Consider the following 55,900-nt stretch of genomic DNA (forward strand, 5'->3'; position numbering starts at 1 on the left):
AAAGGAATCCCAACCAGCCAGACATAAAGCCCGACCAGTCCGGGGTATAAATCATAATTGGCACTGGCTTATCAAGCACCCTGTTGAGTTCTCAAAGAACAACCACACACCGATCAAAAGCCCCACCAGTGGGACCCCATCTCGGGGCTTTCCGTTCGCGTCCCCGACGCTTTCCGGCGTCAGGCACTTTTACTACGTTACCCGCCGGTTTTCGCCGTGTCAAACCGCTGTTTTCGCGGCCCGTCGTGCGTCTTTCCGTGCTGCGGGCACCATGTCTCGACCGGCTTGCGCCGCTCTCGTCATGGATTCGACAGGCCGGCCGCCGCGGTTTCCCGCGAACTCGCCCGGTGCCCTGCCGGTCGTCAACCTTACCCGGTCGGTTCCGCCTCACCAAATCCGCCTCGCGGCGAGTCTGGGGCCCCTCCCGGTACCGGGACTGAAGGTGTAACCCCTCCGGCCCGGCGGTCATTCCCGCGCTCCGGCCGCTGCAGGCTTTCGCCTGTTTCGTCCGTTCCGCGCTGGCAGAGAGAAAGTTACGCGTCCGGCGGGATGATCGTCAAATCCGCCGGACGCGTCCCCCGTCACACCGTCGACAGGCGACTATCCGGCCAGCTCAACGCCCGCGAAGGAGCGCTTGCCGCGGCGCAGCACCAGGTACCGGCCGTGCAGCAGGTCCTCCGGTGACACCGAAGCGTCCACTTCGGTCACCCGGTTGTTGTTGACGTAGGCGCCGCCCTCGGCGATCACCCGACGGGCCTCCTTGAGGCTGGGCACCAGCCCGGAGTCGCGCAGCAGGCCCGCCACGTCCGGCAGCTCGCCGGCGAGCTGCACCAGGCCGGCCTCGGTCAGCGCCGCACGCAGCGTCTCCGGGGACAGGTCGTCCAGTGAGCCCCGACCGAACAACGCCTGGCTGGCGGCGATGGCCTGCCCGGTCTCCTCCGGGCCGTGCACCAGGGTGGTCAGCTCCTCGGCGAGCGCCCGCTGCGCCAGTCGGGCCGCCGGTCGTTCGGCGGTGGCCTTCGCCAGCTCCTCCAGCTCGTCCCGGGACCGGAAGCTGAAGTACCGCAGGTAGCGGTCGACCTCCCGGTCGTCGACGTTCAGCCAGAACTGGTAGAACGCGTACGGGCTGGTCATCATGGGGTCGAGCCAGACGGCGCCGCCCTCGGTCTTGCCGAACTTCGTGCCGTCGGCCTTGGTCACCAGAGGCGTGGTGAACGCCTGCACCGGCCCCGCGCCGCGCCGCCGTACGTAGTCGACGCCGGCGGTGATGTTGCCCCACTGGTCGGAACCGCCGAACTGGAGCTGACAGCCGTGCCGGCGGTGCAGCTCGAAGAAGTCGTTGGCCTGCAGCAGCTGGTAGCTGAACTCGGTGAAGCTGATCCCCGTCTCCAACCGGGCCCGCACCACCTCGCGCGCCAGCATCTTGTTCACCGGGAAGTGCTTGCCCACGTCGCGCAGGAACTCGACCACCGACATCTCGCCGGTCCAGTCCAGGTTGTTGACCAGTCGCGCCGCGTGGTCGCCGGTGTACGACACGAACGGCGCCAGCTGCTCACGGATCCGCTCAACCCAGCGGACGATCACCTCGGGCGGGTTGAGGGTGCGCTCGGCGCTCTCCTTCGGGTCACCGATCTGCCCGGTCGCCCCGCCGACCAGCAGCAGCGGGCGGTGGCCGGCGAGCTGCAGCCGGCGGGCCATGGTGACCTGCATGAGGTGGCCGACGTGCAGGCTCGGCGCGGTGGGGTCGAAGCCCACGTAGTAGGTGGCGGCGGCCCCGCCGTCGAGCAGCTCGCGCAGCTCGTCGAGGCCGGTCGAGTCCTGGATCAGGCCACGCCAGAGCAGGTCGTCGGTCAGGGAGTCCCGCCCGGGCGGCGGGGGGCTGCTGTCGGTCACGGTCGCTAATTCTCCCCCATCGGCGGTACCGACCCGTACCGGGTTTGGCGCGAGCCGCCCCGGCTAGGCTTGCGGCTTGTTGATCGAGGAGGGTTTTGTCGTGGAGATGCCGGACCTGACGGGTGGTTTCGTCGCCCTGCTCGGCCTGAAGTTCGAGGAGGCCACCGCCGACCGGGTCGTTCTCAGCTGGCGCGTCCGACCCGAGTTGCACCAGCCGTTCGGCATCCAGCACGGCGGGGTGTACTGCTCGGTGGTGGAGACCGCCGCCAGCGTGGGAGGCTCGCTGTGGCTGGGCGACCGGGGCACCGTGGTCGGCGTCAGCAATCAGACCGACTTCCTGCGGGCGGTCCGCGACGGCGAGCTGACGGCGGTCGGCACGCCGGTGCACCGGGGCCGCAGCCAGCAGCTCTGGCAGGTAGAGATCACCGACGCCGACCGGCGGTTGGTCGCCCGCGGTCAGGTCCGGTTGCAAAACCTTTCCCCCGCCTGACCCGGCACGCCCCCGCGCGGCGGCGGGCCCCGGCACGCACGGTCAGCTGCGGGCCTCGTCCAGCAGCACCGGCTCGGTCTCCTGGTCGGTGTCCTGCTCGGCGTCCGCCTCGTCGGGGACCCGGCTCAGCCGTACCTCGGTGATCGCCCGGTGGTCGATGCCCGCGACCACCAGCGTCCAGCCGTCCAGGGTGACGTCCTCCCCCGCGACGGTCGGGATGTGGCCGAGGCGGGCCAGCACCAGCCCGGCGACGGTGGTGTAGTCGCCGTCGGGCCGCGACGGCAGCTCGACGCCGATGTCCGGCAGGTCGTGCACCGGGAAGGTGCCGGGCAGCAGCAGCGCGCCGTCGGGGTCGCGGCGCACCGAGTAGCCGTCCCGGTCGGTCTCGTCGTAGATCTCCCCGACGATCTCCTCCAGGATGTCCTCCAGCGTGACGATGCCGTCGACGGCGCCGCGCTCGTCCACCACCAGAGCGATGTGCTGGCGTTCGGCCTTGAACTGGCGCAGGGCGTCCACCACCGGCAGCGAGTCGGGCAGCAGCATCGGAGGGCGGGCGATCTCGTCGACCGGCCGGTCGTCCGGCACGCCCACCAGGTCGCGCAGGTGGATCACGCCAAGCGTGTCGTCCAGGCCGCCGTGGCGCACCACCGGCGCCCGGGAGTGCCCGGTGGCGGCCAGCACCAGCCGCGCGGACTCCGCGGTGGTCCCGCTGTCGAGCGTGAAGACCCGCAACCGGGGTACGAGGACCGCCCGCAACCGCCGGTCGGCGATCTCCACGGCGCCGGCGATTATGGTGCGCTGCTCCTTGGTGAAGCCGTGGTTGCCGGCGACGATGTCGCGCAGCTCGTCCGGGCCGATCTCCTCCGGCTCGTGCTTCGGGTTGAGCCCGACCAGCCGGACCACGAGGTCGCTGGTGGCGCCGAGCGCCCAGACGGCCGGTCGGGTTACGGAAGCGAGCAGGTCGAGCGGGCGGGCCACCAGCAGCGCCCACCGTTCGGCGGACTGCATGGCGATCCGCTTGGGGGCCAGCTCGCCGAAGACCAGGGTGACGAAGGTCAGCGCGAGGGTGACCGCCACGATCGCCACCGTCTCGGCGGCGCCTCCGAACACCCCGAGCAGCGGCACGAGGGGCTTGGCGAGCGAGACCGCCGCGGCGGCGGAGGCCAGGAAGCCGGCCAGGGTGATGCCGATCTGAATGGTGGCCAGGAATCGGTTCGGATCCTTGGCCAGTCGAGCCAGCACCCGACCGGCCCGGCTGGTGCGCTCCAACCGCTGGATCTGGCTGTCCCGCAGCGACACCAACGCCATCTCACTGCCCGCGAAGATCGCGTTGATGACGACCAGGACCCCGACCAGAGCCAGTTGGCTCCCGTAGCTCTGCACGCCTGGATCGCTCCCTCGTCGTGGTGGCGCCGGCCGGTGCGCGGCGCCCACCGGTCGGCGGCCCCGCCCGGCGTACGCGTGTCTGTGCCCCGTGCGTCGGCTGCCGAATCCTGCCCCGGCGACGCTAGGCCGATTCGGCCCCCGATGGCGCGGGCAGGTCCAGGACGTACGAGTCGCCCTCGGCGCGGAAACCGAGGCGGTGGTAGTAGGGGGCGACCATCCCGGGAGGGCTGACCACCCGGTGGAAACCGCGTTCGGTGAAGAGGCGGCTGCGCCGGTAGACGAACTCGCCGGGCGTGAAGTCGCGGAACTTCGGGGTCACGTAGTCCAGGTCGATCTGGGCGACCCCGGGCGCCTCGGCGTGCGAGAGCACCACCCCGACCACCTCGTCGGCCTTGACCACCAGGAACGCGGAGCGTTCCGCGTCGGCAGGGTCCCAGTGGAAGCCGGGATTGAAGCGGGTGATGTCGGCCGCGTGCACCCGCAGCGTGTGCGCCAGGAACTGGTCGCCGACGCCGACCTCGACCACCTGGTAGGTCTGCTCGTCGTGCCGGGTGGCGAGCATGCCGCGCAGGTACCAGATGTTGATCACGGCGAGCACGATGTTGAGCCCGACCATGGGCCAGACCTCGATTGCGGCGTTGTAGCCGATCAGCACGAGGCAGCCGATGAGGTTGAGCGCGCGCAGCCGCAGGATGCGCGACTGCAGCAGCGACCAGACCAGTACCGCGGAGCCGGCCCAGCCGACCAGATCCAACCAGTTCACCCCGCGAGACTAGTGCTCACCCTGGTCAGAGCCGTCGGCGGGCAGCTCCAGCAGCCACTCCTCGACCTCGGTGCCGCGGCCGTTGGCGTACCCCGAGTCCTCGCCGACCACCACGAAGCCGCACTTGGCGAGCACCGCGAGGGACGCGGCGTTGTCCTTGGCGGCGCGGGCGTGCACCGGCCGGGGCAGCTCGCGCAGGAGAGCGGCCAGAGCGGCGGTGGCGTGACCGCGCCCCCAGCGGGCCGGATCGATCCAGTAGCTGACCTCGGTGCGGTCGCCGACCGGGAAGGCGGTGACGTGGCCGACCACCTCGCCGTCGACCTCGACGGTGCGGACCAGGTTCGCCGGGTCGGTGAGCACCCGAGCCCAGTGCCGGGCGAACTCGCGGTGGTCGGACGGGTCGGCGGGGCCGAACGCGGCCATCCGGTTGGCCTCCGGATCCTGCTGGTGCAGGAAGAACTCGACGAGGTCGTCCTCGCGGACCGGGCGCAGCTGCACGTCGGGGGTCATTCGACGAGGGTACGCAGCGGCCGAGGACGGTACGCAACCTCAGGCGGCGACCGCCGCGACCGCCACCGCGGCCGCGGCCAGGGAGCTCGCGACCGACAGCATCCGACGCCACGGCACCGCCGCGTCGACCGCGGGCAGGGTGGGCCAGCGGATCACCGCCAGAGCCACCCCCGCCGCCGACAGGCCCGCGCCGACGGGCCAGAGCCAGGCCGGGACCATCGACCAGTCGCCCAGGCGGTGCCCGAGCCCCAGGTAGGCGAACGCCCACACCGCCGCGGACACCAGGGTCACCCGGTCCAGGTTGGGGCGGCGGACGGTGCCGAGCAGGGCGAGCCCACCGAGGAAGGTGAACGCCACCGCGAGACCGGCGCCGATCCACCACGGCGTCACCGGCGCGGCCTCGCCGGCCTTCTCCTTCGGCACTCCGAGCAGCCGCAGCCCGATGGGCTCGACGCCCTTGTCGGTGTTGCCGAGCACCACCACCGCCCTGCCGGTGGCCGGCTCGAAGCCGACGTAGGACCGGAACCCGCCGGCCGCGCCGTTGTGCCAGACGATCTCGCGGTCGCCGTGGCGGGTGGTGAACCAGCCGTACCCGATGCGGGTGTCCGCGTTCTCGCGGTAGCGGGCGGTGGCGGCGTCGGCGCCGGGCGCGGTGCCGCCGGCGGTAGCTGCCACCAGCCGGGCCAGGTCCTCGGCGGTGGACCAGACGCCGATGCCGGCCGGGGCGTAGCCGGGTCCCAGCCAGGGGTCGAGGGCGCGCCCGCTGGCGCGACTGCCCTGCGCGCGGTCGGCGGGTAGGTCGCCGGACCCGGTGGCGACGACGGTCGCGGTCATGCCGAGCGGCCGGAGCAGCCGCGCCTGCAGCAGATCGGGGTACGCGACGCCGGCCTTCGCGGCCAGCGCCTGGCCGAGCACGGACGGCCCGAGGTTGGAGTAGTGCACCGAACCGCGTCCGTCGCCGGGGGTGACCCGGTCGGCGGCGGTCCGGACGCTGTCGACGTCCTGCCCGGCGTAGGGGTCGCCGCCGGAGACGTTGGACCAGAGGATGCGCGCCCAGCCCAGCGGCGAGCCGGGGGCCAGCCTCGGCAGGCCGGCGCGGTGACTGGCCAGCTCCGCGAGGGTGACATCGCGGGCGGGGCCGGTGACGGCGGGCCAGGTGGCGCCGAGCCGGTCGTCGGGGCCGACGACACCGGCGGCGACCTGGTCGGCCAGGAGCATGCCGGTGAACGTCTTGGGGACCGAGCCGATCTCGAAGGGGGTGCCGGGCTCGACGGGCCGCCCGGCGCCGTCCCGGTCGCCCAGGCCGGCGACGCGGGTCCGGCCGTTCTCGACCAGGGCGACGGCGAGCCCGCGGTGTCCCTTCGGGTCGGGCACCGCCGCCCGGACGGTGCCGGCCAGGTCGGGGTCCCCGGTGACCTGCGGGCCGAGGCGGGGTACGCGGGGCATCAGCACGATCCCGACGAGGCCGGCGAGGAGCGCGACGAGGAGTGCGATCGCGGTCGTTCTACGCATGGTCTTCCTTTCGTCGGGCGAGGGGTGTCCGCCGTGGGGGTGGCTGGGCGGACGGCTTCGACGATGGCGGGGCCGGTGGTCAGCGACCGGCGGCGGCGAGGATGGCCAGCAGTGGCACCACGCGTTCGGCGGGGACGGCGTACCGGCCCCGGCCGGCGCTGCGCAGCCAGCCGGCGGCGGCGATCTGGCGCAGGTGGTGGTGGAGCTGACCGGTGGTGCCCAGCTCTTCGATGTCGGCCAGCGCGGCGGTCGTCTGCCGGCCGCCGAGGACCTCGCGCAGCAGCCGCAGGCGCACCGGGTGGGCCAGCGCGGACAGGGTGGCGGCCAGCTCGGCCCAGTCGTCGGCGAGCAGTTCGTCGACGCCGCGCCCGTACTGCCAGTCGTAGTGCTGGTCGGCGACCCGGACGGTGCCGGTGTAGAGCACGGCGCCCGCTCCGTCGGACGGCAGTCGCTGCTTGAGGCCGTCCAGGGCCCAGAACGTGCCGGCGAGCGCGGGCGGTGTGTCCGCCGTCGGCGGCGACGCCGCCAGGCGCTCGGTCAACGCGGCGACCTGTGTTTCCAGCGCGGCCAGCCGCTCCTCGACAGTTCCCATGAGGTCGATACTACGAACATACGTACTTTCGTGCAACCGGAGGTGCGGGCGAGCCGCCGCCAGCGCGTCCGGGCCGGGGCAAATACCGGCGTTGCCCGCCGGGTACGTCGACAATGACCTGACCGACCGAGGGAGATCCGATGAACCGACCCGTCGTGGTGGGTGTGGACGGATCGCCGTCCAGCCTCGTCGCCGCGGAGCACGCGGCCCGCGCCGCCCTGCTCCGGACCCGGCCGCTGCTCCTGGTGCACGGCTACCTGCACCCGCTCGGCTACGGCGTGCCGCTCAACCCGTACGACCTCGGGGTGCCGGCGCCCACCGAGGAGGCGCAGAAGATGTTGGAGCGCACGGCGGCCGACCTGGTCGACCGCTGGCCCGGCCTCACCGTCGAGGTGCGCCAGATCGCCGGCGGCCCCGGCGCGACGATGGTCGAGGAGTCCCGCCACGCCGAACTCGTCGTGGTGGGCAGTCGAGGACTGGGCGGCTTCGCCGGCCTGCTCCTCGGATCGGTCGGCACGCAGGTGGCCGCGCACGCGCACTGCCCGGTGCTGCTGGTACGCCCGGACGAGCAGCCGATCCCGGTGGACGCGCCGGTGCTGGTCGGCGTGGACGGCTCGGAGTCGTCCCGGCTCGCCGTCACGTACGGCGCCGACGAGGCGGCGCGCCGCGACGTCCCGCTGGTGCTCGTGCATGTCGGCCCGGTGGACGGCGACCGGCCGGTGCCGGAGGAGGTGGAGGAGGCACAGGCCGCGTACCAGGCCGAGGCGGTACGACTGCTGGCCGACGCCTCCACCGCCGTCCGGGAGGAGCATCCCGGCCTGCTGGTGCGGGAACATCCGGTCCGTGCGGACGGCCCGGCCCGGGGGCTCATCGAGGCGAGCGGCACCGCGTCGCTGCTGGTCGTGGGCACCCGGGGCCGGCACGGATTCACCGGACTGCTGCTCGGCTCGGTCAGCCAGGCGGTGATCCAGCACGCGCACTGCCCGGTGCTGGTGGCGCACCCGTACGACCGGGGGTGACCGGGACGTCGTCCCGGCCGAGCATCTGCAGGAAGTCGGTGGTGAGAGCGAACGGGTCGGCCGGGCCGGTGGCCGGCAGCCGACGGTCGATCTGGTCGGCCAACTCCCCGGCCGCGCGCCTGATCCGGCCCCGCAGCGCGCCGTCGGCGGTGCCACCGGACCAGTCCTCCGGAGCGGCGAAGACCGCGGTGGGGACCACGACCGCGCGCAGGTAGCTGAACATCGGGCGGACGGCGTGCTCCAGCGCCAACGAGTGCCGGGCGGTGCCGCCGGTGGCCGCGATCAACACCGGCCGGTCGATCAGCGACTCGGCGTCCAGCACGTCGAAGAAGGACTTGAACAGCCCGTTGTAGGAGGCGCTGAAGATCGGGGTGACGGCGATGATCCCGTCCGCCCCGGTCACCGAGTCCAGCACCTCACGCAGCGCGGCCGGCGCGAACCCGGTGAGCAGGTTGTTCACCACGTCGTGGGCGTACTCACGCAGGTCGACGACGCGCAGTTCCACCTCGGCGCCCCGCCGGACCAGCTCGTCGCGGGTCGCCTCGGCGAGCTGGTCGGCGAGCAGCCGGGTGGACGACGGCTGACTGAGGCCGGCCGAGATCACCGCGAGGGTACGGCGGGTCATCGGGCCACCTCCGGCGCCTTACCCGTCACGTCGTCGACGGCGTGCACGGTGCTGTCCTTGGCGCCACCCGCCGCGGCGAGCAGCGAGGCGTGCGTCGGCGCCTCCGGCACGTGCGCCGGGCGCAGCGCGGCGAACTCCTTGCGCAGCACCGGCACGACCTCCTCGCCGAGCAGGTCGAGCTGCTCCAGCACCGTCTTCAGCGGCAGCCCGGCGTGGTCCATCAGGAACAGCTGCCGCTGGTAGTCACCGACGTAGTCGCGGAAGCTCAGGGTGCGGTCGATGACCTGCTGCGGACTGCCCACGGTCAGCGGGGTCTCCCGGGTGAACTCCTCCAGCGACGGCCCGTGCCCGTAGACCGGGGCGTTGTCGAAGTACGGCCGGAACTCTCGGACCGCGTCCTGCGAGTTGCGCCGCATGAACACCTGCCCGCCGAGGCCGACGATGGCCTGGTCGGCCGAGCCGTGGCCGTAGTGCGCGTACCGCTGGCGGTAGAGCTCGATCATCCGCTGGGTGTGCTCCTTGGGCCAGAAGATGTGGTTGGCGAAGAAGCCGTCGCCGTAGTACGCGGCCTGCTCGGCGATCTCCGGGCTGCGGATGGAGCCGTGCCAGACGAACGGGGGTACGCCGTCGAGCGGGCGCGGCGTCGAGGTGAACGACTGCAACGGGGTGCGGTACTTGCCCTTCCAGTCGACGACGTCCTCGCGCCACAACCGGCGCAGCAGGTCGTAGTTCTCGATCGCCAGGGGGATGCCGGCGCGGATGTCCTTGCCGAACCACGGGTAGACCGGGCCGGTGTTGCCGCGGCCCATCATCAGGTCCACCCGGCCGTCGGCGAGGTGCTGGAGCATCGCGTAGTCCTCGGCGATCTTCACCGGGTCGTTGGTGGTGATCAGCGTGGTCGCGGTGGACAGCAGCAGCCGCTCGGTACGCGCCGCGATGTGACCGAGCATGGTGGTCGGCGACGAGGGCACGAACGGCGGGTTGTGGTGCTCGCCCGTGGCGAAGACGTCCAGACCGACCTCTTCGGCCTTCAACGCGATGGCGACCATCGCCTTGATCCGCTCATGCTCGGACGGCTCCCGACCGGTGGTCGGGTCGACCGTGACGTCGCCGACGGTGAAGACTCCGAACTGCATGACCAGCTCCTCGCGTGTCTGCCGGATCCGTCGTGGTACCCGGACGCACCGCTCAACCTATTTGACGCGTCAAATATTTCATCGGCAGATACCCTGCCGATGGCGTGGATCACGCATTGCCGGACTCGCCCGGCGAACCTGACGGAAGATGTCAGTTCCGCTGGGACAGGATGACGGACATGACCCATCGCGCCGAAGGCACCTTCACGCTGGACACCTGGGACCAGGAGCCGTACGACGAGGCTGAGGGCACCACGCTGGCCGAGGCCCGGATCAGCAAGACGTTCTCCGGCGACCTGGCCGGCACCAGCCTCACGCGCATCCTGATGTGCCGCACGCCCGTGGAGACGTCGGCGGCGTACGTGGGCTTCGAGCGGTTCACCGGCTCGCTCGCCGGACGGGTCGGCAGCTTCGTGCTGCACCACACCGCGGGCAGCGACGGCGACGGCTCGGCCCTGGCCTGGACGGTGGTGCCGGATTCGGGCACCGGCGAGCTGCGCGGCCTACGCGGCGGCGGGCAGATCATCGGTGGCCCGGACGGCGGCCACGCCTACCTGCTGGACTACGACCTGCCCTGACCGCCGCCCGGACGGCTCAGCCGCCCGCGACCGAGGGCAGCACCTGCACCTCGGCGTCGTCGCCGACCGGCGTGGCCAGCCCGCCGGAGTGCCGGCAATCCTCCCCGTCGACGTAGACGTTGACGTAGCGGCGCAGCTCACCACGCTCGTCGCGAATCCGCCGAGCCAGCCGCGGATGGCCGGCGGCCAGCTCGTCGAGGACCGCCCGCAGCGTCCCGGCGGCGGCCACGCTCAACCGGCTGGCGCCGCCGGCCTCGCCGCGCAGCGGGCCGGGCAGCAGCACAGTGACCATGTCACACCGCCGCGGCCCGGACGCAGAGCACGTCGGGCAGGTGCGCCGCCACCAGCGACCAGGAGTCGCCCTCGTCGCGGCTGGCGTAGACCTCGCCCGAGCGGGTGCCGAAGTAGACCCCGCCCGGGGAGGAGTCGTCGGCGCACATCGCGTCGCGCAGCACCGCCGGGTAGAACGGGCCCTCGGGCAGCCCCACCGACAGCGGCTCCCACTTGCCGCCGGCGTCCCCGGAGCGGAAGACCCGGCAACGGTGGTCGGTGGGGAAGCGCTCGCTGTCGGCCACCAGCGGGAACGTCCACACCGTCCCGCCACGCCCGGGGTGGGACACCATCGCGAAGCCGAAGTCGCTGGGCAGCCCGTCGGCGATCGAGGACCAGGTGCGGCCGTCGTCGTCGGAGCGGTAGACGCCGTGGTGGTTCTGCGCGTACAGCCGCTCGGGGTTGCCGGCGTCCCGGGCGACCTTGTGGACGCACTGGCCGAACTCCGGCCACTCGTTGGGCATGAAGTAGGCGCGGATGCCGGTGTTGCCCGGCGCCCAGCTCGCCCCGGCGTCCTCCGAGCGGTAGACCCCGCCGGTGGACATGGCGACCAGCAGCCGGGCCGGGTCACGCGGGTGGGGCAGCACGGTGTGCACGGCCTGGCCGCCGAACCCGGCGCCCCACTCGGGGCGGTGCGGGTGGTCCCAGAGTGAACGGACCAGCTCGAAGCTGCGGCCGCCGTCGGTGGACCGGAACAGCGCCGAGGGCTCGGTGCCGGCCCAGACCACGTCCGGCTCGTCGGGGCCGGCCGGCATCAGCTGCCAGACCCGCCCGAGGGTCGCGTCGGTGTCGGCCGGGAAGGCGACCGGGGCCACGTCGGGCTCGTCCCAGGTGGCGCCGAGGTCGTCGCTGGTGGCGACGCTGGGCCCGAAGTGTGAGCTGGTCACCCCGGCCAGCAGCCGCGGGGTGGGGCGGCGGGTGTCGACCGCGACCGCGTAGACGCCGGTCATCGGGAAGTGCGGGCCGGTGATCTCCCACGTGCGCCGGTCATCGGCGCTGGTGGCGAGAAACAACCCCTTGGCCGTGCCGATCGCGAGCAGCGTTGCCATGACGTCCTCCGGTCCGTCGGCGAGCAGGTGCGGTGATTATGGCCACACCCCCCGACACATTCGCCAGGCCACACGCCGCGCCGGCGCTCAGCGCCGGGCGCGGGGCACGTGCCGGCGGTACGCGCTGACCGTCGGATCGCCGTCGAGCCAGAACCGCCACGGCAGGTCGTGGGCTCCGGTCACGCCGACCCGTGGACCGGCGACCACCGCCTGTGGGGGCACCGGCGACGCCGCGGGGCGCAACCGGACCGGCCCGTCGCCGAGCAGGTATCCGCCGTACGCGGCGCGGTCGATGCCGAGCGTGGCGCAGAGCCGAGCCGGCCCCCGGGCCAGATCGACGTCCCGGCGTACGGCAGGTCGGCGGGCGCGTGCCGTGGCCAGCCCGTCGACCACCGCACCGGCGCGTAGCAGCACCGCGGCGGCCTCCCCCTCGACTCCGGTGACCACGTTCATGCACCAGTGCATGCCGTAGGTGAAGTAGACGTAGGTGTGCCCGGCCGGCCCGAACATCACGGCGTTGCGCGGGGTGCGCCCCCGGTGCGCGTGCGAGGCGGGATCTCCGGCCGTGCCGGCGTACGCCTCGACCTCGGTGATCCGGACGGTCACCCCGCCGGCGTGCAGCAGGCAGCCGAGCAGCCCACGCGCGGCCGGCAGCAGCGGGCCGGCGAGCAGGTCCGCCAGCGTCGCCAGGCCGGCGTCGGCGTCGGCGTGGTGGTCACCGGGCAGCAGATCCATGACCCGACGGTACCCAGCCCGTCCCGCCGACCATCGCCGCAACCCTCGGCGTTTCAACATTCTGTTGACAACAGGAAGTTGATGGGTTGTGATCGGAGCATGACGACCGACGACCAGTTCACCGCGCCGAGCCCGGCCCGGGCGCGCGCCCACCGCACGCACGACGCGCTGCAACGGATCAGCGAGCGGCACGCCGGCACCGAGGCCCGGCGGGGACGCTGGGCCCACCCGTACGTGCTGGACCCATGGGAAGCGGTGGCCCTGGTCACCGCGCTGGCCGCGGGCGGGGCCGAACGGGAGCCCACCGAGGAGCCGGTCGACGGCGCCGACCTCACCGCCGCGCTGACCCTGCTCCCGCACGTCCGCGCCGAGCTGGACGCCCTGGAGGCGGGGCTGTTGACGCTGGCCCGCGACCGGGGGCTGACCTGGCAGGCCATCGCGTACGGGCTGGGCCTGGGCAGCGCGCAGGCCGCCCGGCAGCGCTACGAGCGGGTCGCCGCCCGCTCCGCCGAGCAGAGCGGCTGACCCGCCACCGGTGCAGAGGGTGGCGACCCGACCGGCACGGCGCGCGCCGACCAGCGGCCGGGCGGGCAGACTGTGCGCACGACGATTCCGGGAGGCACCCATGGAGCGCGCGGAGATGCTGGCGTACTGCCTGGCCAAGCCGGGGGCGTGGCTGGACCGGCCGTGGGAGGGCGACGAGGTGGTGAAGGTGGGCAGCCGGATCTTCGCCTTCCTCGGCAACGGCGACGGAACCCCGACGATCGGCCTGAAGTGCGGGCCGACCCGCGAGGTGGCAGACGAGTGGCTGCACCGGCACCCCGACGACGCCAGGGTGATGGCCTACATCGGCCGGTCCGGGTGGAACACGCTGCGCCTGGACGGCGGGATCGACGCCGACGAGCTGTCCGAGGCCGTCGACGCGTCGTACGACATGGTGGTGGCCAAGCTCCCGAAGCGGGAGCGCCCGACGGCCTGAACCGACCGCGGCGCCGGAAGCGGACAGCTCCGGCGCCACGGCGACGTCAGCGCGGGACGACCCGCTCGGTGGCCCACTCCCGCCAGCCGGCCAGCCGGTCCGCGGCGGCGGCGAGCTGGTCGGCGACCGGCCCGGGGCCGGTCGAGCCGGGGGTGGTCCGGGCCGCGAGCGCCGAACGGACCGAGAGCACCTTGCGCACCGACGGGTCGAGGTGCTCGCTGACCGCGGCCAGATCGGCGTCGGAGACCTCGTCCAGCTCGCAGTCCCGGGCCGCGCAGAGCGCCACCAGGCGGCCGGTGATCTCGTGCGCGTCACGGAACGGCACGCCCTTCCGGACGAGCCAGTCGGCCACCTCGGTGGCCAGCGAGAAGCCGACCGGCGCGGCGGCCACCAGACGGTCCACGCGGACCGTCATCGTGGAGATCATTCCGGCCAGGGCCGGGAGCAGCAGCTCCAGGGTGTCGACGGCGTCGAAGGCCGGCTCCTTGTCCTCCTGCATGTCCCGGTCGTAGGTCATCGGCAGGCCCTTGAGCATGGTCAGCACCGTCATCAGCCCACCGACCAGCCGGCCGGACTTGCCCCGGGCCAGCTCGGCGATGTCCGCGTTCTTCTTCTGCGGCATGATCGACGAGCCGGTGGCGAACGCGTCGTCCAGCTCCACCCAGCCGAACTCGTGCGAGGTCCAGAGCACCACCTCCTCGCCGAGCCGGGACAGGTGCACCCCGATCATCGCGGTGGTGAAGAGGAACTCGGCGACGAAGTCCCGGTCGGCGACCGCGTCCATCGAGTTGGCGAACGACGTGCGGAAACCCAGCTCCTTCGCCACCGCCACCGGGTCCAGCGGCAGGCCGGACCCGGCCAGCGCGCCCGCGCCGAGCGGGCTGATCGCCGCGCGGTGGTCCCAGTCGCGCAGCCGCTCCAGGTCGCGCAGCAGCGGCTGCACGTGGGCGAGCAGCCAGTGCCCGAAGGTGACCGGCTGGGCGTGCTGAAGGTGGGTCATCCCGGGGGCGGCGGTGTCGACGTGCCGCTCGGCCTGCTCGACCAGCGCCTCGGCCAGCTCCACCACCCGGCTGGCCACACCCCGGGCGTGGTCGCGCAGGTAGAGCCGCAGGTCCGTGGCGACCTGGTCGTTGCGGGACCGGCCGGCGCGCAGCTTGCCGCCGAGGCTGCCCAGCCGCTCGAGCAGCCCGCGTTCCAGCGCCGTGTGCACGTCCTCGTCGTCGACCGTGGGGCGGAACGCCCCGGAGGCGCAGGCGGCCTCCAGGTCGTCCAGGGCCGCCAGGATCCGCCCCAGCTCCTCCGGGTCGAGCAGGCCGGCACCCGCCAGGACCCGGGCGTGCGCCCGGGAACCGGCGATGTCGTACGGGGCCAGGCGCCAGTCGAACTGCACGCTCACCGACAGCCGGGCGAGCGCCTCGGCGGGGCCGCCGGCGAACCGGCCACCCCACAGGCTCGTCCGGTTGGTGGCGGCGCTGTTCTCGGTCAGGCTCTTGTCGTCCACGCCGCCCATCATTGCTCTGCTTGCCCTTCGCTCGCGACTGCGGGGCTCACTCGCCGCGCTCGCTCACTCCTCGCGCTCGCACGGATCACTGGCCGGAGCTGCCCAGCCGGGCGTTGCGCGCGGCGGCCATCCGGCTCGGCAGACCCCACAGCTGCACGAAACCCTTCGCGAGCGACTGGTCGAAGGTGTCGCCGGTGTCGTAGGTGGCCATCCCGAAGTCGTAGAGGCTCGCCTCGGAGCGCCGACCGGTGACGGTCGCCCGGCCGCCGTGCAGGGTCATCCGCACCTCGCCGCTCACGTGCCGCTGCGCGTCGTCGATGAAGGCGTCCAGCGAGTCCTTCAGCGGCGAGAACCACAGGCCGTCGTAGACCAGCTCACCCCAGCGCTGGTCGACGCTCTTCTTGAACCGGGCCAGGTCCCGCTCGACGGTGACCGCCTCCAGCTCCTGGTGGGCGGTGATCAGCGCGATCGCGCCGGGCGCCTCGTACACCTCGCGGCTCTTGATGCCGACCAGCCGGTCCTCGACCATGTCGAGGCGGCCCACGCCCTGCGCGCCGGCGCGCCGGTTCAGCTCCAGGATCGCCTGGTACGGCGTGACCGTCTCACCGTCGATGGCCACCGGCACGCCGGCGTCGAAGGTGATCACGACCTCGTCGGCGTCGCGGTCCTGCGCCGGGTCGGAGGTGTACGAGTACAGGTCCTCGATCGGGGCGTTCCAGATGTCCTCCAGGAAGCCGGTCTCCACCGCGCGGCCCCACAGGTTCTGGTCGATGGAGTACGGCGACTTGGCCGACACGTCGATCGGCAGCCCCTTCTCCTCGGCGAACGCGATCGCCTTGTCCCGCGTCCAGGCGTAGTCCCGGGCCGGCGCGATGATCTTCAGGTCGGGGGCGAGCGCGTTCAGGCCGACCTCGAACCGGACCTGGTCGTTGCCCTTGCCGGTGCAGCCGTGCGAGACGATCGTCCCGCCGTGCTTACGGGCCGCGGCCACCAGGTGCTTGACGATCAGCGGCCGGGACAGCGCCGAGACCAGCGGGTAGCGGTCCATGTAGAGGGCGTTCGCCCGGATGGCCGGCAGGCAGTAGTCGGCGGCGAACTCGTCGCGCGCGTCGACCAGCTCGGACTCGGCGGCGCCGCAGTCCAGCGCCCGCTGCCGGATGGCGTCGAGGTCCTCGCCGCCCTGCCCGACGTCGACCGCCACCGCGATCACCTCGGCGCCGGTCTGCTCGGCCAGGTAGGGAATGGCGACGGAGGTGTCCAGCCCTCCGGAGTACGCCAGAACGACCCGCTCGGTCATGGTGTGGTGCTCCCTTCAACGTTGTCTTCCCCGCGGGCCCAGCCGGCGAGCTTGTCGCCGAGTGCGGCCCCGCCGACGGCCTCACGGGCCACGACGAGGATGGTGTCGTCGCCGGCGATGGTGCCGACGACCTCGGGCAGGCCCGCTCGGTCCAACGCGCTGGCCAGGTATTGGGCTGCGCCCGGCGGGGTACGCAGCACGGCGATGTTGCCGCTGGAGTCGACCCCGTTGAGCAGCTCACGCAGCAGCCGCACCAGCCGCGCGGGGGCCGCCTCGGCGTCGCGCAGCGGCCGGTGGCCGTCCTCGGGGATCAGGTAGATCGCCGGCCCGTCGCCGCCGCGCACCTTGACCGCGCCGAGCTCCTCCAGATCCCGCGAAAGGGTGGCCTGGGTGACTCCGACGCCGTCGGCGGCGAGCAGGTCGGCCAGTTCGGTCTGCGAGCGGACGGCCTTGTCACGGATCAGCTCCACGATCCGGGCGTGCCGCGCGGCGCGGGTCAGCGGGGCGGTCATCGGGACTCCCCCGTTCCGGCTCCGGCGCCCACCAGGAACGTCAGCAGCGCCTTCTGGGCGTGCAGCCGGTTCTCCGCCTGGTCGAAGACCGCGCTCTGCGGGCCGTCGAGCACCTCGTCGGTGATCTCCTCGCCGCGGTGCGCGGGCAGGCAGTGCAGCACGATCGCGTCCGGCGCGGCCTGGCCGAGCAGCTCCTTGTTGACCTGGTACGGCAGGAACGGGGTGATCCGGTCCAGCCCGTCGTCCTCCTGCCCCATCGACGTCCAGGTGTCGGTGGCCACCACGTCGGCGTCGCGTACCGCCTGACCCGGATCGGTCAGGACCCGCACCGACCCGCCGGTGCCGGCGGCGATCTCCGCCGCTCGGCTCAGCACGGTCGGGTCCGGTGCGAAGCCGGCCGGCCCGGCGACCCGTACGTGCATCCCGGCCGTGGCCCCGGCCAGCAGGTACGACTGGGCCATGTTGTTCGCGCCGTCCCCCACGTAGGTCAGGGTGCGGCCGGCCGTGCCGCCGCACCGCTCGCGGACGGTGAGCAGGTCGGCCAGCAGTTGGCAGGGGTGGAAGCCGTCGGTGAGCGCGTTGATCACCGGCACGCTCGCGCCGGCCGCCACCTCGGCGATCCGGTCGTCGCCGTGGGTGCGCAGGACGATGGCCGCGACGTAGCGGGACAGCACCCGCCCGGCATCGGCCAGCGACTCGCCCCGGCCGAAGTGGGTGACCTGGGTGTCCACGACGAGGGGGTGCCCGCCCAGCTCGGCGATCCCGGCGTCGAACGAGATCCTGGTGCGCAGGCTCTGCTTGTCGAAGAGCACCGCCACCGAGCGCGGCCCGGACAGCGGCCGGTGGCCGAACCGGTCGGCCTTCATCCGCGCCGCCAGGTCGAGCACCGTGGTCTGCTCGGCGGGTGAGAGATCGTCGTCGCGCAGAAAGTGCCGGCTCATGCGGTCGTCCCCGTCGTGGTCGTGGCGGTGGCCGTCGTGGTCGGCGTCGAGATCGTGGAGGATGCCGGCCCCTGGTGCGGCGCCGTTCCTGCACGATCGGTGCCGGCGGCCGCCGGGGCGGCCGCGTCCAGGGCGGCCGGTAGAGCGGCGAGGAAAGTGTCCGCCTGGGCGGTGGTGAGGATCAGCGGCGGGGCCAGCCGGACCACGCCCGGCTGCACCGGGTTGACCAGGAAACCGGCCTCGCGCAGCGCCTCGGCGAGCACCGGCGCCACCGGGGCGGTGAGCGCCACGCCGAGCAGCAGACCCGCGCCCCGCACACCGGCGACCAGCGGGTGGTCCAGCGCCTCGATGCCGTGGCGCAGCCGCTCGCCGACCCGCTTGACGTGGTCGAGCAGCCCCTCGTTGGCGATGGTCGCCACCACGGCGAGCGCGGCGGCGCAGCTGATCGGGTTGCCGCCGAAGGTGGTGCCGTGCGAGCCGGGGGTGAGCAGGTCGGCGGCCCGGCCGAAGGCCAGCGTGGCGCCGATCGGCAGCCCGCCGCCCAGCCCCTTGGCCAGGGTGACCACGTCCGGCTCCACGCCCTCGGCCTGGTGGGCGAACCAGTGGCCGGTGCGGCCGATGCCGGTCTGCACCTCGTCGAGCACGAGCAGCGCCCCGTGCGCGGCCGTGATCCGTCGGGCGGCGGCGAGGTATCCGGCCGGCGGCACGACCACGCCGTTCTCGCCCTGGATCGGCTCCAGGACCACCATGGCGGTGGCGTCGGTGACGGTGGCCTCGAGGGCGGCGACGTCGCCGTAGTCGACGTGGGTCACCTCGCCGGGCAGCGGGCGGAACGGGTCGGCCTTGGCCGGCTGGCCGGTCAAGGCGAGGGCGCCCATGGTGCGGCCGTGGAAACCGCCCCGGGTGGCCACCACGTGGCTGCGGCCGGTACGCCGGGAGAGCTTGAACGCCGCCTCGTTCGCCTCCGCGCCGGAGTTGGCGAAGAAGACCCGGCCCGGCCGGCCGGCGAGCGCCAGCAGCAGCTCGGCGAGGGCGACCGGCGGCTCGGCCACGTAGAGGTTGGAGACGTGCCCGAGGGTGGCGACCTGCCTCGAGACGGCGGCCACCACGGCCGGGTGGGCGTGGCCGAGGGCGTTCACCGCGATCCCGCCCACCAGGTCGAGGTACTCCCGGCCGGCGTCGTCGACCACCACCGCGCCGGCGCCGGAGACCAGCGCCATCGGCGGGGTGCCGTAGTTGTCCATCATGGACTGGCTCCAGCGCTGTACCAGTGCGCTCATGACGCGATCACCATCGTTCCGAACCCTTCCGAGGTGAACACCTCGAGCAACGTGGAGTGCGCCACCCGACCGTCGACGACGTGCGCGGCGGGGACTCCCCCGCGCACCGCCCGCAGGCAGGCCTCCATCTTCGGCACCATCCCCGACTGGAGGCTGGGCAGCAGCGTGGCGAGGTCGTCGGCGGCGATCTCCGAGACCAGGCTGGTGGTGTCCGGCCAGTCGGCGTACAGGCCGGCCACGTCGGTGAGGACGACCAGCTTGCGGGCCCGCAACGCGACGGCCAGCGCGGCGGCGGCGGTGTCCGCGTTGAGGTTGTGCAGCACCCCGTCGACGTCCGGCGCGACCGTGGAGATCACCGGGATTCGGCCGGCCGCGATCAGGTCGGTCACCGCCGACACGTCCACCGACTCGACGTCGCCGACCTGGCCGACGTCGACCGGCAGCCCGTCCACGTACGCCGGGCGGCGCACCGCGGTGAACAGCCGGGCGTCCTCGCCGGAGAGGCCGACGGCGAAGGGGCCGTGCGAGTTGATCAGCCCTACGAGTTCCCGGCCCACCTGCCCGACCAGCACCATCCGGACCACGTCCATCGCCTCGGCGGTGGTCACCCGCAGGCCACCGCGGAACTCACTGGCGATGCCGAGCCGGCCCAGCATGGCGGAGATCTGCGGACCGCCGCCGTGCACCACCACCGGCTTGAGCCCGGCGTACCGCAGGAAGACCATGTCGGCGGCGAACGCCCGCTGCAACTCGGGGTCGGTCATGGCGTTGCCGCCGTACTTGACGACGACCGTGGAGCCGGAGAAGCGGGCCAGCCAGGGCAGCGCCTCGATCAGCGTCTCCGCCTTGACCTGGGCGCGGGTGAGGTCGGTGCTGAGGCTCATGTGGAGTACGCCGAGTTCTCGTGCACGTACGCGTGGGACAGGTCGTTGGTCCAGATCGTCGCGGCCGACGTACCGGCGTGCAGGTCGATCCGGATGGTCACGTCCCGCCCGGTCAGGTCGACCTTCGAGCGGTCCTCGGCGGCGCCGCCGCCCCGGCACACCCACACCCCGTTGACGGCCACGTCCACGCCGTCCGGCTCGAACGCGGCGGAGGTGGTGCCCACCGCGGCGAGGATCCGGCCCCAGTTCGGGTCGTTGCCGAACAGCGCGGTCTTGACCAGGTTGTTGCGGGCCACCGAGCGGCCCACCTCGACCGCGTCGTCCTCGTCGGCGGCGCCGACCACGTCGATGGCGATCTGCTTGGTGGCGCCCTCGGCGTCGGCGACCAACTGCTGGGCCAGGTCGTGGCAGGCCGCGGTGACCGCGGCGGCCAGCTCGGCCGGCGTCGGCTCGATGCCGCTCGCGCCGCTGGCCAGCAGCAGCACGGTGTCGTTGGTCGACATGCAGCCGTCCGAGTCCACCCGGTCGAAGCTGACCCGGGTGGCCGCGCGCAGCACCTCGTCCAACGTCGCCGGCCCGGCCACCGCGTCGGTGGTCAGCACGCAGAGCATGGTGGCCATCCCCGGCGCGAGCATCCCGGCGCCCTTGGCCATCCCGCCGACGGTCCAGCCGCTGCCCCGGGCCACCGTGGTCTTCGAGCGGGTGTCCGTGGTCAGAATGGCCTCGGCGGCGGCCGTGCCGCCGTCCCGCGACAGCCCCCGGATCGCCGAGCGGACGCCGGGCAGCAGCTTCGGCATCGGCAGCCGCTCCCCGATCAGCCCGGTGGAGCAGACCGCCACCTCACCCGCGCCGAGGATCAGCCGTGGGCTTACCGAGGTCAGCGCGGCGGCGGTGTGCTCGGCGGTGGCGTGGGTGTCCTGAAACCCGGCCGGGCCGGTGCAGGCGTTGGCGCCGCCGGAGTTGAGCACCACCGCGCGGACCACACCGCCACGCACGACCTGCTGCGTCCAGAGCACCGGCGCGGCCTTGATCCGGTTGCTGGTGAACACCGCGGCGACGCCGGCGTCCGGGCCGTCGTTGACCACCAGCGCGACGTCGGAGCCACCACTGGCCTTCAGGCCGGCAGCCACCCCGGCCGCCCGGAACCCCCGCGGGGTGGTGACGCTCACGGGTTGACCCCCCAGACGGACAGGCCGGTGGTCTCCGGCAGGCCGAGCATCAGGTTGGCGTTCTGGACGGCCTGGCCGGCGGCGCCCTTGCCCAGGTTGTCCAGCGCGCTGAGCACGATCAGGCGGCCGGAGTCCACGTCGACGGTGGCCTGCAGGTGGCAGGAGTTCGAACCCAGCGTGGCCGCGGTGTGCGGCCACCTGCCCTCGGGCAGCACGTGCACGAACGGGTCGTCCGCGTACGCCTGCGCCAGCACGTGCTGCGGGTCGACGCCGTGCGTCGGCAGCGCGGTGACCGTGGCCAGGATGCCGCGCGGCATCGGCGCCAGGACCGGGGTGAACGACAGACCGGTCGCCCCGGACGCCTGCTTGATCTCCGGCACGTGCTGGTGGGTGCCGACCCGGTACGGCGACAGGTCCCCCAGCACCTCGCTGGCCAGCAGGTGCGGCTTGGCCGCCCGCCCGGCGCCGGAGGTGCCGGAGGCGGCGACCACCACCACGTCGGCGGGGTTGGCCGCGCCGGCCGCGATCAGCGGCGCGACCGCCAGGGTGATCGCCGCCGCGTAGCAGCCGGTGTTCGCCACGCGGGTCGAGCCGGCGATCAGCTCCCGCTGGCCGGGCAGCTCGGGCAGGCCGTAGGTCCACTGGCCGGCGTACGGGCCGCCGTAGTACTGGGCCCAGTGGTACGGGTCGGCGAGCCGGTGGTCCGCCCCCAGGTCGACGATCCGCACGTGCGGCGGGATCTGGGCGGCCAGCACGGCCGACTCGCCGTGCGGCACCGCCAGGAAGACCAGGTCCGCGTCGGTGAGCGTCGAAGGGTCGGTCTCGCCGAACACCAGGTCGAGCCCGGTGAGCTGCGGGTGCACCACGTCGACGCGGTGCCCGGCCTGGCGGTGGGCGGTGGCGGCGACCAGGTCGAACTCCGGGTGCCCGGCGACCAGGCGCAGCAGCTCGCCCCCGGCGTAGCCGCTCGCTCCGGCGACCGCGACTCGGATTCCCATACTCACCTCCGCATGACTATGCAACGAAGGTTAGCGCCATGATCGGGGCGCTGCAAGTTCATACAGTCCACTGCATGGGAATGATGCGGGTGTCGCCGGACACACGTCCGGCCCGGGTCGCGGGGCGACACGGGCCGGAACGGCGAAAAACGGGATGGAACGGTCAGAGGCGGCCCTCCGCGACGGCCCGACTCACCCAGGGGACGACCTCGTCGAGCATCACGTCCAGCGACGTCGTCGCGGTGAACCCGAGCACCTCACGGGCCTTGGTGACATCCGGCACGCGCTTCTGCACGTCGTAGCGGAACGGCTCGTCGCAGACGTACCGGAACGGCACATCCGGCCCCTTGATCTTGTGCCAGATCAGCTCGGCCAACTCCAGCACGCTGGTCGACTCCGCGGTCGACAGGTTGAAGTCCTCGTTCCGCGCGGCCGGATGCTCGATCGCGGTGGCGATCCCCCGGGCCAGGTCGCCGCCGTACGTGTAGTGCCGCACCTGGTTGCCCTCGCCCAGGATGTGCAGCGGGTCCTGCCCCTTGACGATCTTCTGCACCAGGTCCGGAACGACGTGCGACATGGCCAGCTTCACGTTGCCCGAGAGCACCTCGGCCTGGCCGAGCGCCCGCCCCTCGCCGACGCCCACGCAGTTGAACGGCCGGACGATGGTGTACGGCACCTGGTACTGCTCCCAGGCGGCGCGGGCGTAGTACTCCACGGCCAGCTTCTGGAACCCGTACGACGACAGTGGCGGTGGGACGCGCCGCTCGTCGCCCTCCCGGCTCGGCCACTGCTCGGTCGACTCGTAGACCATCGAGGAGGAGAGGTAGGTGACCTTGGCCAGCCGCCCCTCCCGGTGCGCCCGGATCGCCGCGTCGCAGGTCGCCGCCATGATCCGCTCGTTGGTCGCCAGCAGGTCGTAGGCGTACGCGTGGAAGTAGGAGATGCCGCCGATCATCGCCGCCCCGGCCACCAGGTGGTCGCAGCCGTCCAGCAGATCGGTGAGCAGGTCGACGTCGCGGGCGTCGCCCTCGACGAAACGGTAGCGGGGATGCTCGTCGTAGCTGTGGGTCACCGGCCCGTACTTGGAGAAGTTGTCGACCCCCACCACCTCGTGGCCCCGGTCCAACAGCTCCTCGACGAGGTAGCCACCGATGAATCCGGCCGAACCAGTTACCAGGACCTTCGCCACGTGCGCTCCTAAGCGGTTTTCTCGTACTCGGTGCTGTTGTCCTGCGGGTCGCGCGGCGCCGGCACGGCCGCCGCCGCCGTGCCCGCGGCGAACCTCGCCCGGCCCAGCCGCCGACCGTAGGCGAAGAAGTACCACCGCAGGTACCCGGGGAGGAAGCGGCCCAGGTCGAAGTGGGACTCGCCCAGCGGCCGGTCCAGCCAGATCGTCGGGATCTCGGCCACCGGGAGCCGCAGCCGGGTGGCCTTCGCGGTCAGCTCCAGGCCGATCTCGAACCCGGTCCGGGACTCGATGCCCACCTCCCGGACGAAGGCCGTGTCGTACGCCTTGAAGCTGTTGGTGGCGTCCCGGGTGCCGACCCGGGCGAAGGTGTAGAGGCTGCGCCCGGCCCAGCGGGACATCATCCGCTTCAGCCTCGGCCCGCCCACCTGCTGCCCGCCCGGCATGTACCGGGAGGCGGCGGCCACCACCACGCCCCGGTCCACCAGCCGGGCCAGCTCGTCGATCTGGCGCGGGTCGTCGCAGCCGTCGGCCATGGTGACCACCACGACGGGGGCCTGGGCCGCGTCGACGCCGAACCGGATCGCGTTCGCGGGCCCACGACCGTAGGTGTTGAGCACGGCCCGGACCCGGGGATCGCGCCGCGCGATCTGCTCGGCGTACGGGACGGTGGTGTCCTCCGGCATGTCGTGCACGATCAGCACCTCGGCCGGGAGCAGCATCTCGCGCAGCATCCGCTCCAGGCAGCGGACGATCGCCTCGCCCTCGTTGTAGACCGGGACGATGACCGACACGCGGGGCGTCATACCCGCACGCCCTGCCCGGTCAGCCCCCACATGTCGACCAGAGGGGTGTCGGTCTCCAGCCGGGCGTACTGCTCATGCGGGGCCGCGATGACCAGCAGGTCGGCCCGGCGCAGCACCTCGGCCAGATCGACGAAGCGCTCGTCGGCCACGTACGGGTCGGTGCAGAGCGTCTCGCGGGTCTTCAACGCAAGGATCTTGCGCAGCTTGTACGCCAGGCTCTCCCGCGGGTCGTCGCTGCCACCCTTGAACGCCATGCCGAGGATGCCGACGGTCATCTCGGACAGGTCGAACCGGTCCTCCAACCGGGACACCAGGTACAGCGGCAACCCCTCGTTGATCAGCATGGCGGAGTGGCCCAGCACGAAGTTGTTGCGGTTGAACGCGGCCAGCTGCATGGTGTCCTTGAACAGGCACGGCCCGGCGGCGAAACCCGGCATCGGCAGGTCCGCCGCGCGCGGGTAGTCGTACGCCACGGCGTGCCGGATCCGGGCGAAGTCGAGCCCGAAGTCGTTGGCCATCATCCAGAACTGGTTGGCGGTGGCGAACTTGATGTAGCGCCAGGTGTTGGTGAACAACTTCGCCAGCTCCGCCTCCTCCGGCTCGAGCGGCACGATCTCCTCAGTCAGATGCCGGAAGAGCTTCTCCGCCCGGGCCAGCGCCCCCGGCGTCCGCGCCGCCACGATCTGCGGCAGCGCGAACAGCTCGGTCATCGCCCGGCCCTCGGCGATCCGCTCCGGACAGAACGCCACGTCCGCCCGGATGCCCTTGCCGGCCAGCAGCTTCTCGGTCAGCGCCGTCACTCCCGGGTAGACGGTGCTGCGCAGCACCACGAGCTGCCCGTCGCGCAGGTGCTCGGCGCACCGCTCCAGAGCCCGGGGCACCGCGCCGAGGTCCGGGTTGAGGTGCTCGTCCACCGGCGTGCCGACGACCACCACGAGATGCTCGGAGCCACCCACGCTGGCCGGATCGGTGGTCGCCCGCAGTCGCCCGGCGGCGACCGCCTCCGCCAGCGGCTCCGCCGCGCCGGGCTCGGCGAACGGGAGCCGGGCCGCGTTCACCGTGGCCACCGCGTCGGCGTTGATGTCGTACAACACGACGGAGAGGCCGCGGGCCGCGAAGGCGATGCCCAGCGGCAGACCCACCCGACCGCAGCCACCGACGATGCAGACGTCGACCGTCCTGACCTGCGCGGCCTGATCCTCGAACATGGATCAACTCCCATGGGGGTGGTGGGGGTGTCCTCCGGTGGTCGCCGGAATCCAAGCAGGCTAACCGCTCAGAGGTGACTCGCGGGTAACCGAACATGCCGAGGCCGGTGCCCTTTCGGCCGATAGGGCACGCGGCGAACGGATCCGGTGACGCAGCGCGATGACATGAGCCCCCTCAGGAGTTCCCGCGCAGGTGCCGCCGGCCCACAAAAGCCGGCGGTGGCCGCCGCGAGCGCGACGACCACCGCGGGCTGTCCGCGTACCGACGCCCCTCAGGCGCCGCGCAGGGTGGCGCCGAGGCGCTCGACGGCCACGGCCACCGCCGCGTCCCGGGCGGCCACCGCCTCCTCGACGGTGAGCGTCCGGTCCGGCGCCCGGAAGGTGAGCTTGTACGCCAGCGACCGACGACCCGCGCCGAGCTGCTCACCGGAGTACACGTCGAACAGTCGCACGTCCTCCAGCAGCTCGCCGGCGCCCGCCTCCAGCGCCCGGCGCACCTGCTCCGCCGGCACCGACTCGTCCACCACCAGCGCCACGTCGATCAGCGCCGGCGGGAAGCCGGACACCGTCGGGGCGGGCGTCACCGGCGCGGACGGCAGCGCGTCCAGGGACAGCTCCATCGCGCAGGTCCGGCGGGGCAGCTCCAACGCCGCCACCACCGCCGGGTGCAGCTCGCCGGCGTGCCCGACGACCGTGCCGTCGACCCGCAGCTCGGCGCAGCGGCCGGGGTGCCACGGGGCGTACTCGGCGGCACGCACCTCGACCCCCTCATCGGGAACACCGGCGGCGGCCAGCACGTCACGCGCCGCCTCGATGGCGTCCGCCCAGCCGGCCGCCCGGCCCGGAGCCCACCAGCCGGCCGGGTCGAGGTCACCGGTCAGCACCACCGCGACGTGCACGGGCTGCGCCGGCACCACCGCGTCGGCGGCCGCGAACTCCTCGTCGGTGGGACGCCGGTCCACGCCCATCGCCGGCGGGCTGCCGGCCCCGACGCGCGGGTGGAACACCGCCCCGATCTCGTACAGCGCGAGGTCACGGTGCCCCCGGCCGAGGTTGCGCTTGAGAATGCCGAGCAGCGGGCCGAGCAGCGTGGTGCGCAGCAGCGGCTCCTCCTCGGACAGCGGGTTGGCCAGCCGCACCGCCGGCCGGCGCGGATCGTCGGCCGACAGGCCCAGCAGGTCGGCCAGTTCCGGCGACACGAACGGGTGCGCGAGCACCTCCACGTACCCCCGCTCGGCCAGCGACCAGGCGACCGCCCGGCGGCGACGCTGCCGCGGGGTCAACCCGCGACCGGGCGACGCGGTCGGCAGCACCGACGGCACCCGGTCGTACCCGTCGAGGCGGACCACCTCCTCGACGAGGTCGGCCGGGTCGGTCAGGTCGGGCCGCCAGCTGGGTGGCGTGACGCTGAGCGCCACCCCGGCGCCGCTGGCGACGCCGACCGCGCCCGGGTCCTCGGCCAACCGGTCCGCGCCCTGCGCGACCGTGCAGCCGACCCGCTCCAGCAGGGCGACCACCCGCGCCGGCGGATACTCGACCCCGACCCGCCGGGTGGGCAGGTCCGCCGGCAGGGTGATCGGGGTACGCGGACGGACGTGATCGATGTCCAGGATCTCCGCACCCGGGGTGCCGCCACCGTGCTCGGTGAGCAGCCGCACGGCCCGCTCCAGCGCGACCAGCGGCAGGGCCGGGTCGACGCCCCGCTCCCAGCGCTTCGCGGCCTCGCTGAACAGCTTGTGCCGGCGGGCGGTGCGCCCGACCATCGCCGGGTCCCAGTGCGCCGCCTCGAACAGCACGTTGGTGGTGCCGGCGACGACCTCGCTGGTCTCGCCGCCCATCACCGCGGCGAGCGAGATCGGGACGCCGGCGCCCTCGCCCGCGAGGGCGTTGTCCAGCCCAGCGTCGCAGATCACCATGTCGTCGCCGGCGAGCACCCGCTGCACCCCGTCCAGGGTGGTCAGCTTCTCCCCCGGCTCGGCGCGGCGGACCACCAGCGGCCCGGCGATCCGGTCGGCGTCGAAGGCGTGCATCGGCTGACCCAGCTCCAGCATCACGTAGTTGGTGATGTCGACCGGCAGCGAGATGCTGCGGATGCCCGCGGTGACGAGCCGCTGCTGCATCCACGACGGCGTGGGCGCGGTCGGGTCGACGCCGCGGACCATGCGGGCGGCGAAGCGGTCGCAGCCGATTGGGTCGCGCACCTCCACCGGGTACGCGGGCGCCTCGGTGCCGGTCGGCGCGGGCACCAGGGCCGGGTCGCGCAGCGGCACGTCGAAGGCGTGCGACAGCTCCCGGGCCAGGCCGCGCAGGCTCAACCCGTACCCCCGGTCGGGGGTGATCTCCAGCTCGAACACCACGTCGTCGAGGCCGACCACCGGCCGCGCGTCGTCGCCCGGCTTGGCCGCCACGTCCGGCGGCAGCACGATGATGCCGGAGTGGTCCTCGCCCAGGCCCAGCTCCTTCGCCGAGCAGATCATCCCGGCGGAGTTGTGCCCGTAGGTCTTGCGGGCGCCGATGGCGAAGCCGCCGGGCAGCACACCGCCGGGCAGGATCACCACCACCCGGTCGCCGGGCGCGAAGTTGCGGGCCCCGCAGACGATCTCCTGCGGCTCACCGGTGCCGTTGGCGTCACCCACGTCGACCCGGCAGAACCGGATCGGCTTCTTGAAGCCGGTGAGCTCCTCGATCTCGCGCACCTCGCCGACGACCAGCTGGCCGGTGACGGACGCCCGCAGGTCCACCACGGACTCGACCTCGATGCCGAGGTCGATCAGGGCCTGCTCCAGGTCACCGGTGGGCAGGTCGGCGGGGAGGTCGACGTACTCCCGCAGCCAACTGACAGAAACTCGCATGACTTCAGACCACCGTTCCCGTGTCTCGTACCCGCATCGCCTACGCCCCGGTCCCGAGCGCGCGGCTGAACCGCACGTCGCCCTCGAAGAGATGGCGGATGTCGCTGACCCCGTGCCGGACCATCAGGGTCCGGTCGATGCCCATGCCGAAGGCGAATCCGGAGTAGACCTCCGGGTCCACGCCGCAGGCGCGCAACACCCGCGGGTTGACCATCCCGCAGCCGCCCCACTCGACCCACTGGGGGCCGTCGCGGTGCTCCGGGAACCAGACGTCGAACTCCGCCGACGGCTCGGTGAACGGGAAGTAGTGCGGCCGCCACCGGGTCTTCGCCTCCGGGCCGAAGATCGCCCGGGCGAAGTGGTCGAGCGTGCCGCGCAGGTGCGCCATCGTGATGCCCTTGTCGACGACAAGGCCCTCGGCCTGGTGGAAGACCGGGCTGTGGGTGGCGTCCACCTCGTCGGTGCGGTAGACGCGGCCCGGCACGATCACGTAGATCGGCGGCGTGCGGCTGAGCATCGTACGGGTCTGCACGGTCGAGGTGTGCGTGCGCAGCACCAGGCCGGAGCCCTCCGGTGCGATGTGGAAGGTGTCCATCAGCCCGCGCGCCGGGTGGTCGGCGGGGATGTTCAACGCGTCGAAGTTGACCCACTCCAGGTCGACCTCGGGGCCCTCGGCCACCTCGTAGCCCATCCCGACGAACAGGTCGCTGATCGACTCCATCAGGGTGCTCAGCGGGTGCCGGGCGCCGCGCGGACGCCGGTCGTAGGGCAGGGTGACGTCCACCCGCTCCTCCACCAGCACCCGCTCGGCCTGCTCGCGCTCCACGACCTCGGCGCGGTCGGCGTACGCGGTCTCGATCGCCCGGCGGGCCTCGTTGACCCGCTTGCCGGCGTCCGACTTCGCGGCCGGCGGCAGCGCGCCGATCTCGCGGCGGGCCAGCGAGACCGGTGACCGGTCACCGAGGTGCGCGGGACGCAGCGCGGTCAGCGCGTCCGGGTCGGTGGCCGCCGTGAACGCCTTCGTGGCGTCGGCGACGGCCGCGGCCAGTGCGGCCGGGTCGAGCAGGGCGACCTGCTTCGGGTCGTACGGATCGTTGCGGTAGCTCATGGCGTACGGGCACTCCCTCACGGCGGCGCCAGCCCTCACCGGGGCGGCTAAGCGAGTCTACGGACGCGCGGCTGCGCCGCAGCCCGCCGGTAGGAGTGTCGTGCAGGGAGCAGGTCAGGCCCGCCGCCCGCCGACACCGGCGGGCTGGCTAAACGAACGCCGTTGCGCGTTCATCGACGGACGCTCTCCCCTGCGGTATGCGCGCCGGGCGTGGACACCTCAGCGCTGTGCTCTCGCTGAAGCGTACAGGCAGACCGCTGCCGCCGCAGCCAGGTTCAGGCTCTCCGCGCGCCCGTGCAGCGGCACCCGGACCCGGGCGTCGGCCGCGGCGGCCAACTCCTCCGGCAGCCCGTGCGCCTCGGAGCCGAACAGCCAGGCGGTCGGCCCGGCGAGCCGCCCGTCGTCGGCCAGGTCGTCCAGGTCGCTGTCGCCGTAGCCGGTGGTGGCCAGCACGGTCAGGCCGCTGGCGCGCAGTCCGTCGACCACCTGGACCGGGTCGGTGGCGCGGACCACGTCCACGTGGAAGAGGCTGCCGGCGGAGGCCCGGACGCACTTGCCGTTGTACGGGTCGACGGCGTCGCCGGCGAAGACCACCGCGCCCGCCCCGGCCGCGTCGGCGGTGCGCAGCACGGTGCCGGCGTTACCCGGGTCCCGGATCTCGGCGAGCACCGCCACCAGGCGGGGCGTACCGGCGAGGGCCCGCTCCAGCGGCACGTCCAGGTGCCGGCAGACGGCGACCAGCCCCTGCGGGGCGACGGTCTCGGCCAGCGCGGCGAGCCCCTCGTCGGTCACCTCGGAGACCGGCACGTCGGCGCGGGCCGCCGCGGCCGCCAGCTCCGCGTACCGGTCGAGGGCGGTGGGCGTACCGAACAGCTCGGTGACCACCTCGGGCCGCGCGAGGGCCTCGCGGACCGCCTGCGGTCCCTCGGCCAGGAACCGGCCGGCGGCCTCGCGGTCCCGGCGGCGCTGCAACCGGCGGGCGGCGACCACCCTGGGTGTACGGGGGGTGAAGGCCATGGTGTGCGGTCCTCCGGCACGATTGAGGCGCCCCCCGGACGGCGGTGCCGACACGGGAGACGCCTCGCTCTTGTGCGCGGGGATCAGGCGGCCTGGGCCGCCGCGCCGCCGGTGCCCTCAGCCGCGACCGCGGCCCGGGCCAGCTCGACGATCGCCGCGAAGGCGGCGGCGTCGTTGACAGCCAGGTCGGCCAGGATCTTGCGGTCGACCTCGATGCCGGCCAGACGCAGGCCCTGGATCAGGCGGTTGTAGGTCATCCCGTTGGCCCGGGCGCCCGCGTTGATCCGCTGGATCCACAGCTGCCGGAAGTCGCCCTTGCGGTCACGACGGTCCCGGTAGGCGTACTGCATCGAGTGCAGCACCTGCTCCTTGGCCTTGCGGTACAGCCGGGAGCGCTGACCGCGGTAACCGCTCGCGGTCTCCAGCAGGGTACGACGCTTCTTCTGGGCGTTCACAGCCCGCTTGACGCGTGCCATCTCAACTCCTTCTTACGTAAAGGTGGCGCGCGTCAGCGGCCGAGCAGCTTCTTGATGCGCTTGACGTCGGCCTTGGCCAGCACGACCGTGCCGGTCAGCCGGCGGGTCTGGGTGGAGGGCTTCTTCTCCAGGTTGTGGCGGAGGCCGGCCTGCTGAGCAACGATCTTGCCCTTGCCGGTCACCTTGACCCGCTTACCCATACCCGTGTGGCTCTTCATCTTCGGCATGTGGAACGTCTTCTCCCCTGTTACTCGCCGCTGGTGTCGGCGGCGGTGCCGGTGTCACCGGCTGCTGCGGTCTCGCCGGCCGCCGCGGTCTCATCGGCTTCCGGAGCGGCGGACTCGTCCGCGCCCCGGTCCCGAGGTGCACCGCGGGACGCCGTAGCGGCGACCGCGGAGGCCTTGACGGCCCGATGCGGAGCGAGAACCATGATCATGTTTCGGCCGTCCTGCTTCGGAGCGGCCTCGACGTAGCCCAGGTCCGTGATCTCGGATTCGAGCCGACGCAGGAGCCGGTAACCCAGCTCCGGGCGGCTCTGCTCGCGACCGCGGAACATGATCGTCACCTTGACCTTGTCGCCCGCCTTGAGGAACCGCACCACGTGACCCTTCTTGGTCTCGTAGTCGTGCGGATCGATCTTCGGTCGGAGCTTCATTTCCTTGATGACGGTCTGCTGCTGATTACGCCGCGCTTCGCGCGCCTTGAGTGCGCTCTCGTACTTGAACTTGCCGAAGTCCATGAGCTTGCACACCGGCGGGCGCGCCATCGGCGCAACCTCGACCAGGTCCAGATCGACGTCCGCGGCCAGCTGAAGGGCGCGCTCCAGTGGGACGATGCCCACCTGCTCACCCTCGGGGCCGACCAGTCGGACCTCACGTGCCCGGATCTGCTCGTTCACGCGTGGTTCGACGCTGATGGGGCCTCCTCGAGTCGTTTCTGCTCTCTCACCGACCCCCGCGGTTCCCGGGTGGGAACCGACCTGGAAAGCAGAAGGCCCCGGCGCATGCCAGGGCCCGCTCGACCGGTCGGCACGATCACAGGATCGCGCATCCGGAACCGGGACGTGCCCGGAACCGGTGACCGGGACCCGGCCACCGTAGCGGCGACTCGGGTGGGAGCAGGCGCTCCGCTTTCATGGCTGTCTGCTCGCACGCGGAGACAGCCTGGTCGACTCGACAACACTACACCCCAGCCCCGGCCGCTCCCAAACCGGACACCGACGAGCGCGCGCCGCCCCCGGCCTGGTGCCCGGCGGACTCGGGGATGCGTGGGGCTCGACTCGGTCAGCGGCCGGGCGGACCGGTCAGGGCGACTCGGTCAGCGGCCGGACGGAGCGGTCAGGGCGACTCGGTCAGCGGCCGGACGCGCGCTCGGCGAGGCGGGACTGGTGCGCCTCGTGCAGCCGGCGCAGCGCGCGGACCCCCTCGACGGCCAACTCCTTGTCGGCGGCCTGCAGAGCGACCATCGGCAGCAGGTCGTCGTCGTGCAGCTCCAGGCTCGCCCACGGCGCGCCCCGGTCGAAGCGGACGCCCCGGACAACCTCCCAGGGCAGCGTGTACGAGCTGACGATGTTGCGCACCCGGATTCCGTGCGCGTCGGCCTCCACGCGGGGGCGGGTGAACAGCAGGAAGCCCAAGGCCCCGAAGACACCCAGCCCGATCATGGCGACCTGGTCGCCGCGCTGGAAACTGCCGTAACCGTCGCCGGTCGGGCCGCTCAGCGAGGTGGCCACCAGAGCGAACACCACCACCAGCGCGACCGCCGAGGACCAGCAGACCACCCGGATGCGGCGGGGCTTCAGACGTAGCAGCTCCGTTTCACTCACCCTGCCAGTCTGCCACCCACCCCTGCCCGGCGACCGCACCACCCGCCGAGCGCCCGTCAGCGCGGCAGAACCACCCGCCGAAGCCCCCGCCGCGCGGTTCCCCGCAAGATCGCGCTCGATCCCGGATCCAGTGGCCTCGGCCGCGATTGGAAGCCCCTACTTCCGTGTTCGAGCGTGATCTTTCAGGTCAGCGGTGATCGTCGCGCGGTTCCAGACGTGTCGCGGGCGCCACGGGCCGGTAGATCCACTCGAGATCAGCGATATGGGGGTGTCCCGCACGGACGGACACCCCCATATCGGCGATCCCGAGTCGATCAAGCCAGCCCGCCAACCCGGCAACCCCGACGCCGATCACGCCAGCCCGCCAACCCGACGACCCCGACGCCGATCACGCCGGCCCGCCAACCGGGCGACCCCGACGTCGATCACGCCAGTCCGCCAACCCGACGACCCCGACGCCGATCACGCCGACCTCAACCCGGCGACCCGACGCCGATCAAGCGGGCTGGCCGACCCGGCCAGGGATCTAGGCGGTCAGAGCCGGCAGGCGTGAATGTTGGTGACCAGGATGGCCCGGGCGCCCAGTTCGTACAGCTCGTCCATGATCCGGTGCACGTCGTCGCGGAGCACCATCGCCTGCACCGCCACCCATCCCTCGCGGTGCAGCGGCGACACCGTGGGCGACTCGATGCCGGGGGTCAGCCCGCTGGCCCGGTCCAGCAGGCCGGCGGGCACGTCGTAGGCGAGCATCACGTACCGGCGGGCCACCAGCACACCGTGCAGGCGGCGCAGCAGTTGCTCGGCCTGCGGGTGCCCGGTCGCGCCGGCCCGGCGGACCAGCACCGCCGAGGAGCGCAGCAGCGGTTCGCCGAAGACCACCAGGCCCGCCTGGCGCAGGGTGGCACCGGTCTCCACCACGTCGGCGACCACGTCGGCGACGCCGAGCCGGACGGCGTTCTCCACCGCGCCGTCGAGGCGGATCACGTCGGCCTTGACGCCCAGCTCGCCGAGGTGCCGCTCGACCAGCCCCGGGTACGCGGTGGCGATCCGGTGCCCGCCCAGGTCGCGTACCGAGGCGATGTCGTCGGGGCGGGCGGCGAAGCGGAAGGTGGCCTGGCCGAAGACGAGGTCGACGACCTCCTCGGCCGGCGCGGCCGAGTCGATCAGCAGGTCCCGGCCGGTGATCCCGAGGTCGAGGTCGCCGGAGCCCACGTAGGTGGCGATGTCCTTGGGGCGCAGGTAGAAGAATTCGACGTCGTTGGGCTCGTCCCGGCAGACGAGGTCCTTGGGGTCGGTGCGCTGGCGGTAGCCCGCCTCGCGCAGCATCTGGGCGGCCGGTTCGGCCAGGGTGCCCTTGTTGGGAATGGCGACACGCAGCATGACGGAGTGCTCCTTCGATCCGGGATGGCGATCAGCGGGTGGGGCACTCACAGATGTCGGTAGACGTCCTTGAGTTCGAGACCGCTGGCCAGCATCAGCACCTGGACCTGGTAGAGCAGTTGGGAGATCTCCTCGGCGGTGCGCTGCGGCCCTTCGTGCTCGGCGGCCATCCACGACTCGGCCGCCTCCTCGACGACCTTCTTGCCGATGAAGTGCACCCCTTTGTCCAGGGCGGCGACGGTGCCCGAGCCGGGGGTGCCGGCGGCGGCCTTGGCCTGCAGCTCGGCGAACAACTCCTCGAACGTCTTCACGGGAGGCGATTCTTCCAGCCGGCAGGTCAGCCGCTGAAGCCGACCCGCTGACCGTTGCGGGCGAGCGTCCGGACGGCGAGGGCGGCGTCGAGCGCGGCGACGGTGGCCGACCAGCCCTTGTCCTCCGCCGACCCGGGGAGCCCGGCCCGGTCCCGGGCCTGCTCGATGGTGTCCACGGTGAGCACCCCGTGCGCCACCGGCTTGCCCTCGTCCAGCGCCACCCGGGTCAGCCCGTCGGTGACCGAACGGCAGACGTAGTCGAAGTGCGCGGTGGATCCGCGGACCACCACGCCGAGTGCGACCACCACGTCGTAGCGGCGCGCGAGGGCCTGGGCGACCACCGGCAGCTCGACCGAGCCGGCGACCCGGGCCACCACGGAGCTGGCGCCGCACGCCTCGGCCGCGGCCACCGCCCGCTCCAGCATGTGGTCGGTCAGCTCACCGTGCCATCGGGCCGCCACCACGCCGACGGTCAGCCCCGCCGCGTCCACCGCGTCGATTCCCGGCTCACCGAAACCCGCCATCGTCATGCTCCGATCTCGTCGTTGGCGACCGGACGCCCCAGCGGCGCCTCGCTCACCTCGTCCAACTCGTCCAGCAGGTGACCCATCCGGTCCCGCTTGGTGCGCAGGTAGCGCATGTTCTCCGGGTGCGCGCCGACGGGCAGCCCCTCGCGGCCGGTGATGGTCAGCCCGTACCCCTCCAACCCGGCCCGCTTGGCCGGGTTGTTGGTCAGCAGCCGCATGGAGCGCACACCCAGGTCGTAGAGGATCTGCGCGCCGGTGCCGTAGTCGCGGGCGTCGGCCGGCAGGCCCAGGTCGAGGTTGGCGTCGACGGTGTCGCGGCCCAGGTCCTGCAACTGGTACGCCTGGAGCTTGTGCAGCAGCCCGATGCCGCGCCCCTCGTGCCCGCGGACGTAGAGCACCACGCCCCGGCCCTCCCGGGCGACGCGGGCCAGCGCGGCGTCCAGCTGCGGCCCGCAGTCGCAGCGCAGCGAGCCGAACACGTCACCGGTGAGGCACTCGGAGTGCACCCGGACCAGCACGTCCTGGCCGTCACCGATGTCGCCCAGCACCATCGCGACGTGCTCGGCCGGATCGTGCTCGGCGCGGTAGCCGAGCGCCCGGAACACTCCGTGGCGGGTCGGCATCCGGGCGTCGGCGACCATCTCGACCTGCTTCTCGGTCCGCCGCCGGTACGCGATCAGGTCGGCGATGGTGATCAGCAGGAGGCCGTGCTCGGCGGCGAACTTCTCCAGGTCCGGCAGGCGCATCATGGTGCCGTCGTCGTTGACCAGCTCGCAGAGCACGCCGGCCGGACGCAGCCCGGCCAGCCGGGTCAGGTCGATCCCCGCCTCGGTGTGCCCCGGCCGGCGCAGCACCCCGCCCTCGCGGGCGCGCAGCGGCACCACGTGCCCGGGGCGGGCCAGATCCGTCGGGTCGGTCGCCGCGTCGGCGAGCAGCCGGCTGGTGTGCGCGCGGTCGGCCGCCGAGATGCCGGTGCTGACCCCCTCGCGGGCGTCCACGGTCACCGTGTACGCGGTGCCGCGCCGGTCCTGGTTGGTGTGGTGCATCGGCGGCAGGTCGAGCCGGTCGGCCTCGGTCTCGGTCAACGCCACACAGACGTATCCGGAGGTGTAGCGCACCATGAACGCCATCAGCTCCGGCGTGGCCAGCTCGGCCGCGAAGATGAGGTCGCCCTCGTTCTCCCGGTCGGCGTCGTCGACCACGACGACCGGCCGGCCGGCGGCGATCTCCGCGATCGCCTGCTCGATGTCCCCGAAGCTGGTCATGCCGTCACTCCGCTTCGCTTCATAACGCCCTGAGGCACCACGACGCTGAACCTGATGATTCGCTCGCTCATGCGACGGCCTCCGTGTAGGTGGACGGGATTGCGGTGGCCGGCCGGGCGGCGCGCGACGTGCGCCACCAGGCGGCGAAGCCCCAGGCGCAGAACGCGCCGTAGACCAGGTACATGGCCGCCGACGGGTAGAACCCGCCGCGCAGCAGCAGTGGCACGCCGACCGCGTCGACCGCGATCCAGACCAGCCAGAACTCCACCCACCCGCGGGCCATGCCGTAGGTGGCCAGCAGGCTGCCGGTGAGGATCCAGGCGTCCGGCAGCGGGCCCCAGGAGCCCAGTGCGGCGAGCACGGGGTACGCCGCGGCGGTGCCGACCGCGGCCGCCAGCAGCATGGCCAGGCGCTCGCGCCCGGTGGCCCAGCGCGGCCGCACCGCGGCGTGCCCGGCGTCGGCGAGGCGGTTGCGCCGCCAGCGCCACCAGCCGTAGACGCTGACCGCGAAGAAGAACACCTGCCGGCCGGCCTGCCCGTACAGGTCGTGCTCCTGTGGGGTGGCGAACACCCCGCCGAGGAAGACGGTGAACAGCAGCGCGTTGCCGATCATGCCGACCGGCCAGGCCCAGACCACCCGACGCAGGCCGAGGAGCGCGGAGACCAGCCCGAACACGTTGCCGACGATCTCCCGGACCAGCACCGGCGAGCCGGCCACCTGCACCTGGGCGTCCAGGAGCCAGCCGAGCGGGCCCATCAGACGGCCCCGCCGGTGCCGGCGGACGCGGCGGCGTCGTCGGCCAGCCGGGCGCCGAGCAGCCGCTCGACGTACTTGGCCAGGACGTCGACCTCCAGGTTGACCGGGTCGCCGACGCCCTTGGCGCCGAGCGTGGTCAGCTTGAGGGTGGTCGGGATCAGGCCGACGGAGAACTGGTCCGCGCCGACCTCGGCCACGGTCAGCGAGACGCCGTCGATGGTGATCGAGCCCTTCTCCACCACGTACCGGGCCAGGGCGGCGGGCAGCCGGAACCGGACGGTCTCCCACTGCTCGGCCGGCTCCCGGGAGATCAGCTCACCGACCCCGTCGACGTGCCCCTGCACCAGGTGCCCGCCGAGCCGGCTGCCCAGCGCGGCGGCCCGCTCCAGGTTGACCGGGTCGCCGGGGCGCAGCGCGCCCAGCGCGGAGCGGCGCAGCGTCTCCCCCATTACGTCCGCGGTGAAGACACCGTCCGCCGCCTCCACCACGGTCAGGCAGACGCCGTTGACCGCGATGGAGTCGCCGTGGCGGGCGTCGGAGGTGACCAGCGGGCCGCGTACGGCGACCAGCGCCGAATCGCCCGCCGTCGCCGTCACCCGGACGACCTCGCCCAGCTCCTCGACTATGCCGGTGAACATGTCAGCCCTCCCTCTTCCGGGGCAAAGCGGTGATCCGCAGATCCGGACCGACCTGCGTAACGTCGACGAACTCCAGATCGATCGCCTCAGCGATGGTCGTCACTCCCGCGTCGACCAGGGCGGTGGGGCCGGCGCCGAGCAGCCGCGGCGCGACGTACCCGACGATCTTGTCGACCAGGCCGGCGGCGAGGAACGCGCCGGCCAGCCGGGGGCCGCCCTCCAGCAGCACCGCGCGGACCCCGCGCTGGTGCAGCGCCGCGAGCAGAGCCGGCAGGTCGACCCGGCCGTCCGGGCCCGCGCCGACCTCGGCGGCGGTCGCGATCCACGTCCGCGCGGCGCCGTCGCGGACCCGGGCGTCGGCCGGGGTACGCCCCGAGCTGTCCACCACCACCCGCAGCGGCTGCCGGATGGCCAGGCTGCCGTCGCGCAGGTTGCGGGCGGTCAGTCGGGGATCGTCGGCGAGCACGGTGCCGACCCCGGCGATGACCGCGTCGACCGTGCCGCGCAGCGCGTGCACGTCCATCCGGGCCGCCTCCGAGGTGATCCACATGCTGGTACCGTCCGCCGCCGCCGACCGGCCGTCGACCGTGGCGGCGTACTTCCAGATCACGTACGGCCAGCCCCGGCGCATCGAGGTCAACCAGGCGACGTTGCCGGCCTCGGCCTCGTCGCCGCGTATTCCCAGGTCCACGCGGACCCCGGCGGACCGCAGCGTGGCGGCGCCACCGGTGGCCACCGGGTTCGGGTCGGGGACGGCGATCACCACCCGGCCCACGCCGGCCTGGACCAGCGCGCTGCTGCAGGGGCCGGTGCGGCCGGTGTGGTCACAGGGTTCCAGGGTGACGACCGCGGTGCCGCCACGGGCGCGCTCGCCGGCCTGGGCCAGCGCGACGATCTCGGCGTGCGGCCCGCCGGCGTAGGCGTGGAAGCCCTCGCCGACGACCGTGCCGTCGGCGTCGAGCAGCACGCAGCCGACCACTGGGTTGGGGCTGGTGGTGCCCAGCCCGCGCGCCGCCAGCTCGATCGCGCGTCGCATCGCCTCATCGACGGAGACGCTGGCCATCGCCGTGTCCCTGCCCTCTCACTCGCCGGTCCGCGCGCGGCGGTCAGGGAGGCGGCATGGGGCCGCAGGCAGGCGGCGGCGGATTCCGGGTACGGCTCGGCCGCCCCGGAGGGTCGGCACGGCACGCTGAAGCCAGCGGCCGGCTCGGACCCGTCCGTCCCGCGCGCTGTCTCCCATCCGGACTGTCTGGGCGCGGACGAACCGCCCCCAACCGTCGGCCCCGGATTCTCACCAGGTCCACCGGGCGGCACAGCCGTCCGGGTCGCGGGCTTACCACGGTTGGACCGTGGATCACCGCCGGTTCGGAATTTCACCGAGTCCCGCCAGCGCGTGGTGGGTACAACGGCAGTCTTACACGCGAACGGGGGTGCGCCGCCACCGAGGCGAGCTACTTCACAGCCGGATCACGCTCACGTGACGCCGCGCCGCCGGTCCACCGCCACGTACGACCCGGGCTGGCTCTTGGCCACGGTCTTCATCTCGGAGGCCACCGCGATCGCCTCGAGCGGGTCGGTGAACCGCTTGCCGGCGTCGGAGAGGGAGACGCCGATGGAGAGGGTGACCAGGGCGGCGCGACGGATGGTGCCCCGCCGGTCCTTCAGCTCGACGAAGCCGCGCTCCCGGTCGGTCGGGTCGTAGAGCGTGTCGGCCGCCTTCTCGAAGTCGACCACCGCCCGGGAGGTCAGCGAGCGGACCTGGTCCGGTGCGCAGACGATGACGAAGTCGTCGCCGCCGACGTGGCCGAGGAAGGCCGGTGGCAGACCGACCGCCACCACCGCCCGGTGCAGGCTGCGGGCCAGCGCGGAGATGAAGTCGTCGCCGCGCACGAAGCCGTACCGGTCGTTGACGCTCTTGAACCGGTCGATGTCGATGTAGCCGACCGCGTAGTCCACCCCGTGCCGGACCCGGTCGCTGATCTCCCGACGGATCCGGCTGTTGCCGGGCAGCCCGGTCAGCGGGGAGACCTCCCGGAACTCCTTGTTGCGGCGCAGGGTCGACGAGACCCGGGCCACCAGCTCGGCGGTGTCGAACGGCTTGACCAGGTAGTCGTCGGCGCCGGCGCTGAGCCCGTGCACCTTGTCGACGGTCATCCCCTTGGCCGTCAGCATGATCACCGGCAGGGCGGAGGTCATCGGGTCGGCGCGCAGCCGCCGGGTCAGCTCCAGCCCGTCGATCCGGGGCATCATCAGGTCGACCACGGCCAGGTCGGGTCGTTGCCGCTCGATGACCTCGAGGGCCTCCTGGCCGTCGCTGGCGTGGATCACCTCGAAGCCGTGCAGCCGCAGGTTGAACTCGACGAAACGGGCGATGTCCTCGTCGTCGTCGACGACGAGGATGATGTCCTTCCGGTCGCCCTCTGGGTCCATCTCAGGCCCCGGGAGCCGCGCGTTCCGCCAGTGCCCGCAGGTGGCGTACCGCCTCCGCCGGGTCGGCGGCGCCGTAGACGGCGGTGCCGGCCACGAAGGCGTCGGCGCCCGCGGCGGCCGCCTGTTCGATGGTGTCGGCGGCGATCCCACCGTCCACCTCGATCCGCAGCTCCAGGTGCCCGGCATCGACGTGCCGGCGCGCGGCGCGGACCTTGTCCAGCAGCTGCGGGAGGAACCGCTGCCCGCCGAAACCGGCCTTGATCGTCATGATCAGCAGGGTGTCGAAGCTGGGCAGCAGGTCCAGGTACGGCTCGATCGGGGTGTCCCGGTCGATGGCCAGCCCGGCCTTCGCGCCGGCGGAGCGCAGGTCCTTGGCCAGCGCTACCGGGTCGTCGCACGCCTCGGCGTGGAAGGTCACGTTGTACGCCCCGGCGTCGGCGTAGCCGGGGGCCCACCGACGCGGGTCCTCGATCATCAGGTGCACGTCGAACGGCATCGCGGTGACGGCGCGCAGGCTCTGCACGACGGGCAGACCGATGGTCAGGTTCGGCACGAAGTGGTTGTCCATCACGTCCACGTGCAACCAGTCCGCGGCGTCCTCGACGGCACGGACCTCTTCGGCGAGGCGGGCGAAATCGGCGGCCAGGATGCTCGGCGCGACGATGGGCGGCGGTACGGTCACGGGGCCAGTGTACGAACGCGGTGACCCGCCGCCCCCATCGCGGCACCATCCGGGACGCGCTGTGATCCAGCGGTGACCAGTGGTGCAGAATTGGTCGGTCCGGGCCGCCGAATCCGGACGAACAGACATCAACGGCTGGCCGATCGACGGAAACGCGACGACACTCCAACCGGGACGGTGCCGTAGGCTGCACGCCCGCCGGGGTCTCGCCGCGGGGCGCGGTGACCGGTCGCCAGCTCCCGGGAGGGCGGACGATGCGACGGTGGCTTCCAGCGCTGGCGCTGGCCGGCGTCACGATGGTGCTGCTGGCCGGCTGCGGGCCTGCGCGGGGCGCCGACGGTGACCTCACCGACGACTGGCCGGCGCTGCGGGCCCCGAAACCGTTCACCCCCGCCACCGACACCTGCCTGCCCCGGGTCACCTCGATCGTGCAGGCCAGCACGTACGAGACGGTGGACTGCGCGCGCAGCCACCTGGCCGAGGCGATCCACGTCGGCACCTTCGACGGCGCCGCGGCGCGCGCCACCACCCGGCCCCAGCCGGGGTCGTCGGGCCTGCGAGCCGCCCGCGCCGAGTGTGACCAGCGGGCCCGGGAGGTGCTCGGCGGCGACTGGCACACGGCACGGCTCACCCTGTCGGTCTCGCTGCCCTCGGCACCGGCCTGGGCCGGCGGCGCACGCTGGTTCCGCTGCGATCTCAGCGAGACCGGCAGCATCGACAACACGCGGCCGGTGAACCGCGTCGGCAGCCTGCGCGGCGCGTTGATCGGCGACACCCCGCTGACCCACCGCTGCTTCGATCCCAAGCTGATCGGCGACAACCTCAACTACATGGCCCCGGTGCTCTGCACGGAGCCGCACCGCGCCGAATTCGTCGGCGTCTACGCGGAACGCGACATGAGCTGGGCGGACTTCACCCGCTCCGCCGAGCAGGCGCACCGGCGCTGCATGGCGTTGATCGCCGCGTACGCCGCGGTGCCGAACAACAGCGACCTGCCGTACCGGGCCGGGTCCATCTACTACCCACCATCACAGCGGGAGTGGGAGGAGGGCGACCGTGGGGTGCGCTGTTTCCTGTGGAGCGACGACCGCAAACTCACCCGCTCGATGCGCAATGCGGGCCCCCAGGGACTACCGGCCATCTGAGCACCGGTGCCGTATGCTGCTGCGCCGTGGCGCTACCGACCGGCCGGGGGCCGGCCGGAGACCAGCAGCGGCGGGAGGTCGGGCATGCGACGGTGGTTGACGGCGCTCGCCGTGGGCGCGACGGCGGCCCTGGCGCTGGCCGGATGCGGCGCACCCGCCGGAGTTGACCGGAACCTCATCGACGACTGGCCGGCGCCCGTCGCGGCGCAGCAGTTCGTTCCCGCCACCGACGTCTGCCACCACGCCGCCCAGCAGGTCGGCTACCTTACCGGCTACAACCCGGTGGCGTGCACCGAGTCGCACCGGGTGGAGACCATGCACGTCGGCACGCTCAGCGGCCCGGGCACGGACCGCGCGACGCCCCCACCGCCCGGCTCGGTCGCCATGCGGGCCGCCCAGGCCGGCTGCGACAAGGAGGTCAGCAAGGCGGTCGGCGCCGACTGGCGCTCCGGCCGCCTCGGCCTGACCGTCGTGCTGCCCTCGGCGCCGGCGTGGGCCGGTGGGGCCCGCTGGTACCGCTGTGACGTCACCGAGATCGCCAGCATCGACGACACCTCCGTCGGCCTGCGCACCGGCAGCCTGCGGGGGGCGCTGACCGGCGCGGCGCCTCTGGCGTACCGCTGCTTCAACCCCAAGCTGGTCAAGGACGACATCGACGAGATGGTGCCGGTCTCGTGCACCAGCCGGCACCACGCCGAGTTCGTCGGCATCTGGAAGGCCCCGGACGTCAGCTACGCCGAGTTCACCCGCACCACCAAGCGGACCCACCGGGCCTGCCAGACGGTGACCGCCCGGTACGCCAAGGTGCCGGACAACTCCCAGCTCGACTTCCGCACCGGGACGATCTACTACCAGCCGTACGAGCAGGAGTGGAAGAACGGCAACCGTGGCGTGCAGTGCTTCCTGTGGATCAGCGACCGGAACCTGACCCGCTCGATGAAGGGCGCCGGCACCAAGGGCCTCCCGGTCACCTGACCCACCACTTCGCCGAAGCCAAGAGGAAGGGCCCCTGTCCAGGGGCCCTTCCTTTGTCGAACGGCTGCTCAGCCTCGGCGCAGGACGGCGAGGAACATCGCGTCGGTGCCGTGCCGGTGCGGCCAGAGCTGCACGGTCGGGCCGTCACCCAGGCCGGGCATACCGGCCGGCAGCAGCGGCCGGGCGTCCACGAAGTCCACCGACACCCCACTGCGGCGAGCCGCCTCGGTCACCGTCACGTGGGTCTCGACCGTGTGCGGCGAGCAGGTGACGTACGCGACCAGCCCGCCCGGACGGACCGCCCGCAGCGCCGCGCCGAGCAGCTCCCTTTGCAGCCGGGTCAGCGGCGGCAGGTCGGAGGGTTGGCGACGCCAGCGCGACTCCGGCCGGCGACGCAGCGACCCCAGCCCGGTGCACGGAGCGTCAACCAGCACCCGGTCGAAGTGCCCCTCCGGCAGCTTCGGGTCCGCACCGACCTCGCGGCCGTCCATGGCCAGCACGGTCACCGGCAGACCACGGGTCGCCTGGGAGACCAGCCGGGCCCGGTGCTCGGCCACCTCCACCGCGGTCACCCGGGCGCCGCGCTGCGCGGCGAGCGCGCCGAGCAGCCCGGCCTTGCCGCCCGGACCCGCGCACAGGTCCAGCCAGCGCCCGTCCGGGCCGTCCAGCGGCGCGGCGGCGAGCGCGGCGGCCACCAGCTGGGAGCCCTCGTCCTGGACGTGGGCCCGGCCGTCGACGACCGCCGGCACGTCGCCGGGCGCGCCACCGGGCAGATAGACGGCGTACGGCGAGAACGCGCCGGGCGCCCCGCCCACCTGGTCGGCCAGCTCGACCGGGTCGATCAGGCCGGGCCGGGCGCACAGGTGCACCGGCGGGCGCTCGTTGTCCTCGATCAGCAGTCGGGCCGTCTCGCCCAGGTCGCCGCCGAGGGCCTCGGAGAACGCCCGCACGATCCACTGCGGATGGCTGTACGCCAGCGCCAGGTGCCCGATCGGGTCGGTCTCCATGGGCGGGGCGAGCTTCGCCACCCAGCCGTCGGCGTCGAGGGTGGACACCTCGCGCAGCACCGCGTTGGCGAACCCGGTGGCGCCCGGCGCGACCGCGCGGACCAGGTCCACGGTCGACGAGACCGCGGCGTGCGGAGGCACCCGGGTGTGCAGCAGCTGGTACGCCCCGAGCCGCAGCGCGTCGCGTACCGGCGGGTCGATCCGGGCCACGTCCCGGCCGGCCGCGTCGGTCAGGATCGCGTCCAGCGTGCCCAGGTGACGCAGGGTGCCGTAGGTCAGCTCGGTGGCGAACGCCGCGTCCCGGCCGTACAGCCCCTCCTCGCGCAGGATGGTCGGCAGCACCAGGTTGGCGAACGCGTCGTCGCGGTGCACCGCGGCGACCGCCTCGTACGCCGCGCGCCGCGGCCGGTCCAGCGGCGGCCGGGCCGGCCGGCGGTCCCCGCCGCGACCGGCGGACGGGCCGCCCCGCGTCGGGCGCGTGCCCTCCGGGGCCGTCACGCGAGCTCCTCGCCGGCGCTGACCCGGACGCCGCGCGCCCAGTCGGTCGCCGGCATGGCCCGCTTTCCGGCGGCCCGGACCTCACCCAGTCGCACCGGCACGGTGGCCGTGCCGACCAGCACCCGGGCCTTCTCCACCAGCAGCTCCCCCGGCTTCAGGTCGGGGCCGTCGGCTGCCGCCACCACCGGGCCGAGCTTCACCCGCTCGCCCCGGAAGGTCGTCCAGGGGCCCGGGGCCGGGGTGCAGGCCCGGATCCGCCGGTCCACGGCGAAAGCCGGGTCGGTCCAGCGCACGCGGGCGTCCTCCACGGTCAGTTTCGGTGCCAGTGACACCCCGTCGGCCGGCTGCGGCTCGGCCCGGGCGGTGCCGTCGGCGATCGCGTCGAGCACCGCCACCAGCAGCCCGGCACCGGACTCGGCGAGACGACCCAGCAGGTCACCGGAGGTGTCGCCGGCGCGGATCTCATCGGTCAGGGTGCCGAAGACCGGACCGGTGTCCAGGCCCTGCTCCAGCTGGAAGACGCTGGCCCCGGTCAGCTCGTCACCGTGCAGCACCGCGTGCTGCACGGGCGCGGCGCCGCGCCAGGCGGGCAGCAGCGAGAAGTGCAGGTTGATCCAGCCGTACCGGGGGATCTCCAGCGCCGCCGGCGGCACCAGCGCGCCGTACGCGACCACCGGCACGCAGTCCGGTGCCAGCTCACGCAGCCGGTCGAGGAACTCCGGGTCACGGGGACGGTCCGGGGTGAGCACCTCGACGCCGTGCTCGTCGGCCCACTCGCCGACCGGGGAACGGGACAGGCCACGCCCGCGCCCGGCGGGCGCGTCGGGCCGGGTGACCACCGCGACGAGGTCGTGCCGGGAGGCGGCGACGGCGGCCAGGGCGGGAACGGCGACGGCCGGCGTACCGGCGAAGATCACACGCATCCGGGTCACCGGCCCAGGCCGAAGGGGCTGCCCGCGGCGTGCGGGTTGACCTTGACCACCGGCGGGGCGGACGCGTCGTACCACTCGGCCTGGCGGATCGCCTTCATCGCCTCCTTGCGGCCGGCCGCGTCGAGCCGGTCCAGGAAGAGCACACCGTCGAGGTGGTCGGTCTCGTGCTGCACGCAGCGGGCCATCAGGCCGGTGCCGACGATCTGGAGCGGGTCGCCGTAGCCGTTGAAGCCCTTGGCGATCACGTTCTGCCGGCGCTTGGTGTCGAAGTAGAGCCCGGGGATGGACAGGCAGCCCTCCGGGCCGTCCTGCTCCTCCTCGTCGGGGAATTCGAGCACCGGGTTGACCAGGTGCCCCAGCACGTCGTCGACGTCGAAGGCGAACACCCGCAGGCCCACACCGAGCTGTGGCGCGGCCAGGCCGGCCCCGTTCTGCTCACGCATCGTGTCGGTCAGATCGGCGATGAGCCTACGCAGCTCGACGTCGAAGTCGACCACCGGATCGGCCGGCGTGCGCAGCACCGGATCCCCAAACAGACGGATGGGCTGGACGGTCACGCGGGACGGCTCCTTCATGGGGTGGGACGAGCGGTGCCGTACCAGTCTACGGAGTGCCCGGGTGGGCGCCGGCCGGCGTACCTCGATCGGCCACCGCGGGTGTGCCCAGCGTCACCGGCAGGCTCTCGTACCCGCGCAGGGTCAGCCGGGTCCGGTGCCGGGGCGCCCCGGCCAGGGCCAGCTCGGGCAGCCGGCGCAGCAGCATCGGGAAGGCCAGCTGCGCCTCCAGCCGGGCCAGCCCGGCGCCGAGACAGTAGTGCGGGCCGGCGCCGAAGGAGAGCGGATGCGCCTGGTCGCGGGTCGGGTCGAAGCGCTGCGGGTCGGGGAACCGGCGCGGATCCCGGTTGGCCGCCCCGAGCAGCAGCAGCGCCGTGCTGCCGGCCGGCAGGTCCAACCCGCCGCAGCGCACCGGTGCGGTGCTGGTCCGGGTGGTCAGCTGCACCGGCGAGTCGTAGCGCAGCAGCTCCTCGACGTACGCCGGGGCGAGCCCGGGGTCCGCGCGCAGCGCGGCCGCGGCCCCGGGGTGCCGCAGCAGCACCACCAGGCCGTTGCCGAGCAGGTTGGTGGTGGTCTCGAAGCCGGCGACCAGCAGCACCACCAGGTTGGCCAGCAGCTCGTCGCCGGTGAGCCGTTCGCCGTCGGTGTCGTGCACCTGGACCAGCGCGGTGGTCAGGTCGTCGGCGGGCGCCCGGCGGCGGGCGGCGACCAGCTCCGTGAAGTACGCGCGCAGCTCGGCGGCGCCCGCGTCGGCGACGGCCAGCTCCTCGGCGGTGATCTCCGGCTCCAGCACCCCGGTCAGGTCGCCGGCCCAGCGGCGGAACAGCGGCCGGTCGGTGGCCGGCACGCCGAGCAGCGCGCAGATCACCCCCACCGGCAGCGGGTACGCGAAGTCGGCCAGCACGTCGACGGGCGCTCCGTCCGCGGCACGCTCCAGCATGTCGTCGAGCAGCCCCTCCGCCTGGGCGCGCACCACGTCGCGCATCCCGGCGATCCGGCGCGGGCTGAACGCGCCGGCGGCGAGTCGGCGCATCCGGCTGTGGTCGGGCGGGTTGGTCCGCAGCATGGACCGGGCGATCGACGAGATCGCCGGGCTCTCGCGCCAGTTCGGCCAGACCTGGTCCCGCAGCGCGTCGTCCAGCACCCCGAGCCGGGGGTCGCGCAGCAGCTCGTCGGCCTCCGGGTAGCCGGTCACCACGTACAGGCCGGGCAGGGCCTGCACCACCGGCCCGTGCGCCCGCAGCCGCTCGTACGTCGGGTACGGGTCGACCCGCCCCTGCGGCGACATGAGCAGTGTGAGCGCCTCGGCAGCCTCCATGGCCGGCCTCCCCGTCGATGCGTCGGAGGCTCCATCATGCCCGCGTCGCCTCCGGCGCCGCCGCCCCGGACGAGGACGGCTACGGGGTCAGGCGCTGGCGCCCGGGTCCCCCGCGAGGACCGCGTCGCCGCCGAGCAGCGCGGGCTCCGGCAGCGGCAGCTGGATCTTGTGGGCGGCCTCCCAGTCGTAGACCAGGCCGGGACGCACCTGCGCGACGAAGTAGTCGATCGCGCTCATCCCGCCGACCACCGGCTCGTCGACCTCCGCCACGAGCTGGGCGGGGACCAGGGAGAAGCCGTTCTGCAGGGCGGCGCTGAGCCGGCGGTGACCATCGACGACGAAGAAGTACTCACCGGTGAACCCGATCCTCAGCGGCTTCAGCGCCGAGTCGCCGGCCTCGGCCACATCGCTGACGAACTCGGAGTCCCACAGTCCGCGCAGGGTGGCGATGTCCTCGGTCGGGTAGACCCGGGCCGGGTCCAGCAGCAGCAGCGGTGGCTCGTCGCGCAGCACCTCACCACCGAGCGTCCCCTCGTACGCGGCGATGATGTGCTCGACCACCTCGGCGGCGGAGGCCCGGGTGGTGTCGCAGATCAGGTCATAGTTGCGCAGCCGGGCCTTGTCCACCCCGTACCGGATGATGAACCGGTTGCGCTCGCTCTCGCTGCGCTCGCGCAGCTTGGCCTTGGCCTCCTGGAGAGTGGCGTAGCTCTCCGCCGGCCCGGAGGGCCGGGCCAGCACGCGGCGGGCCGCCTCGCCCGGCTCGGTGATCATGTGCACCTTGAGCGCGTCGGTGAAGAAGTGCCACGCCAGCCGGGAGTCCATGACGAGGCTCTCGCCGGAGGCGGCGATGTCCCGTTGGAGCTGGTCGACGTAGCCGTCGACGGCCTGGTCGAGCTCGGCGTGCAGGTTGAGCTGCAACGCGGTCATCTGCCGCTGCTGCGCCATCTCCCGGTAGAGGTCACCCACGCTGACCCGGCGCATGCCGAGCCGCTTGGCGATCTCCACCGACACGGTGCTCTTGCCGCTGCCGAGGTCGCCGTTGAAGACGATCGATTGTCGAACGGTCACGACTGGTCCACCCCTGATCACCGGCTCTTTGACATCATCGACATCGCGTCCGACCGACGCGTTCCCGCCATCGTCGCTGCCATCCTGTGACGGCTCCAGCTCGGCGTGTCTGACGCCGCGCCGCGACCTGGATCCGTCGTGCGCCCGGGCATGACGGGCGATGCTACCACCCTGCCGCCACCGCTTTGCCGGACGCGGTGTGCGGGAGCCGGGGCTGCGGCCCAGGTCGGCGGGCCGCCGGCGCCCGCCGCCCGGCTCAGAACAGGCTCAGCGGATCGACCTGGAGGCGGACGGGATCGGCGGCCTTGCGGGCCGCGCGCGCCCCAGCGGCCGAGTGCAGCGCCTCGGCCAGCGCGGCGGCCCGGGCCCGGGGCACCCGCACCAGCATCCGCTCGCGGCCCTCCTCGGCCGGCACCGGCCCGAGCACCTCCGCGTCGGCCGGCAGCCGGGCCGCGTCGAGCAGGTCGGCCACCGCCTCGGCCGGACCGGTGACGCTGGCCATCCGTACCGCCGGCGGGAAGCCCAGCTCGCGGCGCTCGGCCAGTTCCCGGCCGGCGAACCAGCCGGCGTCCCAGCGCAGCAACGCCTGCACCGGGGCGAGCGCCCCGTCGGCGACCACCACCACCCGGCCGGCCGGGGCCGGACGAGCCAGCGCCGCGGCGGCCAGCCAGCGGCGCAGCGCCTCCTCGCCGGCGCGCAGGTCGGCCCGGGTCAGCAGGGCCCACGAGTCGAGCAGCAGCACCGCGCCGTAGCCGCCCTCGGCGACCGGCTCGGCGCCGGGCGTGGCGACCACCACGGCCGCGCCGCCGGGCACGTCGCTCAGCACCTCCTCCCGGCCCGAGGTCCGCACCGGCACGCCGGGGAACGCCCGGCCCAGCTCTTCCGCGGTACGCCGGGCGCCGGTCACCGCGGCCCGCAGCCGCCGCCCACCGCACTCGGGGCAGGCGTACGCGGCGGCTACCCGGGCGCACCAGCGGCAGGCCGGGGTGCCGCCCGCCGAGGGCAGCGCGAGCGGACCGGCGCAGTGCGCGCAGCGGGCCGGGGTCCGGCAGTCCGCGCAGGCGATCGAGGGCAGGTAGCCGCGCCGGGGCACCTGCACCAGCACCGGCAGGTCCGCCCGCAGGGCGTCGCGGGCGGCCGTCCAGGCCAGGCTGGGCAGCCGGGCGGTGGCCGCCCCGGGATCGCGGGCCAGCTGCGGGTCGTCGCCGGTCGGCGCGATGGCCGGGATACGGGCCCGCACGGTCGTCCGGTCGGCGACCACCTCCCGGGCCCAGCCGGTCTCCACCAGCAGCTGCGCCTCGGCGGTGCGGGCGTACCCGCCGACCAGCGCGCCGGCCTCGGCGAGCTGGGCGCGGGTGAGCAGCACGTCCCGGGCGTGCGGATAGGGCGCGCGCGGCTCGGCGTGCAGGTCGTCGCCGTCGTCCCAGACCGCGACCAGGCCGAGCCGGTCCACCGGGGCGAACATCGCCGCCCGGGTGCCGATCACCACCGGCACCTCCCCGCGCCGGGCGGCGAGGAAGGCGCGGTAGCGCCGGGCCGGACCGAGCGCGGCGGAGAGGGTGACGTGCCGTCCCGGGCCGAGCACGCCGGTGAGCGCGGCGTCCAGCCGATCGAGGTCGCGGGCGTCGGCCACCACGACGACCGCGCCGCGTCCCCCGGCGACGGTGGCGGCGACCGCGTCGGCGTAGCGGGCGGCCCAGTCCTCGCCGGGCAGCGCCGACCAGACGGCCCGCGGCGCCCGTCCGTCGGTGAGCGCGCGCAGCAGGGCCGGACCGGTCGGGTAGTCCCGCCACCCGCGCGGGTCGACGGCCGGCTCGTCGGAGGCCACCGGCGCGCTGGTCTGATCGCCGCGGGCCTCCTTCTCGACCCGGGCGTGCCGGGGTGGCACCGCGAGCCGGAGCACGTCGGCGAGGCTGCCCGCGTACCGGTCGGCGACCGCGCGGGCCAACCGGGCGATCTCGGGCGCCAGCACCGGCTCCGGCGAGACCACCTTCTCCAGGTAGGCGAGCCGGCCTGTGTGCCCGGAGTCGTCGGCGCGGGCCAGCAGCCAGCCGTCGACGAGCTGCCCCGCGAAGCGCACCTTCACCCGGGTGCCGGGCACCGCCGCGGCGTCCAGGTCGGCCGGCACCAGGTAGTCGAACGGCCGGTCCAGGTGCGCCAGCGGGACGTCCACGCAGACGCGCGCGACCGGCGACCCTTCCGCGGGTCGCCGGTCGCTGCGCCTGGTGGCGGTCAGGCTCCCGCGGCCGACTTGAGGTCGGCGGCCCGGTCGGTGCTCTCCCAGGTCAGGTCCGGCAGCTCGCGGCCGAAGTGGCCGTACGCGGCGGTCTGCTGGTAGATCGGGCGGAGCAGGTTCAGGTCCCGGATGATCGCGGCCGGGCGCAGGTCGAACACCTCGGTGACGGCCTTCTCGATCGAGGCGACCGGCACGGTCTCGGTGCCGAACGTCTCGATGAACAGGCTCACCGGGTGCGCCTTGCCGATGGCGTACGCGACCTGGGCCTCGCACCGCTCGGCCAGGCCGGCGGCGACCACGTTCTTGGCCACCCAGCGCATCGCGTACGCGGCCGAGCGGTCCACCTTGGACGGGTCCTTGCCGGAGAACGCGCCGCCGCCGTGCCGGGCGTACCCGCCGTAGGTGTCGACGATGATCTTGCGGCCGGTCAGCCCGGCGTCGCCCATCGGGCCACCGATCTCGAAGCGGCCGGTCGGGTTGACCAGCAGCCGGTAGCCGTCGGTGTCCAGACCGAGGCTCTCCAGCTCCGGAGCGATGACGTGGTCACGCACGTCCGGGGTGAGCAGCGACTCCAACGAGATGTCCGCGGCGTGCTGGCTGGACACGACCACGGTGTTGAGCCGGACCGGGCGCAGCCCCTCGTACTCGATGGTCACCTGGGTCTTGCCGTCCGGGCGCAGGTACGGGATGGTGCCGTCCTTGCGCACCGCGGCGAGGCGGCGGGCCAGCCGGTGCGCCAGGGCGATCGGCAGCGGCATCAGCTCGGGCGTCTCCGAGCAGGCGAAGCCGAACATCATGCCCTGGTCGCCGGCGCCCTGCGCGTCCAGCGCGCTCTCCGAGGCGCCGGTACGCAGCTCGAAGGCGTTGTCCACGCCCTGCGCGATGTCCTCGGACTGCGCTCCGATCGAGACGCTGACCCCGCAGGAGGCGCCGTCGAAGCCCTTCTTCGACGAGTCGTAGCCGATGTCGAGGATCGTCCGGCGGACGATCGTCGGGATGTCGGCGTACGCCTTGGTGGTGACCTCACCGGCGATGTGCACCTGGCCGGTGGTGATCATGGTCTCCACCGCCACCCTGCTGTGCGGATCCTCGGCGAGCAGCGCGTCGAGGATGCCATCGCTGATCTGGTCGGCGATCTTGTCCGGGTGGCCTTCCGTGACCGATTCGGACGTGAAGAGGCGGCGTGTCACGGCACTCCTAAGCGTGTGAAGTCGTTCCGCGGCAGTCTAGTCACCGCTGCGGCGGGTGTCGGGATCGGTCGTGCCCTGTTCCACCCGTCAGGAGCGGTTGGCCAACCGCGCCACGACGAGATCCCAGACCGAGTCGGCCACATCCTCCTTGGCCTGCTCCGGCAGCCGGCTGACCGAGCCGTCCGCGCCGATGACCGTCACCGTGTTGGTGTCGGCGCCGAAGACCTTGTCCGCGCCGACCTCGTTGACCACGATCAGGTCGGCCCGCTTCCGGGCGAGTTTGGCCCGGCCGTTGGCCTCCGCGTCGCCGGTCTCGGCGGCGAACACCACCAGCACCTGCTCCGGTCGTTTGCGCTGGCCGAGCTCCGCCGCGATGTCCGGGTTCGTGACGAGCTCGATGGTGGGCGCGACACCGTCGTCCGACTTCTTGATTTTGCCAGGCGCGTACGTCGCCGGCCGGAAATCAGCCGGAGCCGCCGCCATCACCACCGCGTCGGCGTCGACGGCGGCCTTCAGCGTCGCCTCCCGCAGCTCACCGGTGGTGCCCACCCGGACCAGGTCGACCCCGGCCGGGTCGGCGAGGGAGACGTTGGCCGTGATCAGGGTGACCCGGGCGCCCCGGGCGACGGCCGCCCGGGCGAACGCGTACCCCTGCTTGCCGGAGGAGCGGTTGCCGAGGAACCGGACCGGATCCAGCGGCTCGCGGGTGCCACCCGCGGTGACCACCACCCGGCGGCCGGCCAGGTCGGCGGGGGCGGGCCCGCCCCGGGCCAGGACCCGATGGGCGACCGCGAAGATCTCCGCCGGGTCGGGCAGCCGGCCCTTGCCGGTGTCGACGCCGGTGAGCCGGCCGACGGCCGGCTCGATGACCCGGACGCCGCGGGCGCGCAGCGTGGCGACGTTGGCCACGGTGGCCGGGTGCTCCCACATCTCGGTGTGCATGGCCGGAGCCAGCACCACCGGGCAGCGCGCCGTCAGCAGCGTGTTGGTCAGCAGGTCGTCGGCGAGCCCGTGGGCGGCCTTGGCGAGCAGGTCGGCGGTGGTCGGCGCGACCACCACCAGGTCGGCCTGCTGGCCGAGCCGCACGTGCGGCACCTCGTGCACGTCGGACCAGACGTCGTCGGCGATCGGCTGGCCGGAGAGCGCCGCCCAGGTCGGCGCGACGACGAAGCGGAGCGCCGACGCGGTCGGCACGACACGAACCCGGTGACCCGATTCGGTGAAGAGGCGCAGCAGCTCGCAGGCCTTGTAGGCGGCGATGCCGCCGCCGACCCCGAGGACGATCCCGGCGGACATCGACGCGTGCGGGCTTACGGCTGGTCGGTCGGCTCGGCGGTGAGCAGGCCCGAGTTGATCTCGCGCATGGCGATGGAGAGGGGCTTCTCCTGGGGGGTGGTCTCGACGAGCGGGCCGACGTACTCCAGCAGGCCCTCGCCGAGCTGGCTGTAGTAGGCGTTCACCTGGCGCGCGCGCTTGGCGGCGAAGATGACCAGCGCGTACTTCGACGTCGTCTTCTCGAGGAGCTCGTCGATCGGCGGGTTGGTGATGCCTTCGGGGTTGGCGATGGATCCCACGAATTAACCTCTGCGTCTTTCGAGCCGCGCGGACGCGGTGCTGAGTCTCAACGGGGCCGGCGGTCAGCCACGCACGCGCGACCAGGCCGGATCCGGATAAGAAGAACCGAGTAAGCCTACCAGCTCGGCAACCACTCGATCGGTGAGGTCGTGGGTCAGGGCGTGCTCGAAGGTCGCCGCCACGGCCGCGTCGGGTCGGTGACCGGGCGGGATCAGCAGCACCAGCCGGGCGTCGGGCAGTCGTGCCCGGACCAGTTGGGCGCCGGTCAGGTCGAGGGAGAGCAGCACCGGCTGCCCCGCGTCGAGCCGGGCGCGCAGCGGCGCGTACGGCGTGCCCCGGCAGTGCGGGCCGATCCGGGACCACTCCAGCAGCTCGCCGGCGGCCGCCCGGCGGTCGAACTCGGCGGGAGCGAGGAAGACCCGGTCCTCCCCGTCGGTCTCCCGCTCCCGGCGCGGCCGGGTGGTCGCCGGCACCGGGATCCACACGGACGGAGAACGCGCCCGGACGAGCTCGACGACACTCTCCCTGCCGGAACCCGAAGGTCCAGCCAGGACAGTGAGCCGAGCCGCCGGGCGCGCCTCGTCATCCGTGCTCACTGCTTGTTTCTACACGCTGCCAGGTTCAGTTGGCGGCGAACTCTCCAAGCAGTGCCTTGCGCTGCTGCTCACCGAGGCCGCGCAGGCGACGGCTGTCGGCGATCTTGAGCTTCTCCATGATCTGGGTAGCCCGGATCTTGCCGATGCCCGGCATGGCCTGCAGGACGGCCGAAACCTTGAGCTTACCCACGACGTCGTCGCTCTCGGCCCGCTCAAGGACGGCACCGAGGGTGGTCTTGCCCTGCTTGAGCTGCTCCTTCAGCTCGGCACGGGCCTTGCGGATCTCCGCGGCCTTCTCGAGCGCGGCAGCGCGCTGTTCGGGGGTCAGTGACGGGAGCGGCACCAGTTCTCCTCAGGTCCCTATCGCGGCGGGCGGGGCGCACCGCCGCATCTGTGAAACGTGGTGTCGCTGTGAACCAAGGGGTCCGTGGTTCCCAGCGCGGGGAAAACTAGCGGTCAACGGAGCTTTCGGCAACGTGGGCGCGCGATGATCATCGCAAAGTGACCGAGCCGTCAGTCAGTCACCGGGCAGCCAGAACGCCCCGGCACTCGGCCAGCACCCGGTCCGCGGCGGCCCGCAGGGCGGTGGCGTCGGGGCCCGCGGAGAGCACCTCCCGGGAGTACGACGGGAGCACCCCGGCGAGGCTCGAACCGAAGACGGTCCGCAGATCGGCAGCGCCGGCGCCCTGCGCGCCGAGCCCCGGCGCGAGCAGCGGACCACCCACCTCGGAGAGGTCGTGACCGGTGTCACCGATGGTCGCGCCGACCACCAGCCCGAAGCTGCCGAGAGGGGTCGCACCCCTGTTGAGCTGGGAAATCTCGTCGATCACGGTCTGCGCCACGGTGCGCCCGTCGGCCGTGCGGGCCCGCTGCACGGCGGCTCCCTCCGGGTTCGAGGTGAGGGCCAGCACGAACACGCCGCCGCCGTGCTCGGCGGCCAGCTCGAACATCGGCGCCAGGGAACCTACTCCCAGGTAGGGGCTCGCGGTCACCGCATCGACATACAGCGGGCTGGATGGATCAAGGTACGCGGAGGCGTACGCGCTGACCGTCGAGCCGATGTCGCCGCGCTTGACGTCCAGCAGAACGAGCGAACCGGCATCGCGTAACTGTCGGATAGTTGACTCAAGAATCGCCACACCGCGGGACCCGAAACGCTCGAAAAAGGCCGACTGAGGCTTGACCACCGCAACCCGGTCACCGAGGGCGTCGGCCACGGTCCGGGTGAACCGCTCGAGCCCCTGAACGTCGTCGCTGAGGCCCCAGCGGGCCAGCAGACCGGGATGTGGGTCGATGCCCACACAGAGCGGTCCCCGCTCGCTGACGGCCCGGTGCAGTCGGGTGCCGAAGCTGTCCATCGGGTACTTCCCCTCTCCTCGTCCGGGCGGCAGCCCGCCACGGGTAGCTCTGAACCACCGACCGGGGCCGGCTCAGCCGGCCGCCACCGCCGCCGCCACCCCGGACGCGATCCGGGCCACGTCAGCGTCGTCGGTGACGTACGGCGGCATCGTGTAGATCAGGTCGCGGAACGGCCGCAGCCACACCCCCCGGCCCACCGCCGCCGTGGTGGCCGCGCCGAGGTCGACGTCGTGATCGAGTTGGACCACGCCGATCGCGCCGAGGACCCGCACGTCGGCCACGCCCGGCGCGCCGCGCAGCGGCTCCAGCCCGGCACGCAGGCCCGCACCGATCCTGGCCACCTGCGCCGCCCAGTCCCCGGCCCGCAGCAGCCCGATGGAGGCGTTGGCCACCGCGCAGGCCAACGGGTTGCCCATGAAGGTGGGACCGTGCGCCAGCACGCCCGTGGCGGAGATCGCCTGGGCCACCTGCGGGGTGCAGAGCGTCGCCGCCAGGGTCAGGTAGCCACCGGTGAGCGCCTTGCCCACGCACATCACGTCCGGGGCCACCCCGGCGTGCTCAGCGGCGAACATCGTGCCGGTACGCCCGAAGCCGGTGGCGATCTCGTCGAAGATCAGCAGGATCCCGTGCGCGCGGGTCACCTCGCGCAGCACCCGCAGGTACCCCGGATGGTGGAAACGCATCCCGCCGGCGCCCTGCACCACCGGCTCGACGATCACCGCGGCCAGTTCGTCGGCGTGCCGCTCGACCGCGTCCACCAGCGCCGCCACGTACGCCTCGTCGGGCGGATCGGCGAA

58 protein-coding genes and 1 riboswitch (1 of these 59 cut by a window edge) are annotated in these 55,900 nt (G+C 73.2%); of the genes, 7 read left to right on the plus strand and 51 right to left on the minus strand.

Annotated features, from left to right (window positions below):
* Positions 1–600: 600 nt before the first annotated feature.
* On the minus strand, positions 601–1,893 hold the full coding sequence (gene tyrS, locus EAD89_RS25505) for a tyrosine--tRNA ligase (protein ID WP_121677483.1): 1,293 nt from the start codon (positions 1,891–1,893) through the stop codon (positions 601–603).
* Positions 1,894–1,975: 82 nt separating this feature from the next.
* Between tyrS and EAD89_RS25510 the strand changes: the two genes are divergently transcribed.
* Positions 1,976–2,383, plus strand: coding sequence for a PaaI family thioesterase (locus EAD89_RS25510; RefSeq protein WP_199723385.1), 408 nt, complete (start codon positions 1,976–1,978; stop codon positions 2,381–2,383).
* Positions 2,384–2,425: 42 nt separating this feature from the next.
* On the opposite strand, the gene EAD89_RS25515 is transcribed toward EAD89_RS25510, so the two are convergent.
* The 5 genes from EAD89_RS25515 to EAD89_RS25535 form a co-directional block, all read right to left on the minus strand.
* Positions 2,426–3,766: a hemolysin family protein gene (locus EAD89_RS25515; protein ID WP_121677484.1), complete on the minus strand. Its 1,341-nt coding sequence runs from the start codon at positions 3,764–3,766 to the stop codon at positions 2,426–2,428.
* A gap of 124 nt (positions 3,767–3,890) precedes the next feature.
* The gene (locus tag EAD89_RS25520) at positions 3,891–4,532 is read right to left on the minus strand and encodes a hypothetical protein (RefSeq protein ID WP_121654264.1); all 642 of its coding nucleotides are present in this window, start codon (positions 4,530–4,532) and stop codon (positions 3,891–3,893) included.
* Between the two features lie 9 nt (positions 4,533–4,541).
* Positions 4,542–5,042 (minus strand): GNAT family N-acetyltransferase, encoded by a 501-nt coding sequence (locus tag EAD89_RS25525; protein WP_121654263.1) that lies wholly within the window; start codon positions 5,040–5,042, stop codon positions 4,542–4,544.
* A gap of 39 nt (positions 5,043–5,081) precedes the next feature.
* Entirely contained in the window at positions 5,082–6,554 is a 1,473-nt protein-coding gene (locus EAD89_RS31170) for a serine hydrolase (protein ID WP_121677485.1), read from the minus strand.
* Between the two features lie 79 nt (positions 6,555–6,633).
* Positions 6,634–7,146 (minus strand): helix-turn-helix transcriptional regulator, encoded by a 513-nt coding sequence (locus EAD89_RS25535; RefSeq protein WP_121677486.1) that lies wholly within the window; start codon positions 7,144–7,146, stop codon positions 6,634–6,636.
* A 140-nt stretch (positions 7,147–7,286) separates the two neighbouring features.
* Between EAD89_RS25535 and EAD89_RS25540 the strand changes: the two genes are divergently transcribed.
* Positions 7,287–8,165, plus strand: coding sequence for a universal stress protein (locus tag EAD89_RS25540; RefSeq protein WP_121677487.1), 879 nt, complete (start codon positions 7,287–7,289; stop codon positions 8,163–8,165).
* Here EAD89_RS25540 and EAD89_RS25545 read toward each other — a convergent pair.
* Positions 8,098–8,790 carry an FMN reductase gene (locus EAD89_RS25545; RefSeq protein ID WP_121677488.1) on the minus strand — a complete coding sequence of 231 codons (693 nt, stop codon included), beginning with the start codon at positions 8,788–8,790 and terminating at the stop codon, positions 8,098–8,100. The two genes, EAD89_RS25540 and EAD89_RS25545, sit on opposite strands and share 68 nt — an antisense overlap.
* A complete protein-coding gene (locus EAD89_RS25550) occupies positions 8,787–9,926 on the minus strand; it encodes an LLM class flavin-dependent oxidoreductase (protein ID WP_121654258.1) in 1,140 nt (379 codons plus the stop codon). Before EAD89_RS25550 ends, EAD89_RS25545 begins: the two co-directional genes overlap by 4 nt.
* A gap of 179 nt (positions 9,927–10,105) precedes the next feature.
* Here EAD89_RS25550 and EAD89_RS25555 point away from each other — a divergent pair, with 179 nt between their 5' ends.
* Complete coding sequence (locus EAD89_RS25555) at positions 10,106–10,504, plus strand: DUF3224 domain-containing protein (protein ID WP_199733626.1); 399 nt, start codon at positions 10,106–10,108, stop codon at positions 10,502–10,504.
* A 16-nt stretch (positions 10,505–10,520) separates the two neighbouring features.
* Here the strand turns inward: EAD89_RS25555 and EAD89_RS25560 are convergent, their stop codons facing one another.
* From EAD89_RS25560 to EAD89_RS25570, 3 genes are all read right to left on the minus strand, one after another.
* Positions 10,521–10,796: a ubiquitin-like small modifier protein 1 gene (locus EAD89_RS25560; RefSeq protein ID WP_121654256.1), complete on the minus strand. Its 276-nt coding sequence runs from the start codon at positions 10,794–10,796 to the stop codon at positions 10,521–10,523.
* A gap of 1 nt (position 10,797) precedes the next feature.
* Positions 10,798–11,883: an exo-alpha-sialidase gene (locus EAD89_RS25565; RefSeq protein WP_121654255.1), complete on the minus strand. Its 1,086-nt coding sequence runs from the start codon at positions 11,881–11,883 to the stop codon at positions 10,798–10,800.
* Between the two features lie 87 nt (positions 11,884–11,970).
* Positions 11,971–12,618 carry a DNA-3-methyladenine glycosylase gene (locus EAD89_RS25570; RefSeq protein WP_121654254.1) on the minus strand — a complete coding sequence of 216 codons (648 nt, stop codon included), beginning with the start codon at positions 12,616–12,618 and terminating at the stop codon, positions 11,971–11,973.
* Positions 12,619–12,717: 99 nt separating this feature from the next.
* On the opposite strand from EAD89_RS25570, the gene EAD89_RS25575 reads away from it, so the two are divergent.
* On the plus strand, positions 12,718–13,143 hold the full coding sequence (locus EAD89_RS25575; protein WP_121677490.1) for a DNA-binding protein: 426 nt from the start codon (positions 12,718–12,720) through the stop codon (positions 13,141–13,143).
* Between the two features lie 100 nt (positions 13,144–13,243).
* On the plus strand, positions 13,244–13,597 hold the full coding sequence (locus EAD89_RS25580; protein ID WP_121677491.1) for an MmcQ/YjbR family DNA-binding protein: 354 nt from the start codon (positions 13,244–13,246) through the stop codon (positions 13,595–13,597).
* A 46-nt stretch (positions 13,598–13,643) separates the two neighbouring features.
* Here the strand turns inward: EAD89_RS25580 and argH are convergent, their stop codons facing one another.
* The 27 genes from argH to rpe all read right to left on the minus strand — a co-directional run bounded on the left by argH (position 13,644) and on the right by rpe (position 40,647).
* A complete protein-coding gene (argH, locus tag EAD89_RS25585) occupies positions 13,644–15,107 on the minus strand; it encodes an argininosuccinate lyase (protein ID WP_121677530.1) in 1,464 nt (487 codons plus the stop codon).
* Positions 15,108–15,183: 76 nt separating this feature from the next.
* On the minus strand, positions 15,184–16,395 hold the full coding sequence (locus EAD89_RS25590; RefSeq protein WP_121677492.1) for an argininosuccinate synthase: 1,212 nt from the start codon (positions 16,393–16,395) through the stop codon (positions 15,184–15,186).
* Positions 16,392–16,907: an arginine repressor gene (locus EAD89_RS25595; protein WP_121677493.1), complete on the minus strand. Its 516-nt coding sequence runs from the start codon at positions 16,905–16,907 to the stop codon at positions 16,392–16,394. The genes EAD89_RS25590 and EAD89_RS25595 overlap by 4 nt, the downstream gene beginning before the upstream one ends.
* Complete coding sequence (gene argF, locus EAD89_RS25600; protein WP_121677494.1) at positions 16,904–17,848, minus strand: ornithine carbamoyltransferase; 945 nt, start codon at positions 17,846–17,848, stop codon at positions 16,904–16,906. The genes EAD89_RS25595 and argF overlap by 4 nt, the downstream gene beginning before the upstream one ends.
* Complete coding sequence (locus EAD89_RS25605; protein ID WP_233579118.1) at positions 17,845–19,128, minus strand: acetylornithine transaminase; 1,284 nt, start codon at positions 19,126–19,128, stop codon at positions 17,845–17,847. Before EAD89_RS25605 ends, argF begins: the two co-directional genes overlap by 4 nt.
* A complete protein-coding gene (gene argB, locus EAD89_RS25610; protein ID WP_121677495.1) occupies positions 19,125–20,012 on the minus strand; it encodes an acetylglutamate kinase in 888 nt (295 codons plus the stop codon). The genes EAD89_RS25605 and argB overlap by 4 nt, the downstream gene beginning before the upstream one ends.
* Positions 20,009–21,181, minus strand: a complete 1,173-nt coding sequence (gene argJ, locus EAD89_RS25615) for a bifunctional glutamate N-acetyltransferase/amino-acid acetyltransferase ArgJ (protein ID WP_121677496.1) — start codon at positions 21,179–21,181, stop codon at positions 20,009–20,011. The genes argB and argJ overlap by 4 nt, the downstream gene beginning before the upstream one ends.
* A complete protein-coding gene (argC, locus tag EAD89_RS25620; RefSeq protein WP_121677497.1) occupies positions 21,178–22,179 on the minus strand; it encodes an N-acetyl-gamma-glutamyl-phosphate reductase in 1,002 nt (333 codons plus the stop codon). The genes argJ and argC overlap by 4 nt, the downstream gene beginning before the upstream one ends.
* 163 nt (positions 22,180–22,342) lie before the next feature.
* Positions 22,343–23,368 (minus strand): NAD(P)-dependent oxidoreductase, encoded by a 1,026-nt coding sequence (locus tag EAD89_RS25625; RefSeq protein WP_121677498.1) that lies wholly within the window; start codon positions 23,366–23,368, stop codon positions 22,343–22,345.
* An 8-nt stretch (positions 23,369–23,376) separates the two neighbouring features.
* Entirely contained in the window at positions 23,377–24,159 is a 783-nt protein-coding gene (locus tag EAD89_RS25630; protein WP_233579120.1) for a glycosyltransferase family 2 protein, read from the minus strand.
* Between the two features lie 8 nt (positions 24,160–24,167).
* Positions 24,168–25,379: a nucleotide sugar dehydrogenase gene (locus EAD89_RS25635; protein ID WP_121677499.1), complete on the minus strand. Its 1,212-nt coding sequence runs from the start codon at positions 25,377–25,379 to the stop codon at positions 24,168–24,170.
* Positions 25,380–25,651: 272 nt separating this feature from the next.
* Positions 25,652–28,231, minus strand: a complete 2,580-nt coding sequence (gene pheT, locus EAD89_RS25640; RefSeq protein WP_121677500.1) for a phenylalanine--tRNA ligase subunit beta — start codon at positions 28,229–28,231, stop codon at positions 25,652–25,654.
* A gap of 40 nt (positions 28,232–28,271) precedes the next feature.
* The gene (pheS, locus tag EAD89_RS25645) at positions 28,272–29,339 is read right to left on the minus strand and encodes a phenylalanine--tRNA ligase subunit alpha (RefSeq protein WP_121654240.1); all 1,068 of its coding nucleotides are present in this window, start codon (positions 29,337–29,339) and stop codon (positions 28,272–28,274) included.
* 219 nt (positions 29,340–29,558) lie between these two features.
* Entirely contained in the window at positions 29,559–30,410 is an 852-nt protein-coding gene (locus EAD89_RS25650) for an RNA methyltransferase (protein WP_199733627.1), read from the minus strand.
* Between the two features lie 29 nt (positions 30,411–30,439).
* A complete protein-coding gene (gene rplT / locus EAD89_RS25655; protein ID WP_030335718.1) occupies positions 30,440–30,832 on the minus strand; it encodes a 50S ribosomal protein L20 in 393 nt (130 codons plus the stop codon).
* A gap of 32 nt (positions 30,833–30,864) precedes the next feature.
* Entirely contained in the window at positions 30,865–31,059 is a 195-nt protein-coding gene (gene rpmI / locus EAD89_RS25660) for a 50S ribosomal protein L35 (protein ID WP_007458415.1), read from the minus strand.
* A gap of 20 nt (positions 31,060–31,079) precedes the next feature.
* A complete protein-coding gene (infC, locus tag EAD89_RS25665; RefSeq protein WP_121654238.1) occupies positions 31,080–31,730 on the minus strand; it encodes a translation initiation factor IF-3 in 651 nt (216 codons plus the stop codon).
* Between the two features lie 453 nt (positions 31,731–32,183).
* Positions 32,184–32,657 (minus strand): PH domain-containing protein, encoded by a 474-nt coding sequence (locus EAD89_RS25670; RefSeq protein ID WP_199733628.1) that lies wholly within the window; start codon positions 32,655–32,657, stop codon positions 32,184–32,186.
* A gap of 534 nt (positions 32,658–33,191) precedes the next feature.
* Positions 33,192–34,037, minus strand: a complete 846-nt coding sequence (gene hisG, locus EAD89_RS25675; protein WP_121654237.1) for an ATP phosphoribosyltransferase — start codon at positions 34,035–34,037, stop codon at positions 33,192–33,194.
* Between the two features lie 47 nt (positions 34,038–34,084).
* Entirely contained in the window at positions 34,085–34,348 is a 264-nt protein-coding gene (locus EAD89_RS25680; RefSeq protein ID WP_089016570.1) for a phosphoribosyl-ATP diphosphatase, read from the minus strand.
* A 26-nt stretch (positions 34,349–34,374) separates the two neighbouring features.
* Positions 34,375–34,872 (minus strand): 6,7-dimethyl-8-ribityllumazine synthase, encoded by a 498-nt coding sequence (ribH, locus tag EAD89_RS25685; protein ID WP_121654236.1) that lies wholly within the window; start codon positions 34,870–34,872, stop codon positions 34,375–34,377.
* Between the two features lie 2 nt (positions 34,873–34,874).
* Entirely contained in the window at positions 34,875–36,140 is a 1,266-nt protein-coding gene (locus tag EAD89_RS25690) for a bifunctional 3,4-dihydroxy-2-butanone-4-phosphate synthase/GTP cyclohydrolase II (protein WP_121654235.1), read from the minus strand.
* Positions 36,141–36,207: 67 nt separating this feature from the next.
* A complete protein-coding gene (gene pnuC, locus EAD89_RS25695; protein WP_121677502.1) occupies positions 36,208–36,897 on the minus strand; it encodes a nicotinamide riboside transporter PnuC in 690 nt (229 codons plus the stop codon).
* Positions 36,897–37,535: a riboflavin synthase gene (locus EAD89_RS25700; RefSeq protein ID WP_121654233.1), complete on the minus strand. Its 639-nt coding sequence runs from the start codon at positions 37,533–37,535 to the stop codon at positions 36,897–36,899. Before EAD89_RS25700 ends, pnuC begins: the two co-directional genes overlap by 1 nt.
* A gap of 1 nt (position 37,536) precedes the next feature.
* Positions 37,537–38,598: a bifunctional diaminohydroxyphosphoribosylaminopyrimidine deaminase/5-amino-6-(5-phosphoribosylamino)uracil reductase RibD gene (gene ribD / locus EAD89_RS25705; protein WP_121677503.1), complete on the minus strand. Its 1,062-nt coding sequence runs from the start codon at positions 38,596–38,598 to the stop codon at positions 37,537–37,539.
* 161 nt (positions 38,599–38,759) lie between these two features.
* A riboswitch (FMN riboswitch) is annotated at positions 38,760–38,930 on the minus strand.
* 78 nt (positions 38,931–39,008) lie between these two features.
* Entirely contained in the window at positions 39,009–39,965 is a 957-nt protein-coding gene (locus tag EAD89_RS25710; protein WP_121654231.1) for a response regulator, read from the minus strand.
* Between the two features lies 1 nt (position 39,966).
* Positions 39,967–40,647, minus strand: coding sequence for a ribulose-phosphate 3-epimerase (gene rpe, locus EAD89_RS25715; RefSeq protein WP_121654230.1), 681 nt, complete (start codon positions 40,645–40,647; stop codon positions 39,967–39,969).
* A gap of 254 nt (positions 40,648–40,901) precedes the next feature.
* On the opposite strand from rpe, the gene EAD89_RS25720 reads away from it, so the two are divergent.
* Both EAD89_RS25720 and EAD89_RS25725 read left to right on the plus strand, forming a co-directional pair.
* Complete coding sequence (locus EAD89_RS25720) at positions 40,902–41,792, plus strand: septum formation family protein (protein WP_121677504.1); 891 nt, start codon at positions 40,902–40,904, stop codon at positions 41,790–41,792.
* 84 nt (positions 41,793–41,876) lie between these two features.
* Positions 41,877–42,767 (plus strand): septum formation family protein, encoded by an 891-nt coding sequence (locus EAD89_RS25725; RefSeq protein ID WP_121677505.1) that lies wholly within the window; start codon positions 41,877–41,879, stop codon positions 42,765–42,767.
* 68 nt (positions 42,768–42,835) lie between these two features.
* On the opposite strand, the gene EAD89_RS25730 is transcribed toward EAD89_RS25725, so the two are convergent.
* The 13 genes from EAD89_RS25730 to EAD89_RS25790 form a co-directional block, all read right to left on the minus strand.
* Positions 42,836–44,272, minus strand: coding sequence for an RsmB/NOP family class I SAM-dependent RNA methyltransferase (locus EAD89_RS25730; RefSeq protein WP_121677506.1), 1,437 nt, complete (start codon positions 44,270–44,272; stop codon positions 42,836–42,838).
* Positions 44,269–45,195: a methionyl-tRNA formyltransferase gene (gene fmt, locus EAD89_RS25735; protein WP_121677532.1), complete on the minus strand. Its 927-nt coding sequence runs from the start codon at positions 45,193–45,195 to the stop codon at positions 44,269–44,271. Before fmt ends, EAD89_RS25730 begins: the two co-directional genes overlap by 4 nt.
* 5 nt (positions 45,196–45,200) lie before the next feature.
* Complete coding sequence (def, locus tag EAD89_RS25740; protein WP_121652177.1) at positions 45,201–45,761, minus strand: peptide deformylase; 561 nt, start codon at positions 45,759–45,761, stop codon at positions 45,201–45,203.
* Positions 45,762–45,807: 46 nt separating this feature from the next.
* Positions 45,808–47,076 carry a cytochrome P450 gene (locus EAD89_RS25745; RefSeq protein WP_121677507.1) on the minus strand — a complete coding sequence of 423 codons (1,269 nt, stop codon included), beginning with the start codon at positions 47,074–47,076 and terminating at the stop codon, positions 45,808–45,810.
* 87 nt (positions 47,077–47,163) lie between these two features.
* On the minus strand, positions 47,164–48,147 hold the full coding sequence (locus EAD89_RS25750; protein ID WP_121677508.1) for an AAA family ATPase: 984 nt from the start codon (positions 48,145–48,147) through the stop codon (positions 47,164–47,166).
* A 256-nt stretch (positions 48,148–48,403) separates the two neighbouring features.
* Entirely contained in the window at positions 48,404–50,320 is a 1,917-nt protein-coding gene (locus EAD89_RS25755) for a primosomal protein N' (protein ID WP_233579122.1), read from the minus strand.
* Between the two features lie 59 nt (positions 50,321–50,379).
* Positions 50,380–51,573, minus strand: coding sequence for a methionine adenosyltransferase (gene metK, locus EAD89_RS25760; protein ID WP_121653394.1), 1,194 nt, complete (start codon positions 51,571–51,573; stop codon positions 50,380–50,382).
* An 87-nt stretch (positions 51,574–51,660) separates the two neighbouring features.
* Complete coding sequence (gene coaBC / locus EAD89_RS25765; protein ID WP_121677509.1) at positions 51,661–52,869, minus strand: bifunctional phosphopantothenoylcysteine decarboxylase/phosphopantothenate--cysteine ligase CoaBC; 1,209 nt, start codon at positions 52,867–52,869, stop codon at positions 51,661–51,663.
* Between the two features lie 14 nt (positions 52,870–52,883).
* Positions 52,884–53,147 (minus strand): DNA-directed RNA polymerase subunit omega, encoded by a 264-nt coding sequence (gene rpoZ / locus EAD89_RS25770; RefSeq protein WP_030335666.1) that lies wholly within the window; start codon positions 53,145–53,147, stop codon positions 52,884–52,886.
* Between the two features lie 63 nt (positions 53,148–53,210).
* On the minus strand, positions 53,211–53,744 hold the full coding sequence (locus EAD89_RS25775) for a guanylate kinase (RefSeq protein WP_121677510.1): 534 nt from the start codon (positions 53,742–53,744) through the stop codon (positions 53,211–53,213).
* A gap of 25 nt (positions 53,745–53,769) precedes the next feature.
* Complete coding sequence (mihF, locus tag EAD89_RS25780) at positions 53,770–54,087, minus strand: integration host factor, actinobacterial type (protein ID WP_007458370.1); 318 nt, start codon at positions 54,085–54,087, stop codon at positions 53,770–53,772.
* Between the two features lie 178 nt (positions 54,088–54,265).
* A complete protein-coding gene (pyrF, locus tag EAD89_RS25785; protein ID WP_121677511.1) occupies positions 54,266–55,102 on the minus strand; it encodes an orotidine-5'-phosphate decarboxylase in 837 nt (278 codons plus the stop codon).
* A 72-nt stretch (positions 55,103–55,174) separates the two neighbouring features.
* Positions 55,175–55,900: the 3' portion of an adenosylmethionine--8-amino-7-oxononanoate transaminase gene (locus EAD89_RS25790; RefSeq protein ID WP_121677512.1), read on the minus strand. Its footprint extends 549 nt past the window's final position; the window shows 726 of its 1,275 coding nt (coding positions 550–1,275); its start codon lies beyond the right edge, outside the window; its stop codon occupies positions 55,175–55,177.

It is taken from the genome of Micromonospora sp. BL4, from assembly GCF_003667505.1.
Classification (GTDB): Bacteria; Actinomycetota; Actinomycetes; order Mycobacteriales; family Micromonosporaceae; genus Micromonospora.

Excerpts from the sequence above, each read along its gene's own strand:
- EAD89_RS25525 (WP_121654263.1), bottom strand. The coding sequence starts at position 5,042 with ATGACCCCCGACGTGCAGCTGCGCCCGGTCCGCGAGGACGACCTCGTC.
- EAD89_RS31170 (WP_121677485.1), bottom strand. The coding sequence starts at position 6,554 with ATGCGTAGAACGACCGCGATCGCACTCCTCGTCGCGCTCCTCGCCGGC.
- EAD89_RS25535 (WP_121677486.1), bottom strand. The coding sequence starts at position 7,146 with ATGGGAACTGTCGAGGAGCGGCTGGCCGCGCTGGAAACACAGGTCGCC.
- EAD89_RS25540 (WP_121677487.1), top strand. The coding sequence starts at position 7,287 with ATGAACCGACCCGTCGTGGTGGGTGTGGACGGATCGCCGTCCAGCCTC.
- EAD89_RS25545 (WP_121677488.1), bottom strand. The coding sequence starts at position 8,790 with ATGACCCGCCGTACCCTCGCGGTGATCTCGGCCGGCCTCAGTCAGCCG.
- EAD89_RS25550 (WP_121654258.1), bottom strand. The coding sequence starts at position 9,926 with ATGCAGTTCGGAGTCTTCACCGTCGGCGACGTCACGGTCGACCCGACC.
- EAD89_RS25555 (WP_199733626.1), top strand. The coding sequence starts at position 10,106 with ATGACCCATCGCGCCGAAGGCACCTTCACGCTGGACACCTGGGACCAG.
- EAD89_RS25560 (WP_121654256.1), bottom strand. The coding sequence starts at position 10,796 with ATGGTCACTGTGCTGCTGCCCGGCCCGCTGCGCGGCGAGGCCGGCGGC.
- EAD89_RS25565 (WP_121654255.1), bottom strand. The coding sequence starts at position 11,883 with ATGGCAACGCTGCTCGCGATCGGCACGGCCAAGGGGTTGTTTCTCGCC.
- EAD89_RS25570 (WP_121654254.1), bottom strand. The coding sequence starts at position 12,618 with ATGGATCTGCTGCCCGGTGACCACCACGCCGACGCCGACGCCGGCCTG.
- EAD89_RS25575 (WP_121677490.1), top strand. The coding sequence starts at position 12,718 with ATGACGACCGACGACCAGTTCACCGCGCCGAGCCCGGCCCGGGCGCGC.
- EAD89_RS25580 (WP_121677491.1), top strand. The coding sequence starts at position 13,244 with ATGGAGCGCGCGGAGATGCTGGCGTACTGCCTGGCCAAGCCGGGGGCG.
- argH (WP_121677530.1), bottom strand. The coding sequence starts at position 15,107 with ATGGGCGGCGTGGACGACAAGAGCCTGACCGAGAACAGCGCCGCCACC.
- EAD89_RS25590 (WP_121677492.1), bottom strand. The coding sequence starts at position 16,395 with ATGACCGAGCGGGTCGTTCTGGCGTACTCCGGAGGGCTGGACACCTCC.
- EAD89_RS25595 (WP_121677493.1), bottom strand. The coding sequence starts at position 16,907 with ATGACCGCCCCGCTGACCCGCGCCGCGCGGCACGCCCGGATCGTGGAG.
- argF (WP_121677494.1), bottom strand. The coding sequence starts at position 17,848 with ATGAGCCGGCACTTTCTGCGCGACGACGATCTCTCACCCGCCGAGCAG.
- EAD89_RS25605 (WP_233579118.1), bottom strand. The coding sequence starts at position 19,128 with ATGAGCGCACTGGTACAGCGCTGGAGCCAGTCCATGATGGACAACTAC.
- argB (WP_121677495.1), bottom strand. The coding sequence starts at position 20,012 with ATGAGCCTCAGCACCGACCTCACCCGCGCCCAGGTCAAGGCGGAGACG.
- argC (WP_121677497.1), bottom strand. The coding sequence starts at position 22,179 with ATGGGAATCCGAGTCGCGGTCGCCGGAGCGAGCGGCTACGCCGGGGGC.
- EAD89_RS25635 (WP_121677499.1), bottom strand. The coding sequence starts at position 25,379 with ATGTTCGAGGATCAGGCCGCGCAGGTCAGGACGGTCGACGTCTGCATC.
- pheT (WP_121677500.1), bottom strand. The coding sequence starts at position 28,231 with ATGCGAGTTTCTGTCAGTTGGCTGCGGGAGTACGTCGACCTCCCCGCC.
- pheS (WP_121654240.1), bottom strand. The coding sequence starts at position 29,339 with ATGAGCTACCGCAACGATCCGTACGACCCGAAGCAGGTCGCCCTGCTC.
- rplT (WP_030335718.1), bottom strand. The coding sequence starts at position 30,832 with ATGGCACGCGTCAAGCGGGCTGTGAACGCCCAGAAGAAGCGTCGTACC.
- rpmI (WP_007458415.1), bottom strand. The coding sequence starts at position 31,059 with ATGCCGAAGATGAAGAGCCACACGGGTATGGGTAAGCGGGTCAAGGTG.
- hisG (WP_121654237.1), bottom strand. The coding sequence starts at position 34,037 with ATGCTGCGTGTCGCCATTCCCAACAAGGGCACCCTGGCCGAACCGGCC.
- ribH (WP_121654236.1), bottom strand. The coding sequence starts at position 34,872 with ATGGCGGGTTTCGGTGAGCCGGGAATCGACGCGGTGGACGCGGCGGGG.
- EAD89_RS25690 (WP_121654235.1), bottom strand. The coding sequence starts at position 36,140 with ATGACCAGCTTCGGGGACATCGAGCAGGCGATCGCGGAGATCGCCGCC.
- pnuC (WP_121677502.1), bottom strand. The coding sequence starts at position 36,897 with ATGGGCCCGCTCGGCTGGCTCCTGGACGCCCAGGTGCAGGTGGCCGGC.
- EAD89_RS25700 (WP_121654233.1), bottom strand. The coding sequence starts at position 37,535 with ATGTTCACCGGCATAGTCGAGGAGCTGGGCGAGGTCGTCCGGGTGACG.
- ribD (WP_121677503.1), bottom strand. The coding sequence starts at position 38,598 with ATGGCCAGCGTCTCCGTCGATGAGGCGATGCGACGCGCGATCGAGCTG.
- EAD89_RS25710 (WP_121654231.1), bottom strand. The coding sequence starts at position 39,965 with ATGGACCCAGAGGGCGACCGGAAGGACATCATCCTCGTCGTCGACGAC.
- EAD89_RS25720 (WP_121677504.1), top strand. The coding sequence starts at position 40,902 with ATGCGACGGTGGCTTCCAGCGCTGGCGCTGGCCGGCGTCACGATGGTG.
- EAD89_RS25725 (WP_121677505.1), top strand. The coding sequence starts at position 41,877 with ATGCGACGGTGGTTGACGGCGCTCGCCGTGGGCGCGACGGCGGCCCTG.
- fmt (WP_121677532.1), bottom strand. The coding sequence starts at position 45,195 with ATGCGTGTGATCTTCGCCGGTACGCCGGCCGTCGCCGTTCCCGCCCTG.
- EAD89_RS25745 (WP_121677507.1), bottom strand. The coding sequence starts at position 47,076 with ATGGAGGCTGCCGAGGCGCTCACACTGCTCATGTCGCCGCAGGGGCGG.
- coaBC (WP_121677509.1), bottom strand. The coding sequence starts at position 52,869 with ATGTCCGCCGGGATCGTCCTCGGGGTCGGCGGCGGCATCGCCGCCTAC.
- pyrF (WP_121677511.1), bottom strand. The coding sequence starts at position 55,102 with ATGGACAGCTTCGGCACCCGACTGCACCGGGCCGTCAGCGAGCGGGGA.